The sequence below is a fragment of the Lactobacillus iners DSM 13335 genome, assembly GCF_000160875.1.
Classification (GTDB): Bacteria; Bacillota; Bacilli; order Lactobacillales; family Lactobacillaceae; genus Lactobacillus; species Lactobacillus iners.
In genome coordinates this window covers 1-57671 of the sequence record NZ_GG700805.1, presented here as the reverse complement: position 1 = coordinate 57671, position 57671 = coordinate 1, and the positions used below count along the sequence as shown (strand labels likewise).

Below are 57671 nucleotides of genomic sequence, written 5' to 3'. Positions count from 1 at the left end.
CTACAGACAGTCATCGTTTATCAAGAAGAACATTAAAGCTTGCAACTGGTCCTGCAGTAGCAACTAATCTAGTTATTCCTGGCAATAGTTTAATTGAGTTATCAAAAATTATTGCTGATGATGATCCACAAGTTACTGTCATTCCAGGCGAAAATCAAGTTTTATTTAAAATTTCCAACATTAATTTTTATACAAGACTTTTAGAAGGATCATACCCTGATACCGAACGATTAATACCTCAGGAAGCAACTACTACAGTTGAACTAGATGCTCTTACTTTGGCACGTTCATTGGAAAGGGTTAGCTTATTAGCACATGAAAGTCGTAATAATGTGGTAAAAATGTATCTAAATGTGGAAGATCAGATTATAAAATTAAGTGGTGATTCTGCAGAAGTAGGTAATGTTGCAGAAGAATTAGCATTTGATTCCCTTAATGGTGAAAATTTAGAGATTTCATTTAATCCTGATTATTTGCGTGATGCATTGAGAGTTTCGATAACGGATTCGATAGTAATTAAATTTACGAAACCATTGAGACCATTTGTGGTCGTCCCTAAAGATAGTGATGAAAAATTTATTCAATTAATCACTCCAGTTAGAACTTTTTAATAAATAAAAAAGTAAGTTGCATATAATATTAACCAAAAATTCAGGTTGCTATTCATGTAGCTTGCTTTTTATTTGTCTCTAATTGACTATATCATAGCCAATAAGCGAAAATTATGATTGATTAGTCATAATATATTAAATTGTATAAAACATGGCTAAATAGTGGTATAAAATTGTATTTTATGCATAAAAAATATATAATTGAGTAGAGTATTATGTAAATGGGGTGGTTTTATCAAAGACTTTGTAATTAATGGAGAATTTATAACTCTAGCACAATTTTTAAAAGAAGAGTCAATAATATCTTCTGGTGGTCAAGCTAAATGGTATTTGAATGAAAATCCAGTTATGCTTAATGGAGTTCTTGAGAATCGTCGTGGTAAAAAAATCCATCCAGGTGATCAAATAGTAATTAATAAAAATTTATATAATTTTATTATGGGGTAATTGATGTATCTTGAAGATTTAACTTTAAAGGATTTTCGAAATTTTGATAGAGTTAAAGTAAATTTTGATTCCCATATAAATATCTTTATTGGAAAAAATGCACAAGGTAAGACCAACTTGCTAGAAGCAATTTATTTTTTAGCACTTACCAAGTCACATAGAACTAGTGTAGATAAAGAATTAATAAAATTTAATATGAAAATTGCGGGTATCCATGGTACTTTGTGTAAAAGAAATATTAGGTTTGATCTTAAGTTATTAGTATCCAATAAGGGAAAGAAAGCATGGATAAATCGGTTAGAGCAGAAAAAGTTATCTAATTATTTGGGAACTATGAATGCGATTCTTTTTTCCCCTGAAGATTTATCATTAATAAAGGGATCGCCAGCATTTAGAAGACGTTTTATGGATTTAGAATTTGGTCAAATAAATGCTGAATATCTTTACTTTTTAACGAGATATAGACAGGTTTTGCAACAGCGAAATACCTATTTGAAACAAATATCCAGTAAAAAAGCAAGTGATCCAATATTTTTAAATGTGCTAACTGATCAATTAGCTGGATTAGCAGCAGAAGTAGTGCATAAACGAGTGCTATATTTAGATTTGCTGAAAGAAAATGCTAAGAAAGCATATGCTTTTATAAGTGATCAGAAGGAAATTTTAGATATAGAATATAAGGCATCATTTCCTGAGTTTGACGAAAAGGACTCAGTAGAAAAAATATATAAAAAAATATTGTTAAGTTTTGAGCATGTAAAAGTCAATGAAATGAGGTTAGGTACTACATTGGTAGGACCACATCGAGATGATTTGCAAGTATTTATCAATAAAAAAAGTGCTCAGGAATATGCCTCGCAAGGGCAACAACGCTCGATTGTGCTTAGCATAAAATTAGCGGAAATTGACTTAATGCATCAGATATTGAATGAATATCCAATTTTATTGTTGGATGATGTAATGAGTGAGCTAGATAATATAAGGCAGAAAAATTTACTTAATTATATTAATGGCAAGACTCAGACTTTTATTACTACAACTGATATAAATAGTATTTCCCAGGAAATGATTAAAATTCCAAGAATATTTAGAATAGTTTCAGGAACAGTAAGTGAGGAGAAGTAAATGGCTGATAATAAGAATATTCAGGACCAAGCACTTAATTTCGAAAAGCGTGCAGAAAAATATAATGCAAGCCAAATTCAAGTGTTAGGTGGGCTGGAAGCTGTTAGAAAGCGTCCAGGTATGTACATTGGAAATACTAGTATACAAGGATTACATCACTTAGTATGGGAAATTATTGATAATAGTATTGATGAAAAATTGGCAGGATTTGCCACCAAAATAGAAATTACTGTTAATGAAGATGGTAGTGTTACTGTTGAAGATGATGGTAGAGGAATACCAGTAGATATCCAAAAGAAAACTGGTAGATCTGCTTTGGAGACAGTCTTTACGGTTTTACATGCTGGTGGTAAATTTGGTGGTGGCGGATATAAGGTATCAGGTGGCTTACATGGTGTAGGTGCATCTGTTGTTAATGCTTTATCTACTAAATTAAATGTTATTGTCATGCGTGATGGTAAAAAATATTGTATTGATTTTAATCATGGACGTGTAGAACAAGAAGTACATGAAGTTGGTGAAGTACCATTAACTCAACATGGTACTATTGTACGCTTTTACCCAGATCCTGATATTTTTACTGAAACTACTGTTTTTGATGATCGAATTTTAAAAAATAGAATTAGAGAATTAGCATTTTTAAATAAAGGATTAAAATTAACCTTTACTGATAAAAGAAAAAATACAGCAGAAAAAGATATTTATCATTTTGAAGGTGGCATAAAGGAATACGTTTCTTTCCTCAATCAAAAAGAACAAGTATTATTTGAACCTCCTGTATATGTTGAAGGAGATTATGACGGTATTAATGTAGAAGCATCACTACAATATATCACTGGTTATAAGTCTACTTTGCTTACTTTTGCCAATAATATTCATACATATGAAGGTGGTATGCATGAGTCAGGATTTAAGACAGCTTTAACAAGAGTTGTTAATGATTATGCACGAAAAGCCAAAATTTTGAAGGATAATGATGATAATCTTTCAGGAGAAGATATTAGAGAAGGCATGACGGCAGTCATTTCTATTAAGCACCCTAATCCACAATTTGAAGGACAAACCAAAACAAAACTTGGAAATTCTGATGCAAGGGCGGCAGTCGATAAGGCATTCTCAGATACCTTTAGTAAGTTTTTATTGGAAAACCCGCAAGTTGGTAGAAAAATTGTAGAAAAAGGTCAATTAGCAGCACGAGCACGAATTGCAGCAAAACGTGCTCGTGAAGTAACACGTAAAAAATCTGGGTTGGAAATTGCTAATTTACCAGGAAAGCTTGCAGATAATACAAGTAATGATCCGAAGATTTCAGAATTGTTTATCGTCGAAGGTGATTCAGCTGGTGGTTCTGCAAAACAGGGTAGATCTAGATTAACTCAAGCTATTTTGCCGATTAGAGGTAAAATCTTGAATGTAGAAAAAGCCTCTATGGATAGGATTTTAGCTAATCAAGAAATAAGGACTATTTTTACTGCTTTGGGTACTGGCTTTGGTGCTGATTTTGATATTAATAAAGCTAGATATCATAAATTAATCATAATGACTGATGCTGATGTTGATGGTGCACATATTAGAACTTTATTGTTAACTCTGTTTTATAGATATATGAAACCGATGATTAAGGCAGGTTATGTATATATAGCACGACCACCCCTATATCAAGTAAGGCAAGGTAAAGTTATTAAGTACTTGGATACTGATGAAGAGTTACATGATTATCTGGGAACTCTTCAACCTAGTCCGAAACCTATTGTTCAAAGATATAAAGGATTAGGTGAAATGGATCCAGAGCAATTATGGGAAACAACAATGAATCCAGAAAATAGGAGATTGGACCGTGTTGATCCAGAAGATGCAGAAGATGCAGAAGAAGCATTTGAAATGTTGATGGGTAACGAAGTAGGTCCTAGACGTGAATTCATTGAGCAAAATGCAAAATATGTTGAGAATTTGGATGCATAGGAGGCTTAAATGGATAACCAAAATCAAGATCACAGAATAAGAAATGTTGATCTAACAAAGACAATGCGTAGTTCTTTTTTGGATTATGCAATGTCAGTTATTGTTTCACGTGCATTACCAGATGTTAGAGACGGACTAAAGCCTGTTCAGCGACGTATTCTTTATGGAATGAATGAGCTAGGAGTTTTTCCTGATAAGCCGTATAAAAAATCTGCAAGAATTGTCGGAGAAGTTATGGGTAAATTTCACCCACATGGTGATTCATCAATATATGAAGCCATGGCTCATATGGCACAAGATTTTAGTTACCGTTATATGTTAGTAGATGGACATGGAAACTTTGGATCTATCGATGGAGATCGTCCAGCTGCAATGCGTTATACGGAAGCACGTATGAGTAAGATCGCAATGGAAATGTTGCGTGACATCAATAAGGATACTATTGATTGGCAAAGGAACTATGATGATAATGAAAATGAACCAGTAGTTTTACCTGCTAGAGTACCAGCATTATTAGTTAATGGTGTAAGCGGTATAGCAGTTGGTATGACTACCAATATACCGCCACACAATCTTTCTGAGATTATTTCTGGATTGCATATGTTGATGGAAAATCCTGATGTTTCTGTTAGAGAATTGATGACTGCTATTACTGGACCTGATTTTCCAACAGGTGGAATTATCATGGGACGTAGCGGTATTTTAAGAGCATATAAAACTGGTAAAGGTAATATCGTAGTTAGAGCAAAGACTAACATAGATACCGAAAAAAGTGGAAGAGAACGCATTATCATTAGTGAAATCCCTTATATGGTTAACAAAGCAGAATTAGTAAAAAAAATAGCCGATTTAGCCAGAGATAAAGTTGTAGATGGGATAACAGGTATACAAGATGAATCCGATCAAAAAGGATTGCGGATAACCATTGATATTAGGCGTGATGCAAGTGCGAGTGTCGTTTTAAATAATTTATTTAAACAAACACAATTACAATCTAATTTTGGTGTTAATATGGTCGCTATTGTGGATGGTTCACCTCATGTTTTGAATTTGAAGCAAATTTTGCAATATTATTTAGCTCACCAAGAAAATATTATTACCCGCAGAACTAAATATGATTTGAAAAAAGCCGAAGCAAGAGCTCACATTATTGAAGGTCTGAGAATAGCATTAGATCACATAGATGAAATTATAAAAATAATACGTGGTTCTAAAAATAGTGATATTGCTAAAGAGCAATTAATTACGAGGTTCGGATTGGATGATCGCCAGGCACAAGCTATTTTAGATATGCGATTAGTTCGACTAACTGGTTTGGAAAGAGATAAATTAGAAGAAGAATATCGTGATTTGTTAGAAAAAATTGACGATTATAAAGATATCTTAGCTAAGCCCGAGCGTGTTGATCAAATTATCTTTAATGAATTGTTGGATATTCAAAAGAGATTTGGCGATGAGAGAAGAACTGAAATCTCAGATAGTGAAATTATTTCAATTGATGATGAAGATTTAATTGAAAAGCAAAATGTTCTTTTAACATTAACTCATAATGGTTATATTAAACGTATGCCTGCAGATGAATTTAAAGTTCAAAATAGAGGTGGACGTGGAATTAGAGGTATGGGTGTACAAAATGATGACTTTATTAATCATTTAATTTATGTCAATACTCATGATTACCTGTTATTCTTTACGAATAAGGGAAAGGTATATTCCAAGAAATCATATGAAATACCAGAATATGGCAGAGCAGCTAAAGGTTTACCTATCATTAATTTAGTTCAATTGGAAAAAGGCGAGAATGTCCAAGCTGTTGTAAAAATAGCCACTAATGATACAAATAAGTATTTAATGTTTGTGACTAAATATGGTATTGTTAAACGAATTAGTATTAGCGAATTTACTAATATTAGGCGTAGTGGTCTAATTGCGTTAAATTTACGAGAAAATGATGAATTAAGTAACGTTTTGCTTACAGATGGATCACAAAATATTTTAATTGGTACTCGCTTAGGATATGCTGTAATTTTCAATGAAAATGAAGTCAGAACGATGGGTAGAGTTGCATCTGGTGTTCGTGGTATAAAATTGCGTGCTAATGACTATGTTGTAGGATCTTCAATCGTTGATGATAATTCTGAAGTTTTAGTTATATCTGAAAAAGGTTATGGAAAACGAACCCTAGCAAGTGAGTATCCAATTAAAAGTAGAGGATGCATGGGAGTTAAGACTACTAATGTTACTGAAAAAAATGGACCATTAGTTGGTGTCACGGTAGTTGATGGTAGTGAAGATCTTATGCTAATCACGGATGCTGGCGTTATCATTAGATTAGAAGTTGATGGTGTATCGCAAACTGGTCGAGCAACCATCGGTGTTCGCTTAATTAAATTAGACCAAGGAACTAAGGTTGCAAGTTTAACTAGAGTTAAATCAGAAGATAATTCTGAGATTTAAAAATAAAAATTACCATATTTTGCGTAATTATTTTTTGGGCAAAGCCCAGGATCACGTAAAAAAATTATGGTAATTTTTTAATTCTTGTGATAAAATCAGAGATTGTGAGTAATGTCAATAATTACTCCTTGTTCTTGATTATCTCAAGAACCATTTAGTCCAAGAGGAGGTGTACTGTAATGGCAAAAACTAAGTATGAAATTACATATATTATTAAGCCGGATATTGATGAAGATTCTAAGAAGGCCTTGATCGAACGCTTTGATAAAGTTGTGACAGACAATGGTGCTCAAGAACTTGAGTCAAAAGATTGGGGTAAGAGACACTTTGCATATGAAATTGAAAAATATCGTGAAGGTACTTACCACATTTTAACTTTTGTTGCTGAAAATGCAGCAGCTGTTGATGAATTTGGTCGTTTATCCCGTATTGATGGTCAAATTTTACGTTCAATGACTGTTAAGTTAGATAAGTAATATTTTTCGTGAATTAGGAAAGGAGACATATAAGTATGATTAATAATGTTGTACTCGTTGGTCGTTTAACACGTGATCCTGATTTGCGTACTACTGAAAGTGGAATTTCAGTTGCTACCTTTACTTTGGCAGTTGATCGTCAATTTTCTAATAGTCAAGGTGAGCGAGAAGCTGATTTTATAAATTGCGTAGTTTGGCGTAAAGCTGCTGAGAATTTAGCAAACTTTACTTCAAAAGGTTCGCTTATTGGTGTTCAGGGTCGTATTCAGACAAGAAGCTATGATAACAAAGAAGGGCAACGTGTATACGTTACGGAAGTAGTTGTTGATAGTTTTTCATTTTTAGAATCACGTCGTAGTCGCGAAAATAAACCAGTAGCAAGCAATAATTTCAGCACTACAAATAATGTACCTACTGAGGAACCTAAGCAGGATCCTTTCGCAGATACAGGTAAGACTATAGAAATTTCAGAAGATGATTTACCGTTTTAATAATAAATTTTAGAAAGGACTTGTAGACATGGTTCAACAAAGAAGAACTACACATCGCCGTCGTAAAGTTGACTTTATTTCGGCTAACCATATTGATTACATCGACTACAAAGATGTTGATTTGTTGAAACGTTTTATCTCAGAAAGAGGTAAAATTTTGCCGCGTCGTGTCACTGGTACAAGTGCAAAGAATCAACGTATGTTGACTGTTGCTATTAAGAGAGCTCGTGTTATGGGCTTGTTGCCATTTGTTTCAGAAGACTAGGCTAAATAAATTTTGAATAAAATTGAGCTGATACCAGTTAATTGACTGATATCAGCTTTTTTGTTATAAACTGATATTTAAATTTAATATGATACTGGAATTAATAAGGTATAATATATATTATTGCGGAGTGCATAATTTGTAAAACTCACTAGGAAGGAATCTTTATGAAAGATTTTCTACGCAAACTTGAATTACCAGCATTTGTCAAAGATTCACGTTTAACTGCATCATTAATTATTGTTCTTTCACTGTCATTTGTTGGCTTTATTGTTGGCCTATTAATAAGCCCCTTATATGGGTTGGCTATGTTATTACTTTTTATTTTGACATGTACGTTTAGTATTTATGGAATTTATGTTTTAGCTATAAATACTAATAATTATGCTTCTAACTTGTCTTATCGTATAAAACGTGGAGAACAGGAAGCAATGATAAAAATGCCATTAGGAATATTACTCTATGATGAAGATCAACAGATCCAGTGGGTTAATCCATATCTACAGTTATTTTTAAAAAATAATGATATGATAGGAACCTCACTCAAAAATCTAGATGAACAGCTATATAAAAGTATCAATGATGCTATAAGAGATAAAGATACTAATAATAGAGTTATTAGAGTAGGAAAGCATAAATGTGAAATTGTTGTCCAAAATGATTTAGGTGTAGTGTATATATTAGATATAACTAAGTATGCAGCTATTGAACGACGATATCAGGATCAACGATTATCTATTGGATTAATTTTTATTGATAATTATGATGAATTAAGTCAAGCTATGGGTGATCAGAATTTAACCGATATGAGTTCATATATTCAAAATGCATTAAATGAATATGCTAAAAGATTTAATGCATATCTTAAAAGGATAGATGAAGATCATTATTTGTTGTTATCCCATATGATTGATTTACATAAAATGGAAGCTGATCGATTTTCTATTTTGGATAAAGTCAGGAAAGAATCTAGCAGATGTAATACACCATTAACTTTATCAGTTGGTATTGCATTTGGATCCGAAAGTTTAAATGATATTTCTGAACAAGCACAGTCTAATTTAGATTTAGCATTAGGTCGTGGAGGAGATCAAGTAGTTGTTAGACAAATTGGTAAAGATGCACACTTTTATGGTGGCAAATCAAATCCAATGGAAAAGAGAACCAGAGTAAGAGCTAGAGTAGTTTCGCAAGCATTACAGGAACTATTTAAAGATGCAGATCATGTTTTTGTACAAGGACATAAGAGCCCAGACTTGGATGCCATCGGGTCAGCTATAGGTATTGTAAAAATTGCCAGAATACATGGTGTTAAAGCTAATGTTATATTAGATTTGAGTGAACTTAATTATGATGTTGAACGTTTAATTAAGAAGATGCAGGAAGCAGGGGTTGATCAAGAAACATTTATCTCACCTGATGAGGCAGTTCAAATCGCTACAGATAATTCTTTATTGGTTTTAACAGATCATTCTAAATATTCTATCACTTACAATCAATCCATATATGATAAGATGAAAAATCGTTTAGTCGTGATTGATCATCATAGACGTGGAGAAGAATTTCCAGAAAATCCGATGTTAGTGTACATTGAACCATATGCTTCTTCTACATGTGAACTTGTTACTGAAATGATTGAATATCAACCGCAAGGCGGAGATGGTGTATTAAATTATTTAGAAGCAACAGCGATGTTAGCAGGAATTACGGTAGATTCTAAAGAATTTTCATTGAGAACGGGAACTAGGACTTTTGATGCAGCTAGTTATTTGCGTTCTATAGGTGCTGATTCGCAGGTTGTTTCGTATTTGCTTAAAGAAAGTATTGATAATTATTTAAAACGGAGTTATCTGGTATCAACTGTTGATATGGTTCATTCTAATATGGCTATTTTGTCAGGAAATGATAGTGAAATTTATGATGCTATTATCATTGCTCAAGCTGCGGATACAGCGTTATCTTTAGAAGGTGTATCAGCTAGTTTTGCGATTGCCAGAAGATCTAATTCGATGATTGGTATCTCTGCTAGATCTACAGGAAAAATAAATGTTCAAGTAATTATGGAAAAATTAGGTGGTGGTGGTCATTTGTCTAATGCTGCTACACAATTAGATAATATTTCTGTATCAGAAGCAAAAGAGCGGCTCTTACAAGCAATTGATAGCTATTTACAGGAGAATTGATAGGAGGAAAAATATATGAAAGTAATTTTTATATCTGATGTAAAAGGCAAAGGTAAAAAAGGTCAAATTAAAGAAGTTCCAACAGGTTATGCTCAAAACTTTTTGCTTAAGAAGGGACTTGCTAAAGAAGCTACAAGTTCAAATTTAAATATACAGAAACGTTTAGAAAAGGCTGAACATGATGCTTATGAAGCAGAAAAAGCTGAAGCTGAACAAATTAAGTTGAAATTGGAAGATGACAAAACGATTGTTAAATTTCAATCTAAAGCTGGCAACGATTCTAGATTATTTGGATCTATTTCAAGTAAAAAAATTGTGGAAGGCTTAGAAGAACAATTTGGTATTGTAATTGATAAAAGAAAATTGATGCTACCAGAGCCTATTAAAGCATTAGGCTATACTAATGTAGCCGTAAAGCTTTTTAAAGGTATTGAGGCAAAGATTAGGGTTCATATTACGGAGAAAAAATAAAATAAATGGCTAATATTATATCGCAACAGATACCACACGACAGCGAAGCAGAAAAAGCAGTTTTAGGTGCTATTTTTTTGGATAATAGTGCGATTGTAGATGCATATGATATATTGAAACCAGATGATTTTTATGAACGTGCCAATAAACTAGTCTTTCAAGCAATGATTAATATCTCTGAACGCGATGAGGGTATAGATGCATTAACATTGCAAGATGAATTGAAAAAAAATAACCAGTTAGATGATATTGGTGGTATTGCTTATGTATCAGAATTAGCTATGTCGACGCCTACGGCAGTTCATATAACCTATTATGCCAATATAGTTAAACGTAAAGCTATCTTGCGAAATCTGATTTTTACTAGTCAAAATATCATTCAAAATGCTATTAAAGATTCAGATGATATTACAGATATTTTAGATGATGCAGAGCGGTCGATCCTTAATGTATCACAAGATAATTCTCAGAATGGATTTAAGACCATTAAAGACATTTTGAGTGAAACTATCGATAATATAAATAATATACCTGCTGATGGAAACATGGTAACAGGTCTGGCTACTGGTTTTGTGGAGCTAGATAAGATGACTACTGGATTTCACGATGATGAAATGATTGTCTTTGCTGCACGACCAGGTGTAGGAAAAACTGCTTTTGCATTAAACGTTGCACAGCATGTTGGCTTGTATGACAAAAAAACTGTAGCTATTTTTTCATTGGAAATGGGTGCAGAGCAGTTAGTTCAAAGAATGTTAGCATCACAAGGATTAATTAATTCTCAGCATTTAAGAACAGGACAATTGGATAGCGATGAATGGAACAAGCTTTTTGTTGCAAGTGGGTTGCTAGAAGCTACTGATATTTATATAGATGATACTCCTGGTATAAAAATTAGTGAGATAAGGGGAAAATCAAGAAAATTAGCCAAAGAAAAAGGAAATTTAGGGTTAATAGTAATTGATTATCTACAACTTATTGAAGGTGGAAAGAGTGAAAGTAGGCAGCAAGAAGTTTCTTTCATATCTAGGCAATTGAAAAAGTTAGCTAAAGAATTACACGTACCTGTAATAGCACTTTCACAATTATCAAGATCAGTTGAACAAAGGCAAGATAAAAGACCTGTATTATCTGATATTCGTGAGTCAGGATCTATTGAGCAAGATGCAGATATTGTAGCATTTTTATATCGAGATGATTATTATCGAGACGATAAAAGTACAGATATTAAGAGCGAAAAAGATAATGGTGAAGTTGAAATTATCATTGAAAAGAATCGATCGGGTAGTAGAGGAACAGTTAAATTAATGTTTTCAAAACCATATAATAGATTTTCTAATTTGGATTTTGCACATAACAATGTTCCGACTGAAAAATAGTGTATTATACAAAAAATAGACTCATGTGAGTCTATTTTTTTTGCATAGTTTGATCATAAGTCTAACGAAACTTTGCGAAAGTTTCAATGATTAAGGATAGTTTAGAGCGTAAAGAAAAAGACAGGACTATTTATATCAATGTTAATATCTTTGATCAGTATTATATTGATACCTACTATAACGCTTAGATCGATTTTTTCCGTAAGCAACTAAGTATTTCAACAATTTATCACAGTGGACACGTTTTGCTTTAGAGTCATCTACTCAAAAGGGCACGTATTATTGTAAGAAGCTATTTATGTATTGTGGTGCACGATTGTAAAGAAAACTTTCACACTTGAAGATTTTAGAGATACTTTATACGTTCATAAGAGTTATGATCAGAAAGTATTGATCAGAAGATTCTCAATCCCTCGATTGAATATCTAGTACCGTATTTTTTTATCTTCGCTTTACTAAAAATTATGCTAAGGGTGCTCACGGAAGAAATCTGATTATTATCGAGCATTGAAAGAGAGTTCTTTTACTTGGATGGATAAAAAGAACGACTAGTTACCATTCTTAGATTATTTTTTAGGCGTGGTTTTAAAAGATTATCTAGATTTTAATGAACGGGTGAGCCTCATTAATCAAACAGATTAACCTGTTGATAAATTAATCTGAGAAGTTTTATCATTAAGGAGCTAAATAAGCGTATTCCACAATATAGTGAAATTACAATCTGTCGAGCACTTAAGAAGCTATGAGAAGAGGAAAAATACCCAAGTTTAGTAATGTTAGAGCAACCAAGTATGGATTAAAGGTATAAAGTAGTTTTAAGTTTTTATAATAATATAGTGCTAATACTACTTAGTGTAAAGATAATGTAATAATTACACGCCGTAAACTTGAAGACAGAAAAGCCAACTAAGCAATTAATTTTTAACTTAATTGGCTTTTTGATGTTATTTTTAAAACTGATTAAGGAATAGAGGTAACAAAATTGAATATAAAATGTTAGGAAAAGGAGTAACCAACAATATAAACTTTTTGGGATAAATGTCATATATATTGATAGAAATTCGTAGTATTTTTTGGCATGGGCATAAAAACTTTCTGGATAGTTACGTACATATTAGTTAAAAATTGAGAACAAATATTGAATTTTATTTTTTTAATTAATTGAAATATAAAGTTAGTTCAATTTTGCTTTAAAGCATACCAGCTAGCTATGATAGCAATTAAAATATTAGGCAAGTTAAAACAAAGATGTGCAATTATTCCATAAGTAAATGTATGAGAAAAAATAAATAGTGACCAAAAAAAAGAAGACCATATTAAATAATAAAAAATATTTTGTATTTTAGATGTTTTTTTTAGAAAATAATCCATATTATGAACTATACAAAAAATAGTATAGCTAGTTATAACTGCTATTACCAGGTTAGATGAGAAATAGAATAATATAATCCTAAAAAATATTTCTTCAGCAATTGAATTAGAGAATAAAAATAAAGAATTCACTATAAAAATTCTAGGCTTTGCATTTGATGAAAGATAAAGAAATTTTCCCAATATAAAGATACTTTGGCCTCTCATTTTAAAAAATTGCCAAATAATTGGAATTAATATTGCTATTAATAAAAGTAGAATATTGTCTGGAGTTTTTATAAGGTGACATATGTTACTTTTTGCGAAAATTATAGGTAGAACCATAAAAAAAATATATAAAGTTCTTCTACATAAAAATTTTATAAAACTTTTATTTTTATTTTTTATAAAGCATTTAAAATAAATCCATACAAATATATACAGCCATAATAAAGTTAAGACTTGTGAATTATTTACAAAATCTAATAATAAGAAAAATAAGGTTATAGTTAAGAAAATCTTAATTGGTTGATGATCCATAATTGTCTCCTGCATATAAATATATCAGTGTAATTATATAATTAAATGGTGAATTTATTAAGTGACTTATGAAAATAATAATATTGTAAATTTTATGAGAATTATTATAGCAAAAATCAAATTTTTAGTAGAAAAATATTGCTAATTTAATGATAAGTATTATAATAAAAATAAAAACTTTAAGGAGAAAAATGGCAATTATTATTACTATGGCTGGTGAAGGTAAGAGAGCTAGAAAAATGTTTAATACAAATTTACCTAAATTTGAAATAAAAATAAATAATAAATCATTTTTTTGATCGAACTTTATCAAGTGCTAGCTTTATTGTAAAGATTAAGTTGTTATTTTTAAGCTTAGCTGATGCCCTACTGGAAGTAAGTGAATTTATATTTTTAATGATATTTACAATAATTGATTATGGTAATTTTAAAACATGGTTAATTATTATGAGTATGCTAGTAGTTATTGCCTACTGTTATGAAATCTTTTACGAATTAATAGTTAAAAAATATTCTGGATATAGTTCTAGAAAAATAAATTTTTTGGGACCAATTTTATTTTATCCATTGCTATTCTTTTATAGAACTATAGTAATCATACTCTATCCTTTTTATCGAACTAAGATATATAAATTATTTAAAAGGAATACAAGAAAAGATAATACATATGAAAAAAATATTAGTACCAATTGATGATATTGTTTTAAATATATATTCCAATAAAGAAAATTTACTTGAAGAATTATATAAGTTACTTTATCCATATTATGTTGAACTGAAAAATATTAATATAATTGAATCAGCAAAAATGTTTTACAAATATATAAATGATTTAAATGATAGAAAATATATTTCTATATATGCTTTAGATTCAGAAATTAAAGTACATAGAAACAACAAAAATGAATTAATCATAGCATTTCACTATTTACAAAACATGGTTATGTTGCTACATGCTGATATGACTTTAATTCTCATTATTTCTAATGAAGACTTAGGGTTGTATGATATAAATCGATTAATAAGGGCTTTAAATTGTGCCTCATTAGAAAAAAGATGTATTAAATTACATGGATCAGCTATAGCTCTCGACGATCAAGCTATAGTTTTTATTGGTGAAAAATTTGCTGGTAAAACAACCTCTATGTTACAAAGTATTAGAATTCTAAAAAAATTAAGGAGAACTGTACAATTTATATCTAACGATGACATCTTTATTAGTAAAAATTATGTATGGGGAACGAACCGATCAGTATCAATACGTCAGATCACTTTTGACATGTTAAACTTTTCGCCTCCAAATTCAACTTATCAGCTCCCTATTCAAAACCGGAATGCTAAGTGGAAAAGAAAATATAGATATAAACCAATAGAACTCATGGAAAATTTAAATATTAAAGTTTTACGTTGTGCTCCAGTTAAAAAAGTAGTATTACTGGAACATTCCTATCAATCTCCTTTAGTAAAATATAATTATTCCGCTAGTTATTCTGATCTGCAAAATGCTGTATTACCTAAAATGAAAAATAACATTCTTTGTAATTATGAGAGTAATGAAAAAAATAAAGAACATTTTAAAAGAATGTAGTTTTTCGTATATTAGGTGCAATGAATCAAACATACTAGAAACTATAAATAAATATTGGAAATTAGTGATGCAAAATGAATAATATGAATATTATAAGAATACTGAACAACAGGTTAAACAGCAACTTAACTCCTACAAATCATGAATCGTTTAATTCTACTTTCTTTGGCAATAGCAAGAAATATAATCGTAATGTATTTGTTAAAGTATTTGATTCAGTTAATAAATTTAATACGGAAAACTTAATTACTCAACAATTAAGTGATAGAGTATTAGAAACTTTTAAAATTAATGATGATGGCCTAAAATACGTTTTGGTTATGAATGATCTCAAGCCGATAGATTTAGAAAATACTGTAAGCATACATCAAGCTTATGAAATGGGAATCGTGCTAGCCAAATTCCATAATATCGTGAAACCTTTTAACGGAATGAAAGAAGAAAATAGTTATTTTAGTAAAATATCTGAAGATATAAATAAATTAGAAAATGTGACACAAAAATATAAATTGAAAAGTCTATTAAAAGAATTTTCTAATTTACAACCTTTAATTGAAAATGATCTCAATGAACATTCTAATACTGTACTCCATGGAGATGTAGGAATCAGAAATTTCAAAATTATAAATGGGGCTTTAACTCTAATTGATTATGAACGAGCAAGACTAGGTCCAAATTATCAAGATTTTATAAAATTATTTTTTCAAGATTTCAAATTAAATAATAGTCTTATATCTTCTTTTCTTAAAGGTTACGAATCAACTAGCATCCATACATTTCAATTAAAATCATGGACTCAACAATTTATTATTTTTGCAACTGCCGTTGGAATAATGAAATATACAGAAAAAATTAAAGATGAGCCTTTCAAAAAAATTGGAATGCAAATGTTAGAAAGTGTAGAGGATTATTTCAAATATAAAAATATTTAATAAGCTTTATTTCCGTAAGTTACGGTGATGCTCTGGGAGTCCCAGGAACACATTATTCTGGTAGTACTATAATGAATTTATACGGAGAAAATGCAGCATATCATTTCAACTTAAAAGTTAATAGAAGTAGAACTGTAATAAAGAAATGGCAATTAGGTCAATCTACAGATGATAGCAACCAATTTATTCAAGAATGTGATGCTTTAGCGACTAGTTGGGATCGAGATTATTTATGGAAAGAACTTAGAAAAATTGATTTACCTTATAGAAAGACATCTACTTCCACTGGCAAAATGTTAAGCTTAGATGAACCTCATGTGAGCTTAAAAGGTGATGGCAACGGGTGTCTTATTATGGCATTAAGTTACGGAATGCGATTTTCAATTGAAACTTTAAGTTTAGAAAAAAATGGCAACAGCTAATTGATGGTATTACCCTAACTCATAATGGTAACAAAGTCCTGATTTCTACAGTACTTCTTAGTAGTCTTTTTTCATATATTTTGAAAAAAAACTCAATTTCAACTTCACTAAATATGGCCTTCAAAGAAGCCTATGAATTTTGCAAATTTACAGGACTTCAAGAGCAAAATTTTTTAACAAAGTTATATAATAATTGGCTTTTCTCCAATAAAGCTCTAAAAAGGTTGGCTAATTTGAGTGAGCAAAAAAGAGGTAATATAGGTTTTTCTGTAAAAGAATCAATGTCTATAATTTTTGCAATAGTAGGAAAATATTGTGGAATAAATAAAGAAACAATTACATTAGAAGATATTATGCTAGATATTTTCAAAATAGGAGGAGATACCGATTCTATTGGTGCAATAGTTTTTTGTATTATAGGACCATCTTTCTTACTTTATCCTAAAAAGGATAATCTAAAAATTTTATTAGATCAAAATAGAAAACTATATTCTAAAATTGATACTACCTATTTAAAATATTTAGCTTTAAACAAAGTTTTGTTACCTTCATTTAAGACTAATTAAAATAGCTAGTGTTATTTCTGCGTCTTATGACTAAACCTAAGATATTATTAAGTAGAGAAAAATATTATAAATAAAAAATAGTACTTTTAAATCATTTCTATTTATTATTTCTATTTTTATTGTCGTTATATAAGTCTACCAACTAGATAACCAGTATCCGATATTGCTAAAGCCATAATCAGAGGAGCAAGCGTTCGAAAAGGTCCGCTGTCCATGAAAAAAAGACTATCAAAAGACAATAAGTGATTAAAAAATCGACTATGTGTTCTTTAAGTGTCATAAAATTTATTATTCCCCATACTCAGTAATTTGTCTTCTCGAAACATTGCTTGTCATCAGTTATCAAATTAAGAATTTTTTCTTTTTATACATTCGAAAGAGTTCAGTACCAATGGAAAGCAAATTTACACCAATAACAAATGGAATTGTAATAATAAAGTCACTATGCCAAAAGTCTTTAATTGCAGCTTCACTATGAACACCAAAAATTCTAGTGCCAAAATTGTAATAAGCAGAATAAAGTTTAATTAATATTAACCCTACAAGATTAATTATTAATAATACAAATAACCACTTGAAAAATTTTTAATTAAGTTCATCCCAACCACATCTTCAATTAAAACAGTGCAACGTAAATCCAAATAATATTAAATAGATCAGAAGTAAAAGTCAACAGCAAATTTTATTTTTTATTATTTGTAATTAACTGTTTTATTTTTATATAATCGTCAATAACTAGAAGAGCTTTAAGCCTTCCATTGCAGGCAAGTCTATCCTCAACACTGCAGTTGGTTAGTGCAGTTTTCCGTATCATCTAGGAGTAGCCAAGACCTGCATTTCGGGGAGATGGTTACACTGATGATAAAAAACGACCATATCAGATTGTCTGTCTACATAATTTCATTTGGAAATTATTTTCGGTGATTCAGTTTATATTTGTCATGAAAAAGACGAGTATGTGAATCAATTCTAATTCCAAGGACAACTAAAGATCTAGTGCTTTTCTTATAAATCAAAACTACATCATTTTTATCGTTTGTTTTAAAATCTTTAGGTGTATTTCTTCGATAAAATTCTGAAGTACCTTCATAATAAACATAAAGATTATGATGTCTAAACTCATCTGGTAATTATAAACCATCTCTTAATATAGAAACCGCATCTTTAGCTCCATTTAAAATGGTGAGATCTAATTTGCTTAAATAATTTAAATCTTGAACAAAATCTAGTTGAGGGATAAAATCTACTCTCTTTTTGCTACTGTTACTCATTTTTTTATTTAAATTGCTCCCAGAACTTATTATAGTCTTCATTTGTAGAAATCCTTTGACATTGTTCAAGAATAATGTCCATTTCCGTTAAATGCTCGCCGGCTATAGAATGCTTCAAGGTTCCAGGTTCTGATTGAGCATACTTTTCTAACCAATCAATGCGATCTTGTGAAATTAAGGCTACACTTTTTTGTTTAGGACGAGGAATATAGATTGTCTCTTGTTCGTCTGTAATTATATATATACTGATAATTATTTTAATCGTTGATCTCAATCTAAACTCTTACTACTAGTTTTTTATAATTGTAATTCAGAAATAATTACATTGAGCATAGTTAGTTGTTGTTTTTTAATTATCAAACTTTATCTCCAAGTTGATCAAGTTACATGAAGACAATTATTAATTTTAATTGGACTTAATTATTCTTTCTTTTTTAGAACTAACATACCTTTTAATAACTTTAATTACCTTTATCAATTTTTCAGCCATAGAGTCACAAGCGATTACGGATTAAAGGAAAATCCAAAAGGTAAAAGTATAATGAAAGGAACACCATCTTGTTTTAAAATGGTGTTCCTTTCATAATACATAAGACAAATGGATGGAAAAGTATAATTACTGATGAATTTAAGCTGATAAGCATCTAAGATCGAAATCAGAATGAAAAAATTAGTACGATTGTTAAGATGATAATGACTTGTTAATAAATGAATTTCCACGTTTTTCAAAGCAATGGACACCGCTTGACATTGATTAGTGGAATATTATTGATTCGCAAGTAATTAACAAGCAGGTCAAAATAATTAAAATACCAGTGTTTAAGGTAAAAGAGATAATGTATTTATACAAAAAATAGACTCATGTGAGTCTATTTTTTTTGCATAGTTTGATCATAAGAGTCATCTACAATGGGACCTTTATTCGAGTTATTAGATAAGGGTTTTAGTAATTTGGCTTTATTAATAAAGGGAATATTTATATGATTTTTAGCAGATGTAGCAATAATTGAAATCACTTCGTTAGCTACAATTTTTAGTTGAGGACTTAGTGACATATATGCTTGACTAAGATTAATTGCACTTCTTAACTTACTATCACGTAATTGAGAAAAATCAACGACATTTTGACTTTCCAAAGCAGAAAAGATTGCCATCCATAAGCTTTCCCTATCATTAATAGGAATTTTAGTATTAACGGATATAAATGAATGACGTAGAATACGACTAGCATTAGTTAGTCCATTGCTTGCTAAAACAAAGCCATTACGGGCGACTTCCCATTGAATGATATTATGTTGTTTTAACATATTGGCATTGCTTTTAACAACTAATACATGTTCGGGATGGTCTAACATTAGACCAAAAATAGAGCCTTCAGGAATATATGTTATGAATTTTGGCAATACTTCTTTGTATTTAGATGGAGAATAATAATTATGCATTAAGCCAGGTCCATCAAAACTATATACTTTGATAATTCTATCTTGTATGAATTGAGGTGCGAAAATAGCTGCGTATTGTGAAAACATACCACCTTTTGAGTGACCAACGATATATATATTATCATTGTTAAATTGAGTAGCGATTCTTTGTAGATAATGTTTAGCAACAGTTAAACCACTAGTTTTAGGGTGAAAAGATAAATCAATATCTTCTTTAATACCAATCATTGATCCATCAGTTCCTCTAAAAGCAACTAAAATTGTGTTTTTATTTAAGCGAAAAGTAGCAGCAGAAAATTGAACTGGTGGGTTTGTTTTAATCATATTGGTCCAATCCAAAATTTCTAAATCTCCATATCTTTTACAAAAAGGAATAAGCTGTAATTGTTCTTTTTCATAGCCATTAACCTTTTTTAGCATATCTTGATTGTTAATATATTCAGAAGCTAAGTCGGATAATAGTATCTTTTTATTAATTGTTGGAAATGGTAAATACACAAAAGTAGCAAAGAAAGCAGCATCAATACTGTTAAATTTGTTTATAGAAAAAGGTAAATCTCCACGCCAACGCATATAATTTAAAATATTAGCCATATATATTTACCCGCGAGCACAACTAACACGATGAATATAATTATTTTTTTCTAGAGTGATGATGATATCATTTTCGTCTTTGCGGCTTTTTATGATGCCGTCTACATTAATAAGCAGGCGATCTTTAGATGCATTGATTAGTTTTAATGAGACTTGTTCAACGTCATTGTTAGCCAAAATTTGTTTTAATTCATTTAATATGTTAGGTACATTATCTACCTCTATCTGAACATTAAATCTGACATGTACTATTAAAAAGTTGATAAAAGTATCATCGTGAAAGACTATTTGCACTATAAATAAGAAACATGTACTAATAATTCCAATGGTATACATTCCTGCACCAACAGCTGTACCAATGGCAGCTGTTGCCCATACACCAGCTGCTGTAGTCAGACCTGAAACTTGTGCCTTTCTAACTAAAATTGTTCCAGCACCAATAAAGGAAATACCAGTAACAATTTGTGCGGCAATACGTGAGGGATCTAATCCTATACCTGTATCCTTCAAAATATCGAAGAAACCATATTTAGATACGATCATGAAAAGTGCAGAAGCTACAGCAACGACAATATGAGTTCTAATACCTGCACTTTTTCTCAACGTAGCACGTTCGTAACCGATGGCTGCACCACAAAGAGCAGCAATTAATATTCTAAAAAAACAATCCAGAAAAAATGGAAAATTTTGCATATCTAAAAACAGTCCTTTTTATAAAATGTATGCCTATATTTTATCTTATTTTCAAAATAAAAGAACAATAAAGTTATAAAAATAAAAAAAGTACTTGAAAAATGAATCTATTTATGGTTAAATAAATAATTGTGTTAGGAATGATACGCTGACTTAGCTCAGTTGGCAGAGCACGTCACTAGTAATGATGAGGTCGAAGGTTCGAATCCTTTAGTCAGCATTATAAAGATTCACTTTTATTGATTAACCTTGATTTATCAACGTTTTTACGAAGATAAGTTAAGGTTAATTTTTTTGTGTGAAGAAAAATGATGCACACTAAGTGCACGCAGTTAAATTATTAAAGTGCAATTTTTGCACACAGTTTTTAGCGTGGAATAATGATTAAAGCAAGTGTTCAGGCATGATATACTTGCTTTTTTTAGTAGTTAACATTAAGATAAACTAAAAAGATTTGGAAAGATAAAAATATGACTATTGGTGAAGCATTAAAAGAAGAGCAGGACAAGTTAGGTCTTACTGAAGAAAAAATGGTACAAGGAATTATGTCAAAGAGTGCTTATTCTAGAGTTATACATAATGAAAGAAATATAAGCAGTAAAGCATTAGTAAAAATATTATTTAAAAATGGTATAGATATAATTACTTTCTTTTCTAAGATAGAGGACACTTATTTATCTGAATCAAGTAAATTAGAAAAGAAACTGTCATGTGCAATTGGTGAAGCGGTTAATAACCATGAAGTAGATAAAGTAAAATTGTATTACCGCATAATAGTGAACTCCGATGTTAGTAGTTACCTTTTTTTCCAAGAGAAAATAATTGGAAAGAAAGCTATCAACATGAGTTAGAAGATTAAAAAAGGAAAAAATATGTTCTCCAAAAAATACTCTAATATATATAAACTTTTAATAGGGCGAATAGCTACCAATATTGCAGATAGTTTATTTTATATGGCTATTTTGTGGTATTTCAAAGAGAATAGAAATTCGCAATTGATGGTTTCAATTATTTTTACTATATCTTCTGGAATAGATATGATGTCTTTCAGTTTGGGACCATTGATAGATAAGATTTCAATTAAAGGATTACTTAAATATTCAACCTTTATTCAAATAGTTATAAGTATTATAGTGGTAACAATTTTGGGTATAGGACAAAAAAGTTATATTATAGATATAATATTATTACTCTTGTTTACTATATCCTCTATACTATCTGCTATTATCTATCCTTCTGAATATAAATTACTGCCATTATTTGTAACAAAAAAAGATTTACTACGTTTTAATGGTTTGTTTCAGGTAACGTATAAAATATTAGATTTGATACTAGATGGTATTACAACATTTATTATCACTTTTTCTTCTGTTAGTTTTACAATAATATTTTCAGCAGTAATTTTTGGAATTGCATTATTGTTTTATCATAGCATTCAAATCAATATCTTGGCTAAAAATATTTTGGAGGATGATTCCTATTTTACAAGCTCTTATTTTAACGATCTATTATTAGGATGGAAGACATTAAGAAAAGAAAAATCTATTTTAGAATTGATTTTACCATTATGTGTAGTTAATCTTTTTTACGGCATATTTGCAGTTGGATTACCTTTTTTTGCGCAAACGTATATCCAAACTTCGGCGTTAGGATACGGAAAATTATTAATTGCTTCATCATTTGGAAGCATAATAGGGGCTTTTTTAGTTCAAAAATTTGATCTAGGTAAAAAAAATATGGGACAGTTTATAGCAATTTGTTTTTTAGGAGCAGGTATATTTAGATTATTTGTACCATTATCAGTAAGTGTAGGAATTGGGTTAGTATTGATAAATTCAGTTATATCACCATTATGGATCACTATGATGAATACAAATTTTGAAGCGTTAGTTCAAACAAGTTTTTCATCTGCTATTTTAGGTAGAGTTGAAACTATAAACGATAGTCTTTTGTCAATAATGATTCCTATAGGAACTTTACTTGGAGGATGGATTGTTAAATCTTATGGTTCACTTATTACTCAATATATATATGGAATAGCATTGATATGTAGTTCTATTTATTACTTTATAGTGGAAAAATTAAAAAATACAAATTGAAAGCCTTTAAATCAATTAAGAGATGTTGATCAACACTTCTTTAACGATTTTGGACATTGGTATCTTAAGAACCATCTTAAAGCAAGCGTTAAAAAGAGTACTGTAATAGATGTAACTTTGGCACACCTTAGAACATTCTTTACTTTTCTTTTGGATAAGGCAGTTTTAAGCGTTAATCCAATTCCTAGAAGTTATCTAAAATTATTCTTTAAGCAGTCTGATTTTAGTACTGGTAGGAAGTGGCACTTATTTTCTAAAGATGAAATTAGTGCGTTGAGGGAAGAATTACTTAAAGAGTATAAAGGAGCTACTATTGCTAATTCTGTATCTAGGTTAGCTTTAATTGTAGATACTTATCTGGGATTACGACCAGAAGAGTTACAAGTGTTAAAGTTTGAGCAATTAGTAAAGTATTAAGGCTCTTATACTTTTAAAATCGATGATAGCTGGTCGGAAAAAGAAAAAAAGCCTAATGGTTCTTTGAAAGACAGACCCAAAGGTGCTTATAGATATTGTTTGCCAATTAAGAATATTGAAGTAATTGATTTGATTAAAGATTTTCAGATTAAACAAAAAAAGTACCTCGATGAATATGGTTAAAAAAATACATCGGGATACATTTTTCTGAACTTACACAATTATAAATCAATTAGTTCAAATAACCGATTACCAGTGACACAAAAAAGCTTAAATGAAAAACTAAAAGCTGTTTGTAAGAATGCAGGGATTGAAAAACAGAAAGATTCAATTTTAGCTTTGTATTCTTTGAGAGTTTCTTTAAGCAGTTTACTAGGTAATGATAATCGCATATCTAATATGTATGCTTGCCAAAGAATGGGAAATACTATTCAAGTTTTTCTTTCAAAATATGTAAAATAAAATCGTGAATCTTATAAAGAAAATTCTCAACTTTGTAATCGTTAGTTAAAAGTGCACTTTATTTGCACTTTGCAAGTATTGTGCCTATTAAAAATATTGATATATCAAGGGTGTTGGCTAAAACCTCTGTGCTTCTAGTCAGCATTAGTTAAATAACTTACACGTTTTAGGTCTATCATTTGAGTTCGAGAGAGCTTGATATGATAGACTTTTTTTGTGTTTAATTTTGCTTAATGATAAATAAAGTTTCACAAAAAAACTCAAAAAAAGTATACTTAAATATATAGAAGCAACAATGGAGGTAACAATGATGCAACAATTTGGGGTAATTGGACTATCTGTGATGGGCAAGAACCTAGCATTAAACATTAGAAATCATGGGTTTTCAGTAGCAGGTTTTAGTATTGACAAACCTGAAGTAGATGCACTAGCAAAATATGAAGATGATAAATTAAAACCAACTTATTCTTGGGAAGAATTTATTAATTCATTAGAGAAACCTAGAAAAATGTTGATAATGATAAGAGCAGGAAAACCGGTTGATATGACTTTAGAAAAATTGACCGAGCTTTTAGAGCCTGGTGATATTGTTATTGATGGTGGTAATTCAAACTTTAATGATACAAATCGTAGGTTTAAGAAATTAGAAGAAAAAGGTATTCATTTTATAGGAATGGGTGTATCTGGTGGTGAAGAAGGTGCTTTAAATGGTCCAGCTTTGATGCCGGGTGGAGACAAAGAAGCTTATGATAAAGTATCACCAATTTTAGAATCAATTGCAGCTAAAACTGAAGAAGGTGTTCCTTGTGTAGCATATATTGGTCCTGAAGCTAGTGGACATTATGTCAAAATGGTTCATAATGGCATGGAATATGGTATCATGCAAATCATTTGTGAAGTATATGATGTATTACGTACTGTAGGTAATTGTACTAACGAACAAATGAGTGAATTTTTTGAAAAATGGGATGAAGGTCAATTACATAGTTATTTAACGGAAATAACTTCTAAAGTCTTAAAGCAGCGAGATGATCTGGCTGATGGTTATATTGTTGATAAAATTCTCAATGTAGCTTCTTATAAAGGAACAGGAAATTGGATGCTGGAAGATGCTATTAAATTAGGTTGTCCTATAACAGTGATAGCTGAAGCAGTATTAGCACGTTTTGCATCTAAAGCTACGTTGCGAGATGGTTGCATGCCAGAATTTAAAGGAAAAGTGGATCTTAATCAATTAATTACAAAATTAGCTAATGCATATTATTTAGCTTCTGCAGTTTCATATGCCCAAGGATTTCAACAATTAAGTATGGCTGCTAAAGAATATGGTTGGAATCTACATTATCCAGCAATTGCTCAAACTTGGGAAGCAGGGTGTATTATACGTTCTTCTATGTTAAAAGACATTGAAAATGCATTTAATCAAGATGCCGATTTGCCAAATTTATTTAAAGACAAATATTTTAATGATATTGCTAATAAATATACAACTGATTTGGAAGAAATAGTTAAATTGGCAGTTGAAGCAGGAATACCTATTCCAACTTTGGGTGCTGCATATAGTTACTTAAAGACAATTTTTAATCCTAAATTACCGCAAAACTTACTCCAAGGGCAACGTGATTATTTTGGTGCACATACGTATTATCGTAATGATCGAGATGGAGTATATCATATGGAATGGTATACTGAAAAGTAGCATTAAGTTTCACGTGTAACAAAAAAGCACCTTATGTGCTTTTTTTGTTGTTTATGGGGGGCAAAAATAATGATTTTTAAAAAAGTTAAAATAAGTGCATATAAAGTCCTTATGCAAGCTTTATTAGTGGGTTTGTTGGTTGGAATAGTTGTAGGCATATTTAGATTTGGCATAGAAAAGATGTCGGCTCTGTGGCTAAAATTATTTGAATTAACGCATGATAATCCTTATTGGTTTGTAGTTGTAATAGTTGGACTGATATTGACCGGTGTGATAGCAGGATATTTTGTACATCAACAAGCACATGTCGGTGGCTCAGGTATACCTGAGGTCAAATTGCAATTACAAGGTAAATTAGATATACCTTGGTGGCCTATCTTATGGCGTAAATTGCTAGGCGGAATAATGGTTATTAGTACAGGTATTTTTTTGGGACCAGAGGGACCATCATTACAATTAGGTTCTACTATTGGCCAAGGTGTCGGTGAGAAATTTAAGCAAAGCAAAACCAATTCTAGAATCTTACTTGCTACAGGAGCCGCTAGTGGATTGGCAGCAGCTTTTGGAGCACCATTGAGTGGGGTTATGTTTGTTTTAGAAGAGGTCTTTCATAATTTCTCTTCTCGTGTATGGATGAATGCTTTAGCAGGTGCGATAGCTGCTGATTTTGTTGTGTCCAATGTTTTTGGACAAAAGGCAGTATTAGCGATACCGTATAAACATACATTTCCAGTCAACCTATATTGGCAACTAGTAATTTTAGGTGTAATTTTAGGATTGCTAGGTCAGTTATACAAACACAGTTTATTTTCTTTTAAAAAAATTTATACGCATATAACTTGGATTCCTAGGTGGTTACATGGATTAATACCGTTACTTATGGTTATTCCTATAGCTTATTACTTGCCAGCAATAACAGGACCTGGTCATCGTTTGATTTTTTCTTTATCAGGTTTTATTACCAAATCAGGATGGAATATTGTTTTACTTTTAATTTCATTTTATATTTTACGGATAGTTTTTTCTATTTTTTCATATGATTCTGGTTTGCCTAGTGGAATCTTCTTGCCAATTCTTGCTATGGGAGCAGTTATAGGTGCATCTTATGGTATGTTGATGGTTAATTTGCATTTAATGCCTGCACATTTGGTGGTTAATTTAATAATTTTTTCAATGGCGGGGTATTTTGCTGTAATCATTAGAGCACCATTTACCGCTATTATATTGATTACTGAAATGGTTGGATCGTTGTTGCATTTAATGCCCTTAGCTGTAGTAGCTTTTGTTGGATTGATTATTGATAATTTGATGGATGGAAAACCTATCTATGGTATGTTAGCTGCTCATATGCAACTTGATGATATGACACAAGATGAATCAGGACATGAGGATCAAATAACAGTTCCTGTTTATGAAGGCAGTAGTATGATCGATAAGTCTATATCGCAAATCAGTTGGCCGAAAAACACTTTAGTTAAGTTAATAAAACGTGGTAGTAGAGATATAATACCAAATGGTAAAACGAAAATTGTTGCTGGCGATGCTTTGATATTGGTTATAGATGAGGGGCAAAGAGCAACTGTTTATGATGAAATGACAAAATTACAAGGATTTAAATAGTAATTTTTATAATATATAATTTTGTGATAAAACAAAAAAACATATTTTTTAATATAAACACCGAAATGTTGACAAGAAATTCGAGGTTTTTATTATGGAAAATATGTTTTTTTATTTGTAAACTATTATCGCAGATAGCTAGTTATATATGTTATAAAGGCTATTTACTAAGTGCTGCAGTTTCGATAGCTAATATACCACAAATAAGAGCTCCTAATACTAAGGCTATAAAACAAATAAACATAGCGGTACTTGTTCCATAATTTTGATTTATGATAGGTAATAAAAAAGTTCCTAAAAATGCACCAATTCTACTAATTGCTATACATGTACCAACGCCAGTAGCTCTGATTTTAACATCAAATAATTCGGTTGTATAAGTATAATCAAAAACTAGGCCTGAAGATAAAGACATAGCAAAAATTAAGAACAGAACTACTTTAATCCATGCATTAGCATGTAATGATAGAGCTAATAATCCAATACTGATAGCAGATATCAAAAAAGTTGATGTTAAAAATATTTTTCTACCGATATGATTAAAGATAACTACGCCAATACTTACACCTACAAAAATACCTATATTATAAATGATACCTGGTAAATAATTATTTTGTAGGTTCATGCTTTTAAGAATTAAGGGTAAAAATATACTTATGCCGAAGTAGGCAAAAGATTGGCAAGCATAAAACCCTCCCCCTACGATAGTTCTTCTAAGGTAGTGCTTATTAAATAATTCAGTCCATGACAAGCTTTTAACAGGTTTGTATCTTTCTAGATGTTTTGGCAGTCCCCACTTTTTACCTAATTGGTATTGAATAATTTTATTAGCATCAACAAAATTTCCTCTACTTGCTAGCCAACTAGGAGACCCTGGCAGATTAAATGATGTACGATATAGTGCAGCAATTAAACTGAAAAAAACTACAGATGCTAAAATAATTCTCCAAGTTAAGGGACCAAAACCATGGATTATTAATCCTATTGGATAAGAAATGACAAAACCAAGGGTCCAATATAAAAGAATACTGCTTTGTTTTTTAGCACCTTCTTGTATGGGCATCCATTCAATTAATAATGCATTACCGACTGTATAATCAATAGCAATCATTAATCCGATACCAATTCGAATTATAAAAGTAAATAGCAAATTACTGGTGAACAATTGAATAATCGACAAAAAGGATAGTACATACATATTAATCATTAACATGTGGTGCCTACCAATTTTATCTGCTAAACGTCCCATAAATATACTGCCACCTAGACCAATAAGAGTACCTGATCCGATCAAGCCATTCCATATGCTAGTAATATTTAGATATTTGTTGGCAGCTTCTATAGCAAGTCCACTAATTCCTAAACTATATCCACATGCAATTTGTCCTAAACAAATGGCAATATAAACTCTAAGGTGAACTTTGGAAAATGGAGCGTATTGATAATTTTTTTTATTATAATTTTCCTGCATATTTTTTTCTATATTATAAATTAGTGATTATGAAAAATGCGACGAAAATGATTAACAAAATGTACATCATCTTCGGTATTTCTTTATATCTTTTAGCTGCAATCATTGTAATAGGGTAGGCAATCATACCTAATGCTAATCCATCAGAAATTGAATATGTGAGTGGCATACCTATTACGATTAAGAATGCTGGAAAAGCAATTTCAAATTCGTGCCAATGTATGTTTTTTAAATTGGCAGCCATCAGTACACCGACAATAATTAATGCGGGGGATGTAACTGTAGAGGGGATAACTGTTAATAAAGAACTAAATACCAGTGAAATAATAAATAGAAATCCAACCAATATTGAAGTTAATCCTGTACGTCCTCCCATGGCAATGCCAGCTGATGATTCTACGGATGTTCCTAATGGAGCGGTTCCTAAGATAGCACCTTCAACCATAGCCAATGAATCGGATAAGAATGCTTTTCCAATTCTAGGAATTTTACCTTGTTTATCTACCATACCAGCTTGTTGCGTCATTCCAATTAGGGTGCCAGCAGTGTCGAAAAAAGTAACTAGTAAAAAAGTGATAACTACCATAAATAATTGAGTAGTATTAATATTTTTTAATTCTAATATTGCTTTACCGAAAGTTGGAGCAATGCTGGGAGCAGAGGAAACAATACTATTTGGTAATGGTATTTGTCTGATGATGATACCAAAAAGTGCAGTTAATAGCATACCGATAAAAATGGAACCAGGAATTCTAGATGCTACTAAGATTACTGTCAAGATAATACCAAACATTGATACCCATGTGTCTGGATTATTGAAGGATCCTAATTTTACTAAGGTTGAGTTACTATTAACTATTAGTTTTGAACTTTGTAAGCCGATAAAGGCGATGAACAGACCAATACCTGATGAAATGGCATATTTAAGATCTTGAGGAATAGCATCTACTACCATTTCTCGCAATTTTAATATTGTAATTAGAATAAACAAAATAGAAGCCAATAAAACAGCAGCTAAGGCTGTTGCCCATGGAATTTTCATTCCAATACAAACGTTATATGCAAAAAAAGCACCCGATCCTAAAGTTGGGGCTAATGCTATTGGATAATTAGCAATAATTCCCATCAGAAAGCATCCTATAGCAGTAGCAATTGCAGTAACTGTGAAAGCAGCTCCTTTGTCTATGCCAGCATCGTGTAAGATATTAGGATTGGCAAATAAAATATACGATAAACTAACAAAAGTAGTTAAAGCTGCAATAAATTCTTGTTTGATTGATGTCTTAGATTTTTTTAAGTGAAAAAAGTTATCTAATATCTGCATAAATCCTCCCTGTATTAGTTTTACGAACTAAAATAACTAATGTTAATAGTTTATCATATAAGTATAAATTTTTGTAATTAGCTATTTTACACGGACACTAGATATTGTGTTTTGATTTTTTTGCAAAAAAATCAAAATAATTGCTAAAAGACTGATATATCGCACTTGAAGATTAATTTATTAAAAAATGCATAGTTGTTAAAACTTTGATATAACGGCATTTGTTAAATTACATCCGTATTGTGTTTCGTTGACAAGGAGTAGATAAATTGTTAACTTATAGTTGCTGTTTAAAAAAGCCAAACACAATATGTTGTGTTTTACTAAGAGAAGGGATATTTTATGAAGAAAAGTTTTAAGAGTGTATTAAAAGCTGGGTTAATATTAACTACAGTCGGGTTGTTATTGTCTGCTTGTGCGGGCAAAAAGCAAGGAGGTGCAAGTAGCGATAGTAAAACTACAAAACATAATATTGCATTAATAACAGATGTTGCAGGTGTAGATGACCATTCATTTAATCAATCTGCTTGGACTGGTTTTAAGCAATATGGTAAAGAACATAACCTTGGTCGTGGGAATAATGGTTATCAATATTTCCAATCTAATGGGGCATCTGATTTTGTACCTAATATTGAACAAGCGGTTAATGCTAATTTTGAAACTATTTTTGGTGTTGGATATTCTTTAAAAGATGCTATTGCTCAATCTGCTAAGAAATATCCGAAAAAGAATTTTGTCATTATTGATGATTGGATTAAAAATCAAAAAAATGTTGTAAGTGCTAATTTTAAAAGCCAAGATGCGTCTTATTTAGCTGGTGTGATTGCGGCTTATACTACTAAAACTAATGTAGTAGGGTTTATCGGCGGTATACATGGACATATTGTAGATTTATTTGATGCAGGATTTACTAAAGGCGTACAAGACACCGCTAAAAAATTACACAAGAATATAAAAATCTTAAATCAATATGCAGGAAGTTTCGTTTCTAGTGATAAAGGACGTGCTATAGCTCAGACTATGTATGCTAAAAAGGCTGATATTATTTTCCATGCTGCAGGAAAAACTGGTGATGGAATATTTCAAGCTGCGAAATCTATCAATCAAACTAAGCCTGCCAATAAAAAAGTTTGGGTTATAGGTGTTGATTCTGATCAAAGCTCCCTAGGAGAATATGTTGCTAAGGGCGGACAAAAATCCAACTTTACTTTAACTTCTGTAATAACAGGTGTTAATGTGGCTGTTAAAGATATTGCTGATCGAGCATATAGAAAACAATTTCCAGGTGGAAAATCCTTAAACTACGGGTTAAGCAATGATGGTGTAGCTATTGTTCATAATACTGATATACCAAATAAGGTATGGATTGCATCACAAAAAGCACGCACGAATATTTTAAAAGGACGTATTAAAGTACCTATTCATCCTAAAAATAAGTAGTTCTATCGTTTACTAATGTTCGTATTTTGCTACTACTAGCAATAAAAAAAGTATTTTTTGTAATAAAAATTGACAAATAACCGAATAAATGTTATTTTTTTATTAAACATTAAGAGGTTTTGGAGGTTAGTAGGGATGCATCTTAATTTAAAGAAATCTATTACATTAGGTTTAGTTGTAACAGCAATGGGTATACTTTCTGCTGGTTGTTCACACAATACACAGAATGGAGCAGGTAATAGCGACAAGAAACATAGTATTGCTTTAATTACAGACTTTAATGGTGTAGACGATCATTCATATAATGAAATAGCTTGGAAGGGCTTTACAGATTATGGTAAAGAACATCATTTAAAGCGTGGTGCTGGTGGCTATCAATATTTTGAGTCAAATGGAGCATCTGATTTTGTGCCAAATTTGAATCAAGCTGCGTCTGCTGGTTATCAAACTATTTATGGTGTAGGATTTACTTTAACAGATTCGATTAAGGCTGCCTCAAAAAAGAATCCTAAGAGGAATTTTGTTATCGTTGATTCTGTGATTACTGGTCGTAAGAATGTAGTATCTACTATTTTTAAGAGTAATGATGCTTCATATTTAGCAGGATTAGCAGCAGCTGGTACTACTAAGACAGGTAAGGTTGGATTTGTTGGTGGTGTCCGTTCATCAGTAATCGATTTATTTGAGGCTGGCTTTAGAAAAGGTGTTGCAGATGGTGCTAAAGCTTTAAAGAAAAAAGTTACTGTGAATGTACAATATGTTGGCGATTTTACATCGACAGATAAAGCCAAATCAATTGCTAAATCAATGTATGCTGATAATGCTGATATTGTTTATCAAGCAGCTGGTCAAGCAGGAAATGGTGTATTCCAAGAAGCTAAGGATTATAACAAGACTAGATTAGCTAAGCAAAAAGTTTGGGTAATTGGTGTTGATGTTGACCAAGAAAAATTAGGAAATTATGTTTCTAAAGATGGTAAAAAAGAAAACTTTACTCTAACTTCTGTATTAAAGGGATTAGATGTTGTATGTAAAGATATTGCTGATAAGGCATATCATAATAAATTCCCAGGTGGAAAAACTTTAGTTTACGGATTGGATAGTAATGGTGTATCTTTAACTAGAGGACACATTGATGCTAAGACTTGGTCAAGTATTAAGAAAGCTCGTCAAGCTATCATTGATGGAAAAATTAAGGTTCCTGTTAAACCTGCCAAGAAATAATTGTTAGTTAAGTTATTTAAGTCCTTCGTTTGTATAGCGAAGGGCTTTTTTGAAAGAAAGAAAAGTTATGGACAATACAGTTGATAATGTAATCGAAATGCGACATATTGTAAAACAATTTGGTAATTTTCGAGCTAATGATGATATTAATTTAACTTTGAAAAAGGGCGAAATTCTAGCTTTGCTTGGTGAAAATGGAGCTGGAAAATCAACTTTAATGAATATTTTATCAGGATTATTGCAACCTACTTCTGGTGATATTTATGTTAATGGAAAAAAAGTTATTATTAAGGATCCTAATACAGCTAAACGTTTGAAAATAGGAATGGTGCACCAACATTTTATGCTGGCTGAAAGTTTTTCTGTTTTAGAAAATATCATTTTAGGTAATGAAATCACCAAGGGCTGTTTTATTGATTTTAAGAAAGAAAAAGAAAAGATAATAGAATTATCAAAGCAGTATGGATTAGCAGTCAATTTAAGTGCTAAAATATCCCAAACTACCGTTTCACAGCAACAACGTATTGAGATTTTGAAAGTTTTGTACCGTGGTGCAGATATTTTGATTTTTGATGAACCAACAGCCGTATTAACTCCGCAAGAAATTACGGAATTTATTAAAGTTATTAAAGGATTGGTACATGAGGGCAAATCTATCATTTTTATTACTCATAAACTTAAGGAAATCAAAGAAGCTTGTGATAGAGTGACAGTCATTAGACGTGGTAAAAGTATTGGAACCATTGACACCTCTGCTACTACTGATCAAGAGTTAGCAGATATGATGGTGGGTAGAAAAGTTAATTTGAATGTTACTAAGCCTAGTTCAAATATCGGTGATACCATTTTAGATGTAGAGAATTTGGTGGTTAAAGATAGTCGTGGTGTACAAATAGTTAAAAAATTAAGTTTGCAAGTGCATCGTGGCGAGATTTTAGGGTTAGCTGGAATTGATGGTAATGGTCAAGATGAATTAGTAGAAGCTTTAACTGGATTGCGTCATGTTGAAAGTGGATGTATTCGCATTAAAGGTCATGATTCTACCAATCAACCAGTTAGAAAAATTACTCAATGTGGGGTTGCACACGTACCTGCTGATAGGCAAAAATATGGTTTGATATTATCTATGTCTTTAGCTGATAATTTAGCATTGCAAACATATTATGAAAAACCTTTATCAAAACATGGTTTTTTACAAAAAAACGAAATGATCAAGAAAGCAGAACGTCTTGTAAATGGATTTGATATTAGGGCTGCTAATTTAATGATACCAGCAGGTGATTTATCAGGTGGTAACCAACAAAAGGCAATTATTGCACGTGAGTTGGATCGAAATGCGGATTTAATTATCGTCTTTCAACCTACACGTGGCTTGGATGTAGGTGCGATTGAGTACATTCATGAGCAATTATTAAAACAAAGAGAAGCAGGGAAAGCTGTTTTATTAGTTTCATATGAGTTAGATGAAATCTTAAAGTTATCTGATCGTATTGCAGTAATTCATAATGGTCAAATATCAGGTACTGTATTACCTGCTGATACTAATGAAAGAGAATTAGGATTATTGATGACAGGGGCAGTGAGGTAGTAAACGCAATGATAGGCAAAAAGAAAGTTAACAAAGCATTAATATCCTTAATAGCTATTTTGATGGGCTTTATTGTAGGTGCTTTAATTATGCTGGTATGGAGTTATAACCCTATAACAGCTTATACATACATGTTTCAGGGGGCTTTAGGGACGCCACTAGAGTTAGGTGAAACTTTAAGAGAAATGACGCCATTAGTATTTACGGCTATTGGCTTTGCAGTGGCAGATAAAGCAGGCTTTTTTAATATTGGACTACCTGGTCAAGCACAGGCAGGATGGGTGACATCAGTTTGGATAGTCTTAGCTAACCAGCATTTACCCAAGATTATATTAATACCTCTAGCACTTATATCTGGTGCCATAGCAGGTGCAGTTGTTGCAGGAATAGCTGGTATATTGCGAGCATATTTTGGAACTAATGAAGTTATTACAACAATTATGCTTAATTATATTGTTTTATATGTTTGTCAATATCTGACGCAACAAATAATGCCAGAAAAATTACGAATCAATATTGATACAACAAAAACTATTTCAGATAATGGCAGTTTACGCTGGGAATGGCTCACTAATATGTTTGGTGGTTCACGTATCAGTTCAGGAATTTTCTTAGCCCTCATCGGTTTAGTAGCTTTTTATATAATTATGAATAAAACTACCATCGGTTTTGAGATTAAGGCTGTAGGTTTAAATCCTAATGCAAGTACTTATGCAGGTATTTCTGCTAAGAAAAATATTATAGTTTCTATGTTGTTATCCGGAGCTTACGCTGGATTGGGTGGTGTTATTCTGGGCTTGGGAACTTACCAGAATTATTTTACACAAACAGGAAATGTTGATATTGGTTTTGATGGTTTGTCTGTTGCTTTACTAGGTGGTAATACAGCTGTAGGTATATTTTTAGCCGCTCTATTATTTTCTATTTTAAAAATAGGTGGGCTAGGTATGCAAACTGGAGCTGGAATACCATATGAAATAGTATCTATTGTGATTGCGGCCATAATATTTTTTGTGGCAATACATTATATTATTGAATATCTTTTGAATTATAAAAAAGTTATGAAACATTCTTGTACTAGTGATAAGACACAAGGTTTGGAAGTTGGAGGATCGAAATAATGGATATTGTTTCAATGTTATCATTGATTGTATCTTCAACATTGGTGTTTTCTGCACCTTTAATGTATAGTGCCATAGGTGGAACGTTTAGTGAACACGGTGGCATAGTAAATATTGGACTTGAAGGAATAATGACTATGGGAGCTTTTTCCAGCATAGTATTTAATTTGAGTTTTTATAAACAATTTGGCATTTGGACACCATGGTTGGGTGCATTGATTGGTGGAATTGTTGGATTAATATTTAGCTTGTTACATGCATGTGCTACTATTAATTTTCATGCCGACCATATCATATCAGGGACTGTCTTAAATTTAATGGCGCCTGCGTTTAGTGTATTTTTAGTTAAAGCAATTTATTCTAAGGGACAAACTGAAAATATTACTGAGAACTTTGGATATTTCACTTTTCCTGTTTTAGGTCAAATTCCAATAGTTGGTAAGATCTTCTTTAGAAATACTTCTGCTGCTGCATGGCTAGCAATTGTAATAGCGGTTATTTCCTGGGAAATTATGTTTAAAACACGATTTGGGCTTAGACTTAGAGCGTGTGGAGAAAATCCACAGGCTGCGGATACTATGGGAATAAATGTTTATTTGTTGAGATATGATGGTGTTCTCTTATCTGGCTTTTTAGCTGGATTTGGTGGAGCTGTATTTGCACAATCTATATCTGGTAATTTCTCAGTATCAACTATCGTGGGTCAAGGATTTATGGCCTTAGCAGCAATGATTTTTGGTAAATGGAATCCTTTAGGAGCAATGGGAGCTTCATTGTTTTTTGGTTTTGCTCAAAGTTTGAGCATTATAGGAAAGCAATTACCAATGATAGAACACTTGCCATCAGTTTATTTGCAATGTACACCATATTTGATGACAATCATTGTTTTGGTTCTTTTCTTTGGTAAATCAGTTGCCCCTAAAGCTGATGGAATTAATTATATTAAATCTAAATAAATAGTATTTAAAAAGGTTAGTCAGACGACTAGCCTTTTTTGGTTTTATTAACATTAGTAGCTAAATTGGCTATAAATTTAGCAAAAGCAGGTGAATCATTCATTGGTGGGACAACTGTTAAATTTTCACCACCATATTTTATAAATAAATTTTTGTTATCTATAGCATCTTCTGCAATAGTTTCAGAACAATCGGTAACAAAGGAAGGAGTTACGATTAATACTTTTTTCATACCGTCTTTAGCCGCTTGGATTAATGTTTTGTTTAAGTAAGGCTTTAACCAAGGCATTAATCCACATTTTGATTGAAATACCATGGCTATTTTTTCGGATGGTATATTTAGCATTTGGCACATAGCCTGTGTTTGTGCAGTACAGTCTTTTAGATAAATATCTCCTTTTTTAATAGCACTTTGAGGGATACCATGATATGAAATATAGAGATGATCATATTTATCAAGATTCCAATAATGTTGAATATCTTTAACCAGTATTTGTAGATATTCATTATTTGTACAAAAGTGTTTTATGATGGTTAAAGGAAGGTCTAAGTTGCTACATGTTTGTTTAGCTGTAGCAATTATTGTTTTCACGGTACAATTTGCATATTGTGGATATAGAGGCAATAAAACTAAATGGTCACATCCATTATTTTTCATTTCTTGAATTGTAGTATTAATACTTGGATCTCCATATGTCATAGCCATTTTTACTTGCCAATCTGGTAAAAGAGCCTGAACTTGTTGAGTAATTTTTTCTGTATAAAATCGTAAGGGGGAACCATTTTGCGACCAAATTTTTTGATAAGAAATAATACTCTTTTTGATATGTATGGGTAAGATTACATGTTTTAATAGGGGTTTCCACATCCATTGTGGCATAGTAACAACATTTGGATCTCCCATAAAATCTAAAATGAATTTTTCGATATCGTTTTTGGTTGGTGATGTTGGTGTACCAAGATTAACTAGTAATAACCCTTGCATGCTTATACTCCGTTCGTAAATGTATAATAATATTTTATATTTAAGAATCAAAATTATCAATGTAGATAATTCTTAATAAGAATATTAAATTTAGATATTCGATTTTATTACTAAAATTGTTGTACATAAAAAGAGTGTTTTTATTATTAAAAAACACTCTTTTATGAAATAACTATTTAGAATCTCCCATTAATGCGGATATTTGCTTAACGCCGAATAGTAATAAAATACCGAACACGATACTTACTATTCCGACAGCAATGAAATAGTTAACCTCAGTTTTAGGGGTGTAGAATCGAATTATTTGTGCATTTATTGCCTGTGCAACAGCATCACTTAAGTACCATAAACTCATCATTTGAGTTTTAAAAACTTTTGGTGATAATTGTGTAGTGACAGACAAACCAATCGGCGATATTAACATTTCACCTATTTCTACAATAAACCAAGATAATACTAACCATAGTGGACTTACTCGGCCACTAGTACCAAATAATGCTCCCGGGATAGCCATTACTAAATATGACAATCCAGCAAAACCCAAACCCACTGCAAATTTTGTTGGTGCAGTAGGTTGCTTTTTCCAGCTGTTCCATAATGCAACAAATATCGGTGTTAAGATCATTATAAATAGTGGGTTCAATAGTTGGAAGTTCGCTGCTTGGAAGTACCAACTACCTAAGTGTAGAACAGTTCTATTTTCAGCAAACAATGCTAAAACTACGGCTCCTGATTCTTCAATGCCCCAAAAAATGATTGCTGCTAAAAATAAAGGAATGTACGCAATAACTTTTCTGCGTTCAGAGTGCGATACCTTATTAGATTTGAATATTATTGCAAAATAAATGATCGGCAATACAACAGCGATAATAGTAATTAAATTAATTATATTATTTATATTAAGTGCGTGTAAAAGTGCCATAGCACCTAGTACTATTAGTAGTGATATGATCCCATATGAGAATTTGATTAAAACTTGCTTCTTTTCTTGTTTAGTCATAGGATCTTCAGGTTTAAATGATTTAGCAGGTAAATATTTATTGCTTGCAAAATAATATTGTATTAAACCTAATAACATACCTATAGCGGCTAATACAAATCCAGCATGGAAGTTGGTTACATTTCCAAATACATGAAAGCCAAAACCAGAACTAGCCCAAGGTACTACGATCGGGGCGATCATTGCACCAAAGTTAATACCAAAAACATATAAGCTGAAACCTGCATCTCTACGTTGATCATTCTTATCGTATAAATTACCAACTGTGGCAGAAGCACTTGGGTTTAAAAAACCAGAACCTAAGACGATAAATGCAATTGATAGATAAAGTGCTGCTACACCTAATGGAGTTGACAAGCAAATATGCCCCATCATAATCAAAATTCCACCTATAAAAGTAGTTTTATAGGTTCCCCATATACGATCTGATATCCAACCACCTAATAAAGTAGAAATAAATACCAAAGATCCATAGATTGACATAATGGCGGCAGCATTATATTGGCTCATACCTAAGCCACCTTTATTTACTGCATAGTATATATAGTAAATAAGGATTGCACGCATACCATAATAACTAAATCTTTCCCACATTACAGTGTAGAATATGGTAGATAATCCTTTTGGTTGTCCAAAAAATGCAGTATCGCTGTTTTTTTGACTCATTTTTATCCTCCTAATTAATAAAACACATACTCGAAATTATATTATTTTTTAAAAAAAATATCAAATTTAAAAAATATTTATATTATAAAAAATGTTTTTTATTGAATATAGTTGACAAATTTAGCAAAAGGTATACAATGGACTATACCAATTTAGAAAGAAGGGGATTGAAATTATGATAGTTACAATTGTTAAAGATAAATATGAAGGTGGCAAAAAAGCCTTTGAACTGATAAAAAAAGGTGTAGCGGATGGTGCTAAAGTTTTAGGTTTAGCTACTGGCTCAACTCCGATAACACTATATGATCAGATGGTAGAGAGCGATGTGGATTTTACTAATATAACTAGTATAAATTTAGACGAATATTATGGGTTAGATCCCCAAAATAGTCAAAGTTATCATTATTTTATGAAGAAACATCTTTTTGAAAAGAAACCATTTTACAAAACTTATATACCTAATGGTAAAGCTAAAGATATCAATCAAGAAATTGCTGATTATGATAAAATAATTTCTGACAATCCAATTGATATTCAAATTTTAGGAATTGGTGGCAATGGTCATATTGCTTTTAATGAACCAGGCACTCCTTTTGATAGTACGACACATGAAGTTACATTAGCTTCTAGCACTATTAAAGCTAATTCCAGATTTTTTGATAATCAAGATGATGTACCTAAAAGAGCAATTTGCATGGGCATAAAATCGATTATGTCTGCCAAACAAATCATTTTAATGGCTTATGGAGCTGCCAAACAGGATGCAGTTAAGGCAATGGTTGAAGGACCTGTAACAGAAACTGTTCCTGCTTCAGTGTTACAAAAACATCCGAATGTGGTTGTTATTGTTGACTGTGATGCAGCAGCTAAATTATCATAGTTTAAAAAAATAACTTATGTATTATGCATAAGTTATTTTTAAATTGAAAATATACTTGTTAGGTACAATATGTTGTTATAAACTTTTATAGGTAAACCAATATATTGTAGAAGGAAAGTGATGACAGTTATTGTATTAAGTGGGCCCATTGGGGCCGGTAAATCCAGCTTAACCAAGATTTTAGCAGATGAACTACATGGCCAGGCATTTTATGAAAATGTTGATGGCAATCCGATTTTACCGTTATTTTATAAAGACATGTCTAAATATACATTTTTGTTAAACGTATATTTAATGAATCATAGATTAGAGCAAATTAATTGTGCAAACAAAATGAAAAATAGTGTCATTGATCATTCAATTTATGAAGATTCGGTTTTCTTTAAAATGAATGTTGATAATGGTATTGCGGATAGTACGGAGTTTAAAATATATCGTGATTTAGTCAATAATATGATGGAGGATGTTCCAGGTAGTGTGCATAAAAAACCAGATCTTTTGATTTATATTCATGCTTCGCTTGATACTATGCTTAAGCATATTAAACAACGAGGAAGGATATTTGAGCAACTATCGACAGATCCAAAATTAGAAGAGTACTATGCGTGTTTAAATAGTCACTATGATCCATGGTTTGAACAATATGACGCGTCAGACAAGTTAATGATAGATGGCGATAAATATGATTTTGTTAATGATGTATCTGCTCGGAAAATTGTAGTTAACCAAGTGATGGAAAAATTACGTAATTTGGGTAAATTATAAAGAAGGAAAGTGATGGCAGTTATTGTATTGAGTGGGCCTATTGGAGCCGGTAAATCCAGTTTAACAAGTATATTATCTAAATATTTAGCGACAGATCCTTTTTATGAAAGTGTTGATGATAATCCTGTATTACCATTATTTTATGAAAATCCTAAAAAATATGCATTTTTATTGCAAGTATATTTTTTAAATACACGCTTTAAGAGTATAAAAAAGGCACTGTCAGCAGATAATAATGTATTAGATCGTTCTATTTATGAGGATGCGTTATTTTTTCAAATGAATGCCGATATAGGTCGAGCTACTAAAGAAGAAGTAACGACGTACTATGAATTGCTGGATGGTATGATGGCAGAACTTAAAGCTATGCCTAAAAGGCAACCAGACTTATTAATTCATATTCATGTTTCATATGAAACGATGATTAAGAGAATCCAAAAGCGTGGTCGTAAATATGAACAATTGAGTTATGATCCTACTTTGGAAGACTATTATAAACGATTATTGACTTATTATAAGCCATGGTATGATCAATATAATTATTCTCCTAAAATGGTTATAGATGGTGATAAATATGATTTTATGAATAGTGCCGATGATTGTGATAAAGTCTTAAAAATGATAGTCGCAAAATTAAAAGAAGTGGGCAAATTACCTCAAGATTGGACTAAGTTATGAGTAGAGTAATGGAGAATTATCATGAACATTATCAAAAAATATTTTAGCTTAGATGAAGCACATACAAGTATAAAAATCGAATTTTTAGCTGGATTAACAACATTTATTTCTATGTCATATATACTATTTGTTAATCCAAGTGTCTTAGGAGCTAGTGGGATGGATAAAGGAGCTGTTTTTACGGCTACTGCCTTAGCATCAGCTTTAGGAACAGCAATTATGGGAATTGTAGCTAATTATCCGATTGGAGAAGCTCCAGCTTTAGGTATCAACGCTTTTTTCGCTTACACTGTATGTATAGGTATGCATGTTAAGTGGCAGACAGCTTTAGCTAGTGTTTTTGTGGCCTCTGTTTTATTTATATTGATTACTTTACTTAAACTAAGAGAAAAAATTATTAATTCAATTCCAGCTGATTTGAAATTTGCTATATCATCAGGTATAGGCTTGTTTATAGCTTTTTTAGGATTACAAAATAGTGGCATGATTGTTGGTAATAAAGCCACTTTAGTATCTATTGGTTCTTTGGAGAATCCTTTAGTATGGATAACTATATTTGGTCTTTTATTGACTGTAGTTTTGATGATTTTAAATATACCAGGTTCTATATTTATTGGAATGGTTTTTGCAGCTATATTTGGCATAGTAATAGGTCAAATTGCTATACCAACCAAATTTATATCTTTTGCTCCTAGTTTAAAACCGATATTTGGTCAAGCAATTTATCATATTGGTGATATTAATACTGTGCAGATGGTGGTTGTTGTTTTAACATTTCTTTTAGTTACTTTCTTTGACACTGCAGGTACATTGATTGGATTAGCTCAGCAGGCTGGATTTATTAAAAATAATAAGATGCCGCGAGTGGGAAAAGCATTAGCGGCAGACTCTACGGCAATGATGGCTGGTTCAGTTTTAGGTACATCGCCTGTGGGTGCATTTGTTGAATCTAGTTCAGGTATTGCAGTAGGTGGACGAACAGGATTAACTGCAGTATTTATTTCGATTTTCTTTTTAATTTCAATGCTTTTTAGTCCTCTTTTATCAATTTTTACTGCTCAGGTTACGGCACCTGCATTAATTATTGTAGGTGTGTTGATGGCACAAAATACTGCACATATTCATTGGGATCGACTAGAAATTGCAGTACCAGCATTTTTGATTTTATTAGGTATGCCTTTAACCTATAGTATTTCTGATGGTATTTCTCTTGGCATGATTACATACCCTATTTGTATGATTGCTGCTAAAAAATATAAAGAAATTACGCCAATGATGTGGGTTTTGTTCTTTATTTTTATTATTTTCCTCTGGATTTTAAATATTAAATAAAATGGAAGGTAATGTTTATGAAAAAGATTATTTCTAACCTAATACATGCATTATATATTTTCTTTGCTTTCTTTATATATACACTATTACAGTTATTATATTTTTTCAGAATTCCCAAAACATGGCAACCTCTCTATAATATCTTAGCAGTAGCTATTTCTTTGGTAGGTGTTTTATTGCTAGCATATTTATATTATAAGGGTCTAAAACACCAAAAGTTACCGTTTAATAATAAGCCACATTGGGATATTAAGCGAATATTATTTTCATTAGGTATGTTTATCTTACTTATTGTTTGTCAGGTTGTGATGATAAAATTCTTTTATGCAAACCATATTTCAGCTAATCAAAAAGAATTAATTCATATGCAACAAAGAGTAGGCTCTCTATTTAAAGTTTTAGTTATATTAGTTGCTCCATTTTGTGAGGAAATAATTTTTAGAGGTTTATTTTTCAATTACTTTTTTACTCAAGATAATATATATAGCAAAATATTTGGCATTATTATCAATGGCTTTTTATTTGCATGGTTGCATGATCCAACTTTTTCGATTTTTATATACTTATACTGGGTAATGGGGATGATTTTAGCATTTACATATTTGCAGACAAAGGATTTGAGATATTCGATTTTAGTTCATATGTTGAATAATATGTTAGGCTAAATAAAAAGGACTTGTATGTAAATACAAGTCCTTTTTGCTTTTTATTATTAACTTAATTGTGGCGTCTTTTTAATATAATAATTTAGTATGAATGGAGATATAACAGTGGTTACGATAATTACTAAAATCAAACTGGAGTAAATATCACGTGGAAATAGATGATGTGCAATTCCAATTTGTGCAACAATTAATGCTACTTCACCTCGTGAAATCATACCTGCTCCAACAATATTACCTTCTAAAGGCGTGAATCCAAAATATTCACTAGAATATTTACCAGCCCAGAATTTAGATAACAAAGCTAAAATGGTCATTAAAATAATAAAAATTGCATCTTGAATTATGCTAGAAAAAGTCATTACTAGTCCAATTTCTGCAAAGAATACAGGTATAAAAATAGAATAACCAATAGCAGAAACCGATTCTGCAACTTCTTCATATTGAGGTGTTTGTCTAATTGCTAATCCTCCAAAAAAGGCCCCTACTACTGCACTCAATCCTACAAAATCAGCTACCCAAGCCATAGTTAATGATAAGATCAACGAGGCAATTACCACTGAATAAGAAACTGAAATTTTTTCTGCAATTCGCATAAAATATGGTGCAATAAATTTATATATTAGCCAAACAACTATGAAATAACCTATTTCGATTACAATGTTGATAAAAAAGTTATTAGTTAAACCACTACGTCCACCTTCATGACTGAAAGTAGTAAATAAGCTTAAAACAACAACTGCTAAAATATCATCTACAACAGCAGCTCCAAGAATAGCTGTTCCCGCTCTGCTATTTAATTGCTTAGCATCTTTTAACACTTCAACAGATATTGAAACGCTAGTAGCAGCAAACACTATTCCGATAAATAAAGCTTCTAGAGGTTTCATTTTAAAGAACAAGCATGAGGTACTAATAAAGAGAACAGGTAAAATTACACCTGTACTTGCAACAGTGAAACTAAGCTTAAAATACTTTTTCAATAAATCTATATCACTTTCCAATCCTGCTAAGAACATTAGCAAAATTACACCAAATTCAGAAAACAAGGTTATGGTTTGATTGGGATGTACTAATGACAAAATAGCTGGTCCTAAAATGATTCCAGATAATAATTGACCAATGACAGCAGGCATTTCTAAACGTGTAAACAACTGCCCTAAAATGGTTGTAATTAATAAAATTAAAATTAATTCACCTAAAAAGTGCATGAATAATATTTCCTTTCCAGTTAAAAATGCACCAAGGTTGTAAGTAAAAAAGCTTCAAGAAAGCTTATTGACCCAAATAAGCATATCTTGAAAGCTTTAAATGCTCCAACCACTGATAACATATAAAATGTATAAGATAGATATATTTTATAAAATTAATTAAATTTGTACAATATTTATTCAAATTAATTATTATTTTTATTCTGATTTTTAATAGGAATTACATTATAATAATTTTCAAAATTATGTACTACAAAATTGAAAGCCTTAATCCATTCGCGTCTTGTTAGTATTCCTTGGAATATGCCTGTGTCATTTACAACTGGTAAAAAAGAATTATCAATTAATAAGTGCAATTGCGTTTCTAATGTTGTTTGCGTAAAATTTATTTTACTAAAAGTAGTTTGCATAACATCTTTCACTTTAAGTATTGTTAAAGGATTAGTCGAGATATGATCAGTTAAGAGCATTTTATTTGTAATCATAGCTAGACTTAATAATCCAACTACACATTTTTCTTTATTTAAAACGGGTATTTTGGCATATCTAACTTTAGTTAAAATTAAAAAAGCATGGTATAAAGGTGCATCATCTTGTACAAATGCAATTTTTGATGCTGGTATGAAAAACGTACCGGATTTTTTATCTAATAAGTTTTTTATAGCAGGTGAAAACATGCAATCAATCCTTTCCTCAGAAACATTATATATATTATAGTATATAAGATAATTCTGATTATTCATTGTAAAATCCCATTAAGCGAAGTAGTATAAATATTTTACACAGTTATATGCCTATAGTACAATGAAGATTTGAGGGGGATGATGATGAAAATTTTTAAAAAGGTACTTAGAAGTTGCTTTATTATCCTATCTTTATCACTTATGGTTATTATTTCTTTTATTGCATATCATTCTTATTTAGAACATAAAAGCGTAAAAATCAATGTATATAGTAGACCTGCCTTAATCAAAGCTGCTGATGGTAATAGTATCAGTCCAAGTTATAATAGTTCATATGCATATAAAAAGAGATTGTCGGAACGATACCCTAATATATATCAGGCTGCGTTTGATGCTCCTTCACAAAGCCATATCGGTTCAAATGTAATTATTCCAGGATTAGTAGTGACTAGAGTATATGATTATACAAAAAAGAAGATCACAGAAGCTGATGAAATGACACCACAAGGGATTACAATAGCAGATAAGTATATTTTGGTATCAGCTTATGATGCAAAAAATAGACATGCTTCAGTAATATATGTTATTAATAGTCATACGCAAAAATATGTTAAGACTATCCAAGTGCCTGGTAGACCACATTTAGGGGGCATTACATATGATCCTGTAGCACATAATATTTGGATCACTGGCCGCCAAAATGGTCAGGCTGCTTTGATGTCCTTTTCATTAAAAAAACTAAAAAGATATGATTATAAGAAAAAACATAAGTCCGTCCAATATGACCATATTGTAACTTTACCAACTGTAGAACGGGCTTCCTGCGTTACATATTATGATAATCAATTATTTATATGTCTTTTTAATAAATATTGTAAGGGGCAAATAGTATCATATCCTATTTCTAGAACTAAACCTTATAAAGGAACAATTATTAGTGATCAAATTAAGGCAGTCACAGGGGAAGTCTCTTGGGCTTTAGGATCTGGGAGTGCAGGTCTTGATCCGCAAATCCAAGGCTTAGCATTTTATCAAAATAGAATTATTTTAAGTCAATCCTATGGCAGTCAAGATTCCAAGTTATATTTTTATTCTACATCTGCTTTAAATAATTTAGATAATAGTAAAGCTGATAAAGTAGTCAATTTGCCACCATATCTAGAACAAATACATGCGGTAGATGGTCAATTATTAATGTTATTTGAATCTGGCTCCAAAGCTTATGCTCGAGATAATATGATGGTAATGGATAGAATTTTATCGGTTAATATTAATGCGTTGTTAGGAAGTTAGAAAGGTAACAATTATTATGATCTTGCCCGGAGTCCGCAGATGGATAAGAATTTCAGGATGGTTAGGAATATTTGTAGCATATATAATCTTGCAAATGTATAATTATACACACCAACCAATGTTTATTGTTTCCCTAGTTATTGTTATTCTATATTCGGCTTATATGTTAGCTACTTCAGCAGAGCCTAGCTGGTATATTACTAGTATAATGTTACGTAGAATAATAATATGTATTTGTTTGGTATCGATAATTCAAGGAGTTTTTTTGTGTATAGCTTATTATAAATTAAAAAAATCTAGAACAATCAAATAAATAAATATCCGTTTTTGAAATATTGTTGTAAAATTTAATCATGGTATGTTTAGGGGGGAATTATGATTAAAATAAATGATAAAAATAAGACATGTTTAAAGAATATAAGTATATTTGTCTTGAAAACATTATTTTATTTTGCAATATTGCTAGTTTTAGTATATCTATATTCATATAGTGGTATTGGAGCAGCAAAATTTATATATAAGGATTTCTAATTTGAAAGGTATTAATAAATGATCAAAGATATAATTCAAAAAATAGATGGGATTGCATTAGAAGATCCACATCGATTAGCATATGATTACCTAGGAAATACAAAAACATATGGTGAATTGAAATTGCGTTCAGATCAGTACGCTACTAAAATTAATTCTTTAGGATTAGCATCTAAAGAGCCTATTATGATCTGGGGAGGTCAAACGTTTGATGTTATTGCAGCTTTTTTGGGTTGCTTAAAATCAGGACATGCTTATATTCCAATTGCATCATATTCTAACAGTGATCGTTTATTTATGATACAAGATGTTTCTAAGGCTACTACTGTTATAGCGGTGGATCCACTACCTGTTGCCGTGGAAGGCGTAAATGTTATTGTGCCATCAGATATAGACAAAATTGACAGTGTTAAGATAAATGAAGCTGATTTTGTAGCTGGTGATGATAACTTTTACATTCTATTTACTTCAGGCACTACAGGAAAGCCTAAGGGTGTTCAAATTAGTTATAACAATGTTGTTAGTTTCTTAAATTGGGAATTTGCCGATTTCAAATTGCCAGACAGACCTAAATTCTTGGCACAGGTTACTTATTCTTTTGATGTATCTGTAATGAGCATATATCCAGCTCTATTATCTGGCGGTAGCATTGTTGTTATGCCGCATGAAATAACATCTAATTTGGGTCAATTATTTAAGATTTTACCTAATTTGAAATTTAATGTCTGGGTATCTACACCTTCATTTGTTGAAATGTGCTTTTTAGATCCAACATTCAATCAGGAACATCATCCTGACATAACACACTTTTTATTATGCGGTGAAGAATTTGGTCATAGGACTGCACAAATGTTGCATAACAAATTTAGTAATAGTCACATCTTTAATACATATGGTCCTACTGAAACCACAGTGGCAATTACTCAAGTTGAAATAACGGATGAAATTCTGAAAAAGTATAACCGTTTACCTATTGGTAAAGTAAAGGAAGATACTGTAATAACTATTGATACTACTAAAGGACAAAAAGAATCACAGGGTGAAATTGTTGTCACTGGTCCTACTGTTTCTAAAGGTTATATGAATGATCCTGAAAGAACTAAGAAGGTCTTTTTCCATCAAGATGGACAAAAGTACCCTAGTTATCGCGTTGGTGACTTAGGATTTTTTGAGGATGGTATGTTATTTTACCGTGGTCGTATCGATTTTCAAATTAAATTTAATGGCTTTCGTATTGAACTAGAAGAAATTAATTTCTATTTATCGAAAAATCCATTAGTACGTTATGGTGTTGTTGCTCCTAAATATAATAAAGATAATAAAGTACAACAATTAGTAGCGGTGGTGGAATTGGCCGAAGGAGTTAAGGAAAAGTACTCTGAAAAAGAAATAACACAGCAAATTCGTGAGAGTTTGGAAAAAGAAGTTATGCCGTATATGATACCACAAAGATTTGTTTATAAGGATAAGCTGCCAATATCGCAAAATGGCAAAGTAAATATTAAACAAGTCATTAAGGAGGTTAATAACGCGTGATCAATCTGCAGCCGTATACTAACCCTCGTTACTTTATCATTTTATTTATAGCTTTGTTGCCTTTGATTATTGGTCTTTATAATGGCAAAAGATATAAAAATTATGAAGCATTTATTTCATTTCTTTTTTTATTCTTAATGTTTTCAGGTTCTGAATGGATACAAGGGGTGCAAATTATAGGATATGTTATTTTTCAATTTCTGATAACGTTCCTATATCAAAAGTATTTAAAAAAAGGGAAGAACAGTACTAAGGTTTTTGTTTGTGCGGTTATTGCATCTATTTTGCCCTTAGCTTTAGTTAAAATTGCACCATTAGTTCCAACCGACGTTTCAAGCCTCATAGGATTTGTTGGAATATCATATTTAACTTTTAAAACTGTTCAAGTTATTATGGAATTGCGTGATAAGACGATAAAATCTGTTGATCCAGTTACTTATGCACGTTTTTTGTTATTTTTCCCTACGATTTCGTCAGGTCCTATTGATAGGTATAGACGGTTTCAAAAAGACTATGACACAGCTCCAACTAGAGATCAGTACTTAGATTATTTAGAAAAAGGCACTTTTTATATTTTTCAAGGCTTTTTATATAAATTTATTATTGGTTATGTCTTTGGTACGTTATGGTTACCGCAATTAGCTAAAACCGCATTATTTATTGGTAAAGCTAATGGAGGACTTAGGTTGTCATGGGCATTAGTGGGATATATGTATTGTTATAGTATGTACTTATTTTTTGACTTTGCAGGTTATTCTTTGTTTGCTGTAGGTACATCCTATTTTATGGGTATAAATACTCCTGTTAATTTCAATAAGCCATTTATTTCGAAAAATATAAAAGATTTTTGGAATCGTTGGCATATGACTTTGTCTTTTTGGTTCCGTGATTTTATTTTTATGAGATTTACTTTTTTTGCAATGAAAAAGCGATTGATTAGGAATAGAATTAGGTTATCTCAGATAGCTTATTTATTGAATTTCTTAATAATGGGTTTTTGGCATGGTATAACATGGTATTATATTGTATATGGTATTTTTCATGCTGTAGCTATTATTATTAATGACATTTGGTTGCGATTTAAGAAAAAGCATAGCGATCATATACCACATAATAAGTTTACAGAAGCGTTTGCCATATTTTTGACTATTAACATTGTATGTTTTGGTTTCTTGATTTTCTCTGGATTTTTAGATACTCTATGGTTCAAATAAATTTAAGTCAAGTTTGTATATTGATATTGAAAGGAATATATAATAATGGATATTAAGCAAATTGTTTTGGACATTTTAAATGAATTAACAGGAGAAGATTTGTCTTCTCGTATGGATGATAACTTATTTGATACAGGGTTACTAGATTCAATGGCTACAGTTCAATTACTTCTAGAGTTGCAAGAACAGTGTGACGTTACTGCACCTGTATCTGAATTTAACAGAGATGAATGGAACACTGTTAATAAAATAATTGCAAAAGTAGAAAGTTTAAAAAATGAATAGTAAAAGCAGATTACTGCATATTTTTGGTCCGCTTATTTGTGCCTTTGTTTTATTAGAATTAGTTTTATTGTATCCGTGGACAACTGATATAAAATCGGAACAGCTTTTGTATAAAGCGTCAGTATCTTGTTCTAAAAATATATTCAAGGGACAGGAAATTAAACAAGCGGCATTTAGCAAAGAGTATGTGCCATTTTATGGATCAAGTGAATTGTTACGTATGGATTGTTGCCATCCTAGTGTCTTAGCGTATAAATATAAACGTGATTATAAGCCCTTTTTATTGGGGGGACCAGGTAGCCAATCATTAACGCAATTTTTTAATATGCAAGAGACTGTGCAACAATTGCAGAATAAGAAGGCCGTGTATATTATTTCGTCTCAATGGTTTACGAAACAAGGACAGAATCCTAATGCTTTTGGTTTATACTTTTCACAGTTACAATTAGTTAATTGGCTTTTATCTGCTAAAGATAGTATAGCGACTAGATATGTTGCAAGGCGTTTGTTGTCAATGCCCAAAGTGGCTATTAATTCTAATGTTATAACTAATTATGCATTAATGATGATTGCTTCCGGCAAGAAATTAACACCTGAGCAACTTTTGTGGTTTAGAATACGTCGACGGATGCTTTTGAATGAAGATAATTTTTTCACTTCTATGTTCTGTGATGATAATGTGGACCATATCAAAAAAGTATCGGAAAAGTTACCTGATAAGTACGATCTAAATAAGTTGCATGAAGTTGCTACTCTTGAAGGAAAATTAAATACTAATAATAATTCTTTTGGAATTGCTAATCAATTTTATACTAAGAGACTTAACAATGCTAATTTACAACGCTTAAAAGGGGCTCAAAAGACGTTTAATTATACTAAATCGCCAGAATACTCTGATTTGCAATTGGTTTTGAGTGAATTTGCTAAAGAACATGTTAATGTTTTGTTTGTTATCCCTCCTGTTAATAAAAAATGGAGTGATTATACAGGACTTTCTTCCAAAATGTATCAAAAAACCGTTGCTAAGATTAAGCAACAGTTAATTAGTCAAGGCTTTTATAATATTGCGGATCTTTCTAGAGATGGTGGTAAGCCATACTTTATGGAAGATACGATTCATTTGGGTTGGAATGGTTGGCTTGAAGTTGACAAGTATGTAAGACCATTGATGAAACAATGTAATATACCAATATCATACAATCTAAAAAATTATTATTTTAGTAAAACATGGGCTAATAAAGTTAATATTAAACATACAACTAAGCAGTTAACACCTAAGAAACAAGCTCAGTTACATATTAAACAAGCCCTTGATAATGCTAAAGTGCGTGGAAATGTGCTAGTTATTAAAAATAACAAACCATTTTTAAATTATCAAAACTCTTATGCAGATTATGATATGAAAAAGGAAACATTACCTAATTCGAGTTATTTAATTAATTCTACGCAAAAAGTTATGACAGCTGTTATGCTCATGAAACAAGTAGAGAAGGGACGCTTAAGTTTATCGGATAAGTTGTCTAAGTTTTATCCGCAAGTACCATCTGCTGATAAGATTTCTATATCTCAATTATTAAGCATGACATCAGGTTTAGCTACACGTCCTCGTGCGATATTAGGGACGTCGACCTTTAAATCAAATCAAGCTGGTATAAGATATGATATCAAGAAGAATATAATTTTCTCACCGAAGTTGTATAACAAGCGATATTATGATTCCTTTAATTATGTATTGATATCAGGTATTCTAGAAAAGATTACTCATAAAACGTATGAACAATTATTCACTGCTACATACATTAAGCCGTTAGCATTAAAACATACAGCTTTTGCTTGGTCTAAACCTGCAAAAATGTTAGAAATAGGAGCGGTTAATAGTTATCAATCATTGGATAACGTATCTAATCCATTAGTAAAAGTTAATATTGATATTAACCAGTTGCATGGATTAGTAGGTGCAGGCAATATATATATGTCTAATGCTGATTTGTACAAGACTATTAGATATATTCTGCAAGGTAAGATTATCTCTAATCAATCAATAAAAGAATTATTTAATAAGGTCAATAATAAAAATGATGGCTCTAACTATATGGGTGGATTTTACAATTTTGTATCATTTAAATCATGTAATGGTTATGGCTACGGCTTTAGTAATTTTGTACGTATATCTAAAGACGGCTCCAATGCTATTATTGTACAAACTAATATGCCTATTAAAAGATTCTTTGCATTGCGTGCTACTATGAATAAGCTGATATTAGGTTTATCTAATTAAAAAAATGCTTTGAAAAAAGCTAATCTATTTTGAGATAGATTAGCTTTTTTGTTATTCTACAGACTGTAACGCTTGTAACATGTCTTGTTTCTTTATTTTAAAATGGATGATGAATGCTAAGATTGTTGTAACAACTAGGGGAATAATTGCAGATATTAATAAATTATCAAGATATATATTAGGATCAAACATTGCAAAACTAGGAGGTAGTTGTACAATGATGAATTTGTGTAGTAAAAATCCTAAAAACCAGCCTCCAAAAATTCCAAATATAGCTAGAATAATAGTCTCGCGATAAATATACATTGTAGCTTCTATAGAAAAATATCCCAGAACCTTAAGGGTTGCTATTTCACGTATTCGCTCGAGCATATTGATATTTGTTAAATTGTAGATAACTATTAAAGCCAACATAATAGCCATTATAATTAAAATTATTATTACTTCAGTCAAGTTGCCAGTAAAGTTTTTTAATGTTTTAAATGATGTTTGATTAGATAGAATCGTTTGCAAATTATTTGTTTTTAGCAGTTTTTCATTAAATTTGTTTAAATCTTTATGCGATTTCAGAGAAATCATGTCTGCATTAGATGTATAGCTTGTTTGAAAAACTTTTTGATAAGTTTTTCGATTCATGAATAGATAGTGACCTAAATACATTTCACATATGTGGCTAATAGTCACCTTTTTTGTATGGTTATAATTATCTTTAAAAGTAAGTTTATCTCCTACTTTGACATGCATTATTTTAGCTAATTTTTCATTAATGATAGCACCAGATGAATTTAGTAAATAACGTTCTTTGTTTCGTCTATTGCGTAAGTCAAAATATTTTTTTAAAACGTTCTTATCTGCAAAAGTAATTACTTGAATATTAGAATCAATAAATTTATGTGGTTGTTTAGTATGACATACTTTATAGTTTATGTATGTGTGTCGTTTAACATAGTTATCATTAATGATTGATTGGTAATGACTATTATTTTGTGGTATTTGATGGTTATGTAATGCAATTAAATCATATTTGATAATATCGCCATATTGCGTATCAGCAATTTCTTTTAACGAATCCCGAATTCCTAACCCCATGACTAATAAAGCACAACAACCTGCTATACCCAAAATTGTCATGAACATTCTACTTTTAAATCGAAAAACATTTCTAGCAGTTATTTTTAAGGAAAAGGATAATCTATTCCATAAAGGAGGAATTTTTTCCAGTAAAATAGAAGACCCTAATTTTGGCTGCTTAGGTAGTAATAATGCTTTAGGCTCCTCCCTGAGTGCACCCCAAAGAGCCCACATAGAAGCGACAATAGTTGATAATACACAGATAATAATAGCTTCAATTAGTAAAGGTACGGATATTAAATTAATCAGCTGGTCATTAAGGATGGAATTTGCTAAATAAGCTTTCATAATTATATTAGGTAAGTAGTTAAAGCCTGTATAAGCACCTATAAAAATTCCTAAGCTGCTAGCTAATGTGCTGAAAATAACGAATTGTAATGCAATATCTAAATTAGAATATCCCAGACCTTTTAATGTACCTATATTGATTCGGTCACTATCAATAAAACGTGTCATTGTTGAAAAAGTTACTAATCCGGCAACTGCAAAAAGAAATACAGGAAAGACATTTGATAAAATATCAATTTTTTTTGAGTTAGAGATATACTGCGTGTAGCTTTCCAGGTTATCTCTGCTTTGTACCGTATAATATGGTAATCCTAAAGTATTTTTAAACAAATTAGCTTGCATATCTTTATGGCTAAGGTTTGCATTCAATAGTTTATATAATTTTTGCTGGTCAGAATAAACAAACTGATTGTATTTTTTGTTGTAAGGGTCAATATGTTTGACTTTTTTTAATTTTAAGCGAGCAACATGGTAGACAGGACTTTGAAAATTACCTTTGGTAATAGTTGCAAATCCATCTAGTCTTCCATTACCAATATTAGTTTGTCCAACAAAAGAGCGGTCTAAATATTCAGGCGATTTGATAAAACCAACTATTTTGAAAGAATGTGATTTAATCGTTGATGAATGTTTAAAGGTGATAGTTTGACCTATATGAAATTTGTTCTGTAATAAGAAAGATAAGGCAATTTCATTAGCTTTGCTAGGCATTTTTCCAGTAACTACTTTAGGGATGCTAATGTTTTTGGGCTTTGAAAAAATTCTAATTGCCAAGTTATTTTTCTTAGTTATTACATCTTGTTGATATCCACATTCTAATTTAGCTGTATCTTTAAAATTTTGTAAAAGTTTTTTATCTATATTATCGATACCATAATTAGAAGTAATGATTAGGTCTGCTAAATTTTGTTTGACAAAAAATTGGCGACCAATTGCACGCATGTCGGGTCCAGTACTTTTTAAGCCTAATAATGCAAAAGTTCCTAATCCTAAAAGAAGTGTGATTGCTATAAACCTGGTAATGGAATTAGTAATTGAGTGAATACTATAACGCCATAAAACTTTTTTGTTCATAAAAGTCGCCTACCATTCTATGTCATCAATAGATGTGGGATCAGAATTAATATCTATTTTTTTAACTTGTCCGTCTTGTATATGAATAATTTTGTCGGCTATAGGAGCAATGGCACTGTTATGTGTCACAATAATAGTTGTAACACCAGAGTTATGACACATTGTTTGCAAAAGATTGAGTATTTTTTTACCAGTTTTATAATCTAATGCTCCTGTTGGTTCGTCGCATAAAAGTAATTTTGGATTTTTGGCTATAGCTCGTGCGATAGCTACTCTTTGTTGTTCGCCACCAGATAGTTGAGAAGGAAAATTGTTCATGCGATTTTCTAGTCCAACTAATTTTAATGCTTTATCTGCTGGCATAGCATTGGCGACTAATTCTGCTGCTAGTTCTACATTTTCTTTGGCAGTTAAGTTTGGTATCAAGTTATAGAATTGAAAAACAAATCCTACATCATATCGGCGGTATTTTGTTAGTTTTTTATGTGAGTAATGAGATATATTTTTGCCATCTATTATGATGTCTCCTGAACTGCAATTCTCCATACCACCTAAAATATTTAATAGAGTTGATTTTCCAGCACCAGAAGATCCTAAAATGATGACTAGTTCACCTCTATTTATTACAAAATTAATATTATTATTAGCATAGATTTTCTCCATACCATTTTTAAATATTTTAGTGCAATTTTTTATGTCAATGTATGTCATGGCTTTTCCCCTCCTGGCAAAATCCTACTATACCTATACTTAAATTGTAACTTTAAGTTAATATTTATGACAATAAAATTTAGCAAAATGTCTTTTTTATTTAGATTAAATCAAGTATAATAATCGTTAGTTTTATATTATTTATTAATTAATTATTAAAAAACTATAAACTATATTACTAGGAGTAATTTTTTTATGAGTAATTTTTTTAAGAAAGTATCTATTGATACATATCTTAAATCAGATGCACGCTTAGTTAGAAGCCTGAATGCACGAGACTTGATAGCTTTAGGTATAGGTGCAGTTATCGGAACTGGAATATTTATATTACCTGGTCATGAAGCAGCGGATCATTCAGGTCCAGCTGTTGCAGTAGCTTTTTTCTTAGCAGCTGTGGTATCTGGCATTGTTGGTATGGCTTATGCTGAATTTTCTTCTGCAATGCCTGTAGCTGGTTCAGCTTATTCTTTCGGATCCATCATATATGGCGAAATAGTTGGTTGGATATTAGGCTGGTCGCTATTATTAGAGTATTTCTTAGCGGTTTCGGCTGAAGCTACTGGTTTTGCTTCGTATTTTAATGATAATATTTTAAACTCTTTTGGGTTTAATTTACCTAAATCCTTGCAAGCTGGGCCTTTGCAAGGTGGAATTATTAACCTTAGTGCGGTTTTAATTACGCTGATTGTTGCATTTATAATATATCAAGGAGCAAATCTATCTAAGCGTGTAGAAAATATAGCCGTAATTATTAAAGTCTCTATCATCATTTTGTTCATAATTATCGGCATTTTTTATATTAAAGCAGATAATTATATACCTTTTTATCCTAAAAAGTTTCAAACTGCTCCTTTTGGTATTGGAGGTATATCTACTGCTGCTGCAACAGCTTTCTTTGCTTTTATTGGTTTTGATGCCTTAGCATCCAATTCGGCTGAAACTATTAAGCCAGAAAAAAACGTAGTTCGTGGTATTTTAGGTACTGTATTGATATCAGTAGTACTTTATGTAGCATTTTCTCTAGTATTGACAGGAATGGTTAATTATAAAAAATTAGGTGTGGATGATCCTGCAGCATATGCATTAAAAAGTGTGGGTTTGCATTCGTTTAATAAAATAATTACATTAGGTGCTCTAATCGGTATTTTTACCGCTATGTTAACTATGCTGCTCGGTGGATCTCGTTTGCTATATGCTCTTGGTCGTGATCATTTGCTACCACCTGCTATGGGCAAAGTTGATAAATTTAGAGAGGTACCTGATAATGCTATTATTATTGCTACTATAGTGGCAGCATTTTTTGCTGGATTAGTGCCGTTATTTGAGCTTGCAGCATTAATTAATGCTGGAACATTGTTAGCTTTTACATTAATATCGTTTGGTATCATTCCATTGCGTAAACGTAAAGATATAGTTAATAAAGGATTTAAAATGCCACTTTATCCAGTGTTACCTGTTTTAGCAGGTATATTTAGTTTATATTTTATTTTGATGTTACCTATATTGACCAAAATAATGGTTACATTATGGCTGATAGTTGGGTTACTGGTTTATATTTTTTATGGTGTAAAACATTCTAAATTACAAAATCAAGAAAGTTATAAAAAATGATTTTTATAACTTTTTTGTTTATAAAAAGCTACCATATAGTTTTTTAAAAAATACGAATAATATTAATGACAAAACGTGACGAAAAGCTATACTTTCGGAGAGTAAAGCAAATGCTTGAAATGCTTGCTTTTAGCAATGTTCGTATAAAAAAATAAAATAAAAAAATAGCTC

General features: G+C 31.1%; 49 protein-coding genes, 1 tRNA gene and 1 other annotated feature (1 of these 51 running past the window's edge). Of the genes, 38 read left to right on the top strand and 12 right to left on the bottom strand.

Annotated elements, in window-relative coordinates; translation table 11 throughout:
* The 11 genes from dnaN to dnaB all read left to right on the top strand — a co-directional run.
* Positions 1–611, top strand: partial view of a DNA polymerase III subunit beta gene (dnaN, locus tag HMPREF0520_RS02295; RefSeq protein ID WP_006733323.1) — the 3' portion only. It extends 520 nt beyond the left edge of the window; the window shows 611 of its 1131 coding nt (coding positions 521–1131); its start codon lies off the left edge, out of view; the stop codon is at positions 609–611.
* Positions 612–812: 201 nt separating this feature from the next.
* On the top strand, positions 813–1058 hold the full coding sequence (yaaA, locus tag HMPREF0520_RS02290; RefSeq protein ID WP_006729292.1) for a S4 domain-containing protein YaaA: 246 nt from the start codon (positions 813–815) through the stop codon (positions 1056–1058).
* A 3-nt stretch (positions 1059–1061) separates the two neighbouring features.
* Complete coding sequence (gene recF, locus HMPREF0520_RS02285; protein ID WP_006729291.1) at positions 1062–2183, top strand: DNA replication/repair protein RecF; 1122 nt, start codon at positions 1062–1064, stop codon at positions 2181–2183.
* Positions 2184–4145 carry a DNA topoisomerase (ATP-hydrolyzing) subunit B gene (gene gyrB / locus HMPREF0520_RS02280; RefSeq protein WP_006729290.1) on the top strand — a complete coding sequence of 654 codons (1962 nt, stop codon included), beginning with the start codon at positions 2184–2186 and terminating at the stop codon, positions 4143–4145.
* Between the two features lie 9 nt (positions 4146–4154).
* Positions 4155–6602: a DNA gyrase subunit A gene (gene gyrA / locus HMPREF0520_RS02275; protein ID WP_006729289.1), complete on the top strand. Its 2448-nt coding sequence runs from the start codon at positions 4155–4157 to the stop codon at positions 6600–6602.
* Between the two features lie 179 nt (positions 6603–6781).
* The gene (rpsF, locus tag HMPREF0520_RS02270) at positions 6782–7078 is read left to right on the top strand and encodes a 30S ribosomal protein S6 (protein ID WP_006729288.1); all 297 of its coding nucleotides are present in this window, start codon (positions 6782–6784) and stop codon (positions 7076–7078) included.
* A gap of 35 nt (positions 7079–7113) precedes the next feature.
* Positions 7114–7569, top strand: coding sequence for a single-stranded DNA-binding protein (gene ssb, locus HMPREF0520_RS02265; RefSeq protein ID WP_006729287.1), 456 nt, complete (start codon positions 7114–7116; stop codon positions 7567–7569).
* Between the two features lie 28 nt (positions 7570–7597).
* Positions 7598–7834, top strand: coding sequence for a 30S ribosomal protein S18 (gene rpsR, locus HMPREF0520_RS02260; RefSeq protein WP_006729286.1), 237 nt, complete (start codon positions 7598–7600; stop codon positions 7832–7834).
* A 167-nt stretch (positions 7835–8001) separates the two neighbouring features.
* The gene (locus HMPREF0520_RS02255; protein WP_006729285.1) at positions 8002–10017 is read left to right on the top strand and encodes a DHH family phosphoesterase; all 2016 of its coding nucleotides are present in this window, start codon (positions 8002–8004) and stop codon (positions 10015–10017) included.
* A 15-nt stretch (positions 10018–10032) separates the two neighbouring features.
* Entirely contained in the window at positions 10033–10488 is a 456-nt protein-coding gene (rplI, locus tag HMPREF0520_RS02250) for a 50S ribosomal protein L9 (protein ID WP_006729284.1), read from the top strand.
* Positions 10489–10493: 5 nt separating this feature from the next.
* Positions 10494–11867 (top strand): replicative DNA helicase, encoded by a 1374-nt coding sequence (gene dnaB / locus HMPREF0520_RS02245; protein WP_006729283.1) that lies wholly within the window; start codon positions 10494–10496, stop codon positions 11865–11867.
* A gap of 1179 nt (positions 11868–13046) precedes the next feature.
* On the opposite strand, the gene HMPREF0520_RS02240 is transcribed toward dnaB, so the two are convergent.
* Entirely contained in the window at positions 13047–13757 is a 711-nt protein-coding gene (locus tag HMPREF0520_RS02240; protein WP_010222069.1) for a CPBP family glutamic-type intramembrane protease, read from the bottom strand.
* Between the two features lie 667 nt (positions 13758–14424).
* On the opposite strand from HMPREF0520_RS02240, the gene HMPREF0520_RS02230 reads away from it, so the two are divergent.
* From HMPREF0520_RS02230 to HMPREF0520_RS02215, 4 genes are all read left to right on the top strand, one after another.
* The gene (locus HMPREF0520_RS02230; protein ID WP_006729279.1) at positions 14425–15345 is read left to right on the top strand and encodes a hypothetical protein; all 921 of its coding nucleotides are present in this window, start codon (positions 14425–14427) and stop codon (positions 15343–15345) included.
* 74 nt (positions 15346–15419) lie between these two features.
* Positions 15420–16277 (top strand): phosphotransferase, encoded by an 858-nt coding sequence (locus tag HMPREF0520_RS02225; protein ID WP_006729278.1) that lies wholly within the window; start codon positions 15420–15422, stop codon positions 16275–16277.
* A 71-nt stretch (positions 16278–16348) separates the two neighbouring features.
* Positions 16349–16699 (top strand): hypothetical protein, encoded by a 351-nt coding sequence (locus HMPREF0520_RS02220; RefSeq protein WP_006729277.1) that lies wholly within the window; start codon positions 16349–16351, stop codon positions 16697–16699.
* Positions 16699–17265 (top strand): ADP-ribosylglycohydrolase family protein, encoded by a 567-nt coding sequence (locus tag HMPREF0520_RS02215; protein ID WP_308444620.1) that lies wholly within the window; start codon positions 16699–16701, stop codon positions 17263–17265. Before HMPREF0520_RS02220 ends, HMPREF0520_RS02215 begins: the two co-directional genes overlap by 1 nt.
* Positions 17266–18540: 1275 nt before the next feature.
* Here the strand turns inward: HMPREF0520_RS02215 and HMPREF0520_RS02205 are convergent.
* The 3 genes from HMPREF0520_RS02205 to HMPREF0520_RS02195 form a co-directional block, all read right to left on the bottom strand.
* Positions 18541–18810 carry a hypothetical protein gene (locus tag HMPREF0520_RS02205; RefSeq protein ID WP_006729273.1) on the bottom strand — a complete coding sequence of 90 codons (270 nt, stop codon included), beginning with the start codon at positions 18808–18810 and terminating at the stop codon, positions 18541–18543.
* Between the two features lie 595 nt (positions 18811–19405).
* Positions 19406–20572 (bottom strand): Mbeg1-like protein, encoded by a 1167-nt coding sequence (locus HMPREF0520_RS02200; RefSeq protein WP_006729272.1) that lies wholly within the window; start codon positions 20570–20572, stop codon positions 19406–19408.
* Positions 20573–20578: 6 nt separating this feature from the next.
* Positions 20579–21265 (bottom strand): MgtC/SapB family protein, encoded by a 687-nt coding sequence (locus HMPREF0520_RS02195; protein WP_006729271.1) that lies wholly within the window; start codon positions 21263–21265, stop codon positions 20579–20581.
* A gap of 147 nt (positions 21266–21412) precedes the next feature.
* Between HMPREF0520_RS02195 and HMPREF0520_RS02190 the strand changes: the two genes are divergently transcribed.
* The 6 genes from HMPREF0520_RS02190 (at position 21413) to HMPREF0520_RS02165 (ending at position 27562) form a co-directional block, all read left to right on the top strand.
* Positions 21413–21485 (top strand) — tRNA-Thr (locus tag HMPREF0520_RS02190).
* Positions 21486–21735: 250 nt separating this feature from the next.
* On the top strand, positions 21736–22116 hold the full coding sequence (locus HMPREF0520_RS02185) for a transcriptional regulator (protein ID WP_006729270.1): 381 nt from the start codon (positions 21736–21738) through the stop codon (positions 22114–22116).
* 21 nt (positions 22117–22137) lie between these two features.
* Positions 22138–23364, top strand: a complete 1227-nt coding sequence (locus HMPREF0520_RS02180; RefSeq protein ID WP_006729269.1) for an MFS transporter — start codon at positions 22138–22140, stop codon at positions 23362–23364.
* 117 nt (positions 23365–23481) lie between these two features.
* Positions 23482–23781 carry a hypothetical protein gene (locus HMPREF0520_RS02175; protein ID WP_006729268.1) on the top strand — a complete coding sequence of 100 codons (300 nt, stop codon included), beginning with the start codon at positions 23482–23484 and terminating at the stop codon, positions 23779–23781.
* Between the two features lie 772 nt (positions 23782–24553).
* Positions 24554–25942 (top strand): NADP-dependent phosphogluconate dehydrogenase, encoded by a 1389-nt coding sequence (gndA, locus tag HMPREF0520_RS02170; RefSeq protein ID WP_010222086.1) that lies wholly within the window; start codon positions 24554–24556, stop codon positions 25940–25942.
* 69 nt (positions 25943–26011) lie between these two features.
* On the top strand, positions 26012–27562 hold the full coding sequence (locus tag HMPREF0520_RS02165; RefSeq protein ID WP_006729264.1) for a ClC family H(+)/Cl(-) exchange transporter: 1551 nt from the start codon (positions 26012–26014) through the stop codon (positions 27560–27562).
* Positions 27563–27722: 160 nt separating this feature from the next.
* Here HMPREF0520_RS02165 and HMPREF0520_RS02160 read toward each other — a convergent pair whose 3' ends face one another.
* Together HMPREF0520_RS02160 and HMPREF0520_RS02155 are read right to left on the bottom strand one after the other, a co-directional pair.
* Positions 27723–29033, bottom strand: a complete 1311-nt coding sequence (locus HMPREF0520_RS02160) for an MFS transporter (protein WP_006729263.1) — start codon at positions 29031–29033, stop codon at positions 27723–27725.
* 13 nt (positions 29034–29046) lie between these two features.
* Positions 29047–30357: an NCS2 family permease gene (locus tag HMPREF0520_RS02155; RefSeq protein ID WP_006729262.1), complete on the bottom strand. Its 1311-nt coding sequence runs from the start codon at positions 30355–30357 to the stop codon at positions 29047–29049.
* A gap of 342 nt (positions 30358–30699) precedes the next feature.
* On the opposite strand from HMPREF0520_RS02155, the gene HMPREF0520_RS02150 reads away from it, so the two are divergent.
* The 5 genes from HMPREF0520_RS02150 to HMPREF0520_RS02130 all read left to right on the top strand — a co-directional run bounded on the left by HMPREF0520_RS02150 (position 30700) and on the right by HMPREF0520_RS02130 (position 36686).
* Positions 30700–31797, top strand: coding sequence for a BMP family lipoprotein (locus HMPREF0520_RS02150; protein WP_006729261.1), 1098 nt, complete (start codon positions 30700–30702; stop codon positions 31795–31797).
* Positions 31798–31932: 135 nt separating this feature from the next.
* Complete coding sequence (locus HMPREF0520_RS02145) at positions 31933–33021, top strand: BMP family lipoprotein (protein ID WP_006729260.1); 1089 nt, start codon at positions 31933–31935, stop codon at positions 33019–33021.
* A 67-nt stretch (positions 33022–33088) separates the two neighbouring features.
* Complete coding sequence (locus HMPREF0520_RS02140; protein WP_006729259.1) at positions 33089–34609, top strand: ABC transporter ATP-binding protein; 1521 nt, start codon at positions 33089–33091, stop codon at positions 34607–34609.
* 8 nt (positions 34610–34617) lie between these two features.
* Positions 34618–35730: an ABC transporter permease gene (locus HMPREF0520_RS02135; protein WP_006729258.1), complete on the top strand. Its 1113-nt coding sequence runs from the start codon at positions 34618–34620 to the stop codon at positions 35728–35730.
* Positions 35730–36686 carry an ABC transporter permease gene (locus HMPREF0520_RS02130; RefSeq protein WP_006729257.1) on the top strand — a complete coding sequence of 319 codons (957 nt, stop codon included), beginning with the start codon at positions 35730–35732 and terminating at the stop codon, positions 36684–36686. Before HMPREF0520_RS02135 ends, HMPREF0520_RS02130 begins: the two co-directional genes overlap by 1 nt.
* Before the next feature lie 28 nt (positions 36687–36714).
* Here the strand turns inward: HMPREF0520_RS02130 and hemH are convergent, their stop codons facing one another.
* On the bottom strand, positions 36715–37671 hold the full coding sequence (gene hemH / locus HMPREF0520_RS02125; RefSeq protein ID WP_006729256.1) for a ferrochelatase: 957 nt from the start codon (positions 37669–37671) through the stop codon (positions 36715–36717).
* 172 nt (positions 37672–37843) lie between these two features.
* Positions 37844–39337 carry a peptide MFS transporter gene (locus tag HMPREF0520_RS02120; RefSeq protein ID WP_006729255.1) on the bottom strand — a complete coding sequence of 498 codons (1494 nt, stop codon included), beginning with the start codon at positions 39335–39337 and terminating at the stop codon, positions 37844–37846.
* Positions 39338–39512: 175 nt separating this feature from the next.
* Here HMPREF0520_RS02120 and HMPREF0520_RS02115 point away from each other — a divergent pair, with 175 nt between their 5' ends.
* From HMPREF0520_RS02115 to HMPREF0520_RS02095, 5 genes are all read left to right on the top strand, one after another.
* Positions 39513–40217 carry a glucosamine-6-phosphate deaminase gene (locus HMPREF0520_RS02115; RefSeq protein WP_006729254.1) on the top strand — a complete coding sequence of 235 codons (705 nt, stop codon included), beginning with the start codon at positions 39513–39515 and terminating at the stop codon, positions 40215–40217.
* Positions 40218–40334: 117 nt separating this feature from the next.
* The gene (locus HMPREF0520_RS02110; RefSeq protein WP_033193060.1) at positions 40335–40982 is read left to right on the top strand and encodes a deoxynucleoside kinase; all 648 of its coding nucleotides are present in this window, start codon (positions 40335–40337) and stop codon (positions 40980–40982) included.
* Between the two features lie 12 nt (positions 40983–40994).
* Positions 40995–41660, top strand: coding sequence for a deoxynucleoside kinase (locus HMPREF0520_RS02105; RefSeq protein ID WP_006729252.1), 666 nt, complete (start codon positions 40995–40997; stop codon positions 41658–41660).
* A gap of 21 nt (positions 41661–41681) precedes the next feature.
* The gene (locus HMPREF0520_RS02100) at positions 41682–42992 is read left to right on the top strand and encodes an NCS2 family permease (protein WP_006729251.1); all 1311 of its coding nucleotides are present in this window, start codon (positions 41682–41684) and stop codon (positions 42990–42992) included.
* Positions 42993–43009: 17 nt separating this feature from the next.
* Entirely contained in the window at positions 43010–43657 is a 648-nt protein-coding gene (locus HMPREF0520_RS02095; protein ID WP_006733319.1) for a type II CAAX endopeptidase family protein, read from the top strand.
* A 47-nt stretch (positions 43658–43704) separates the two neighbouring features.
* On the opposite strand, the gene HMPREF0520_RS02090 is transcribed toward HMPREF0520_RS02095, so the two are convergent.
* Positions 43705–44865, bottom strand: coding sequence for a cation:proton antiporter (locus HMPREF0520_RS02090; protein WP_006729249.1), 1161 nt, complete (start codon positions 44863–44865; stop codon positions 43705–43707).
* 62 nt (positions 44866–44927) lie between these two features.
* Positions 44928–44976, bottom strand: a sequence feature (sodium ion sensor (DUF1646 type); this cis-regulatory element may regulate processes involved in with the transportation of sodium ions).
* A 74-nt stretch (positions 44977–45050) separates the two neighbouring features.
* Positions 45051–45542 (bottom strand): cyclic-di-AMP-binding protein CbpB, encoded by a 492-nt coding sequence (gene cbpB, locus HMPREF0520_RS02085; protein ID WP_006730814.1) that lies wholly within the window; start codon positions 45540–45542, stop codon positions 45051–45053.
* Between the two features lie 150 nt (positions 45543–45692).
* Here cbpB and HMPREF0520_RS02080 point away from each other — a divergent pair, with 150 nt between their 5' ends.
* From HMPREF0520_RS02080 to dltD, 6 genes are all read left to right on the top strand, one after another.
* Positions 45693–46841 (top strand): YncE family protein, encoded by a 1149-nt coding sequence (locus HMPREF0520_RS02080; RefSeq protein WP_006734683.1) that lies wholly within the window; start codon positions 45693–45695, stop codon positions 46839–46841.
* 375 nt (positions 46842–47216) lie between these two features.
* A complete protein-coding gene (locus tag HMPREF0520_RS02075; protein ID WP_006729245.1) occupies positions 47217–47372 on the top strand; it encodes a teichoic acid D-Ala incorporation-associated protein DltX in 156 nt (51 codons plus the stop codon).
* Between the two features lie 18 nt (positions 47373–47390).
* Positions 47391–48908 (top strand): D-alanine--poly(phosphoribitol) ligase subunit DltA, encoded by a 1518-nt coding sequence (dltA, locus tag HMPREF0520_RS02070; RefSeq protein ID WP_006729244.1) that lies wholly within the window; start codon positions 47391–47393, stop codon positions 48906–48908.
* Positions 48905–50122 (top strand): D-alanyl-lipoteichoic acid biosynthesis protein DltB, encoded by a 1218-nt coding sequence (dltB, locus tag HMPREF0520_RS02065; RefSeq protein ID WP_006729243.1) that lies wholly within the window; start codon positions 48905–48907, stop codon positions 50120–50122. The genes dltA and dltB overlap by 4 nt, the downstream gene beginning before the upstream one ends.
* A 45-nt stretch (positions 50123–50167) precedes the next feature.
* Complete coding sequence (dltC, locus tag HMPREF0520_RS02060) at positions 50168–50407, top strand: D-alanine--poly(phosphoribitol) ligase subunit DltC (protein ID WP_006729242.1); 240 nt, start codon at positions 50168–50170, stop codon at positions 50405–50407.
* Positions 50400–52685 carry a D-alanyl-lipoteichoic acid biosynthesis protein DltD gene (gene dltD / locus HMPREF0520_RS06200; protein ID WP_006729241.1) on the top strand — a complete coding sequence of 762 codons (2286 nt, stop codon included), beginning with the start codon at positions 50400–50402 and terminating at the stop codon, positions 52683–52685. Before dltC ends, dltD begins: the two co-directional genes overlap by 8 nt.
* 51 nt (positions 52686–52736) lie before the next feature.
* Here the strand turns inward: dltD and HMPREF0520_RS02050 are convergent, their stop codons facing one another.
* Both HMPREF0520_RS02050 and HMPREF0520_RS02045 read right to left on the bottom strand, forming a co-directional pair.
* Positions 52737–55178, bottom strand: coding sequence for an ABC transporter permease (locus HMPREF0520_RS02050; protein ID WP_006729240.1), 2442 nt, complete (start codon positions 55176–55178; stop codon positions 52737–52739).
* Between the two features lie 9 nt (positions 55179–55187).
* Complete coding sequence (locus tag HMPREF0520_RS02045; protein WP_006729239.1) at positions 55188–55889, bottom strand: ABC transporter ATP-binding protein; 702 nt, start codon at positions 55887–55889, stop codon at positions 55188–55190.
* A 195-nt stretch (positions 55890–56084) separates the two neighbouring features.
* Here HMPREF0520_RS02045 and HMPREF0520_RS02040 point away from each other — a divergent pair, with 195 nt between their 5' ends.
* On the top strand, positions 56085–57500 hold the full coding sequence (locus HMPREF0520_RS02040) for an APC family permease (RefSeq protein WP_006729238.1): 1416 nt from the start codon (positions 56085–56087) through the stop codon (positions 57498–57500).
* Positions 57501–57671: the final 171 nt, after the last annotated feature.

Coding starts and splice junctions, on each gene's coding strand:
- recF (WP_006729291.1), top strand. CDS start 1,062: ATGTATCTTGAAGATTTAACTTTAAAGGATTTTCGAAATTTTGATAGA.
- gyrB (WP_006729290.1), top strand. CDS start 2,184: ATGGCTGATAATAAGAATATTCAGGACCAAGCACTTAATTTCGAAAAG.
- gyrA (WP_006729289.1), top strand. CDS start 4,155: ATGGATAACCAAAATCAAGATCACAGAATAAGAAATGTTGATCTAACA.
- rpsF (WP_006729288.1), top strand. CDS start 6,782: ATGGCAAAAACTAAGTATGAAATTACATATATTATTAAGCCGGATATT.
- ssb (WP_006729287.1), top strand. CDS start 7,114: ATGATTAATAATGTTGTACTCGTTGGTCGTTTAACACGTGATCCTGAT.
- rpsR (WP_006729286.1), top strand. CDS start 7,598: ATGGTTCAACAAAGAAGAACTACACATCGCCGTCGTAAAGTTGACTTT.
- HMPREF0520_RS02255 (WP_006729285.1), top strand. CDS start 8,002: ATGAAAGATTTTCTACGCAAACTTGAATTACCAGCATTTGTCAAAGAT.
- rplI (WP_006729284.1), top strand. CDS start 10,033: ATGAAAGTAATTTTTATATCTGATGTAAAAGGCAAAGGTAAAAAAGGT.
- dnaB (WP_006729283.1), top strand. CDS start 10,494: ATGGCTAATATTATATCGCAACAGATACCACACGACAGCGAAGCAGAA.
- HMPREF0520_RS02240 (WP_010222069.1), bottom strand. CDS start 13,757: ATGGATCATCAACCAATTAAGATTTTCTTAACTATAACCTTATTTTTC.
- HMPREF0520_RS02230 (WP_006729279.1), top strand. CDS start 14,425: ATGAAAAAAATATTAGTACCAATTGATGATATTGTTTTAAATATATAT.
- HMPREF0520_RS02225 (WP_006729278.1), top strand. CDS start 15,420: ATGAATAATATGAATATTATAAGAATACTGAACAACAGGTTAAACAGC.
- HMPREF0520_RS02220 (WP_006729277.1), top strand. CDS start 16,349: ATGAATTTATACGGAGAAAATGCAGCATATCATTTCAACTTAAAAGTT.
- HMPREF0520_RS02200 (WP_006729272.1), bottom strand. CDS start 20,572: ATGGCTAATATTTTAAATTATATGCGTTGGCGTGGAGATTTACCTTTT.
- HMPREF0520_RS02195 (WP_006729271.1), bottom strand. CDS start 21,265: ATGCAAAATTTTCCATTTTTTCTGGATTGTTTTTTTAGAATATTAATT.
- HMPREF0520_RS02185 (WP_006729270.1), top strand. CDS start 21,736: ATGACTATTGGTGAAGCATTAAAAGAAGAGCAGGACAAGTTAGGTCTT.
- HMPREF0520_RS02180 (WP_006729269.1), top strand. CDS start 22,138: ATGTTCTCCAAAAAATACTCTAATATATATAAACTTTTAATAGGGCGA.
- gndA (WP_010222086.1), top strand. CDS start 24,554: ATGCAACAATTTGGGGTAATTGGACTATCTGTGATGGGCAAGAACCTA.
- HMPREF0520_RS02165 (WP_006729264.1), top strand. CDS start 26,012: ATGATTTTTAAAAAAGTTAAAATAAGTGCATATAAAGTCCTTATGCAA.
- HMPREF0520_RS02160 (WP_006729263.1), bottom strand. CDS start 29,033: ATGCAGGAAAATTATAATAAAAAAAATTATCAATACGCTCCATTTTCC.
- HMPREF0520_RS02155 (WP_006729262.1), bottom strand. CDS start 30,357: ATGCAGATATTAGATAACTTTTTTCACTTAAAAAAATCTAAGACATCA.
- HMPREF0520_RS02150 (WP_006729261.1), top strand. CDS start 30,700: ATGAAGAAAAGTTTTAAGAGTGTATTAAAAGCTGGGTTAATATTAACT.
- HMPREF0520_RS02145 (WP_006729260.1), top strand. CDS start 31,933: ATGCATCTTAATTTAAAGAAATCTATTACATTAGGTTTAGTTGTAACA.
- HMPREF0520_RS02140 (WP_006729259.1), top strand. CDS start 33,089: ATGGACAATACAGTTGATAATGTAATCGAAATGCGACATATTGTAAAA.
- HMPREF0520_RS02135 (WP_006729258.1), top strand. CDS start 34,618: ATGATAGGCAAAAAGAAAGTTAACAAAGCATTAATATCCTTAATAGCT.
- HMPREF0520_RS02130 (WP_006729257.1), top strand. CDS start 35,730: ATGGATATTGTTTCAATGTTATCATTGATTGTATCTTCAACATTGGTG.
- hemH (WP_006729256.1), bottom strand. CDS start 37,671: ATGCAAGGGTTATTACTAGTTAATCTTGGTACACCAACATCACCAACC.
- HMPREF0520_RS02120 (WP_006729255.1), bottom strand. CDS start 39,337: ATGAGTCAAAAAAACAGCGATACTGCATTTTTTGGACAACCAAAAGGA.
- HMPREF0520_RS02115 (WP_006729254.1), top strand. CDS start 39,513: ATGATAGTTACAATTGTTAAAGATAAATATGAAGGTGGCAAAAAAGCC.
- HMPREF0520_RS02105 (WP_006729252.1), top strand. CDS start 40,995: ATGGCAGTTATTGTATTGAGTGGGCCTATTGGAGCCGGTAAATCCAGT.
- HMPREF0520_RS02100 (WP_006729251.1), top strand. CDS start 41,682: ATGAACATTATCAAAAAATATTTTAGCTTAGATGAAGCACATACAAGT.
- HMPREF0520_RS02095 (WP_006733319.1), top strand. CDS start 43,010: ATGAAAAAGATTATTTCTAACCTAATACATGCATTATATATTTTCTTT.
- HMPREF0520_RS02090 (WP_006729249.1), bottom strand. CDS start 44,865: ATGCACTTTTTAGGTGAATTAATTTTAATTTTATTAATTACAACCATT.
- cbpB (WP_006730814.1), bottom strand. CDS start 45,542: ATGTTTTCACCTGCTATAAAAAACTTATTAGATAAAAAATCCGGTACG.
- HMPREF0520_RS02080 (WP_006734683.1), top strand. CDS start 45,693: ATGAAAATTTTTAAAAAGGTACTTAGAAGTTGCTTTATTATCCTATCT.
- HMPREF0520_RS02075 (WP_006729245.1), top strand. CDS start 47,217: ATGATTAAAATAAATGATAAAAATAAGACATGTTTAAAGAATATAAGT.
- dltA (WP_006729244.1), top strand. CDS start 47,391: ATGATCAAAGATATAATTCAAAAAATAGATGGGATTGCATTAGAAGAT.
- dltC (WP_006729242.1), top strand. CDS start 50,168: ATGGATATTAAGCAAATTGTTTTGGACATTTTAAATGAATTAACAGGA.
- dltD (WP_006729241.1), top strand. CDS start 50,400: ATGAATAGTAAAAGCAGATTACTGCATATTTTTGGTCCGCTTATTTGT.
- HMPREF0520_RS02050 (WP_006729240.1), bottom strand. CDS start 55,178: ATGAACAAAAAAGTTTTATGGCGTTATAGTATTCACTCAATTACTAAT.
- HMPREF0520_RS02045 (WP_006729239.1), bottom strand. CDS start 55,889: ATGACATACATTGACATAAAAAATTGCACTAAAATATTTAAAAATGGT.
- HMPREF0520_RS02040 (WP_006729238.1), top strand. CDS start 56,085: ATGAGTAATTTTTTTAAGAAAGTATCTATTGATACATATCTTAAATCA.